Here is a 57,671-nt window from a genome sequence, read left to right on the forward strand (position 1 = left end):
GAGGTCGGCCATCGGGCGTGTTGTTCCATTCTGATCAGGGCTGTCAGTATGTCGCCACAAAGTTCAGGCAAAAATTATGGCGCTATCGTATGACTCAAAGCATGAGTCGCAGGGGGAATTGTTGGGACAACGCCCCAATGGAAAGGCTATTTAGGAGTTTAAAAACAGAGTGGGTTCCGTCAACAGGCTATGATTCCTTCAAAGAAGCTGAAAGAGATATTAGTTACTATTTAATGAGCTACTACAACTGGCAAAGGCCGCATAGTAACAACGAAATGGTTGCGCCAGCAGTTGCGGAAGAAAAACTTTATTTACTGTCCGGGATTAGTTGACCACTACAATTCTTACTTTGAGTTTAATTTGTTGGAAATGCGCTATATTGTCGTTAGATTAGAATATTACACGGAATTAAAAAAAGGACTTCATGAGCAACTCGGGTGCAAAAGCAGCGTTAAAAGGTTATAGACTTCAGACTTTATACATTCTTCACGAAATTCTCCAATCTAGTGACTCTGAACTTATTTTTCAGCCCGAAGGCAACGAGGATTTAGCGGTCTACCAAGGCGAAAAAATAGTGAGGGCTGTGCAAGTGAAAGCTCTTAATGTCCCTCTTACCCTGTCCCATTTTATCGAGCCTGAAAAAACGGATACATTCATTCACCGTAGCTTGAATTTATTGAATGGTGAAGACTCCCCGAGAGTGGAAGTAATTAGCTTTGGTGAGATTGGGAATGAACTCGCAAGTGCATGGTCTAAATCAGATAAAAACAGAGAAGCCAACCAAAATAAGATTCGGAAAAAGTTAACCCACTTAAAAATATCCGATTCTCAAGTTGATCGACTATTTGAGTGTTTAGTTTGGCGCCCTGTTGCAGAAGACGAATTAAGTCAGGAGGTATCTAAACATCTTAGTAAAACGTTAACCTCCGGGTCAATTGAACATGCCTTGTCATTACTTACCTCCTGGTTATATGTAGCTTCTGAAAATAGAACAAAAATCACTCACGAAATGTTGTTTGAAAAGATCAGCTCGATTGGTCAATATTTTGCGGAGAGAGAGGCACACCATTTAGAGTGGTTTAAGTCTATAACTCCCTTAGAAAACAAAAAAAACAATGAAAACAATGAAAACAGAGGATTAGAAAAAGAGTTCTATCGAGGCGTTTCAACTAGGTTTAGCCACATTCAAGCCAATCTTGACACTATTAGACAAAGCCAATTAACAGTAATCGACAACAAGTTCGAAAACTCTCAAACTGTCATTGTTCACGGCGCTTCGGGCCAAGGAAAAACCACTCTAGCTTACCGTTACCTATATGAATACGTACCTGAATCATGGCGATTACAAATTAATTTCATAGAAGACCGAATTCACGCACAGTCAATAGCACTGGCTATTGCAGACCAATTAGCCATATTCGATGCAACTCTTTATTTGTATATCGATGTGACCCCAAGAGATCCTGACTGGACAGCCCTAGTTAAAGCTTTGCTTGAAAGGCCAAATATAAAAATCTTAGTATCAATCAGAGAGGAAGATTTAGCACGACAAAATATTTCAAACGACCAATTAGGTTTCCCAGGACTTGTTCAACTTAACCTTTCTCAAGAAGAAGCCAAACACATTTACTTTAACTTGATAGAAAAAGGAGTTGCTAAACCTTACCCTTCTTTTGAACAAGCTTGGTTAGGATTCGGTGGTAACGGATCTTTGTTGGAATATGTGTTCTTTCTTACTCAAACTGAGTCTCTTAGAGAAAAGCTTAGGAGTCAGGTTGGTCGTTTAAGAGCTGAAGTCAGAGAAAGCAAACTGGAAGCATCTGCAATTAAGCTTTTATCAGCCGCTGCCGTCGCAACCTCATATGAGGCCAGAGTAGACATTAAATCACTTGTAAAAACTGCTGAACTAAATGATCCTCAAGGCACTTTCAATTTGTTTGAAGATGAATATTTAATTCGCCTCTCAAATGATAAAACTTACATAGAAGCACTACACCCGATCCGTTCCAAACTTCTTTCCGAAGTACTAGCTGACCCAGCATTTTCACCTTGGATTGACTCAGCTCTTTTTGTAATGCCAAGTATTCCAGAAACAGATCTTGAAACGTTTCTCTTATATTCTTTTGTTGAAAACCCCTACGAGTTTCAGAAATTATTCGATGCTATCAAATCCCTTAATATTAAAACTTGGGAGGCTGTCGCTGGCATAGGCCGAGCTTTATTATGGTTTGGTATTCGCAATCATGTGATAGAAAATAAAGAAGTTATTAACGCTGCCAGATTGCTCGCAGGAAATGATGGCTGGTCACTGCTTCTCCAAAATGATATTGGGGGGGCAATTGAAAAAGATCCAGTGGAAGACTTACTAGATATTCTTGCTAAAGATAATCCAACAGCACTTAATAACGCTAAAACTATACGAAAACAGCTCAGTGACCCAGAACCAATCTATCAATATCTTAAGGAATGGCTAATTCATACTTCTAATAGTCTTTTAGAGCCTAATAGCAGCAGTAACTGGTCTGGGATGGGCGAGGTGTTATTATGGATGGGAAGATTCGATATTGCTAATGAGCTAAATCTAAATTGGTTACTGTCGATTGATATTGAAAAGACATTTGAAGATATTTTGCCCTTATCAGACTTAACTATAGGGCTATTCTATTTTTCCCCTAGTTTATATCTATCATTTGTAAATATTAATAAGCAGAAAATCACTTCACTCTTTCAAAAGTCAACGAAGACTATATGGCTCGAAGAAAAACAGAATAATCCGACTGCTCACTATATTATCCCCGATGCCAAAATTAACTCAGATCAACATACAGATCTTCCCCTACATGAGATGTCAGGAGCAAGGGCGACAATATTAAGAAAACTATTCCCAGAACAAGAAAAGTACGGTACTCAAGGCTACGGTCACCAAAATATATTGATGGACTTACCACTTGATGAGAGCTGCAAAAACATTATTAAATCAGCATTACCCTTACCGCAATTTGTGAGTGTTAACTCAACATGGGCAAATTATGCAGATTACATTTTTAGACCGGATGATTGGCAAGAGTACGTAAACAACATCTTATCGATCAGGGAACAAATCGTAACGGGATTAACGACATTAAATAAAACGCTAATCTCGTATTTTAAGAAAAAGAAATCCCAAGCTCTGGTAGGTACCGGAAAAATAGAGCCAGAATACTGGGAAAGTCTCGCAAAAATTAATTGGCAATTAGCAAAGTTACCGAAACTTGCGGTCGACCCATGGGGTATAACAAGCGACGGTACGCTGAACGACCACAAAGAGCGGGATAAAAACACTGCCAATTATATATCAATGCAAGATGACTCAAAAAGTTTTAGAAAATCACTCGGCGATTATGTCTTCCCTTTCACTAACTTTGTTAGTCAATCTCATTTCATCTTAATTTTTAATGGGCTTATAGGTCGATTACCGGAAGAACAACATGATGACTTATACAAAAGATCAGAAGCGTTAGGCCATCCATTCGATGAGCATAAAATTCACCTTTCGTGCGTCAATTTTAATGATGCTCACAGACGCTTAGAGCGATTTCAACATGAATTTAGAATGCTTTTTAATGGGCTTATTCCTCACCAAAAACTTTACCAACTAGAAAAGAAAGAAACGGAGAAATATCACAAAGCCTGGGCACTCTGGTACCAATTTTCCCATCATCCCCAAAAATACTGGAAAGACACTCCTGACATCAGAGCTTCGGCAATTATAACTCTTTTAAAAAATGATTTACTTAATTCAATTAAGTCATTGCTAAACAATATTTCTCACGATGACCTAACTGTATCAATTATAAATGAGTGTTTTGAATACCAAGGTACGAATGCACTTTTGATTCAGGTCGAAATTCAAGGTTTAGAGGATATGGAAAATGCCTTTATCAACACAGTTGAAGCATTAACGAAAGCAGTTAGACCAGTAAACTTTACCGACCTTAAATATTTTTTTCTGGCAGATTTGTGGGATAATTTTGTTATTGTACCCACGAAAAATGGCCATGCTATATCGAATTCGGCATGGGTAATTTTAGCAGCAAGCTTTGTTGGAGATAATCCTGTAATCAATGAAGATAAACCATACCTCTATTTGCCTCGTCCACTTGCCGCTAAAGAGCTGATTCACTTAGGAATCAAAAAGAAAGAAACAGGCCAAGCTAAAATATTAGAAGATTTAGAGCGCGAAATAGGCAGTATCTTCGCAATAATAAACCATATGCACTGCTTTGAAGTCCTTGTGCCAAACGTAAATAAAACCGGTATTGAGGTGCTAGAAAGCTACTTATCTTTTTTGCTTGAGCCACTTACACAGAACATAAAAATGGCTGGGAACCTTATAGAAAAAACTAGAGAAAATATTAGTGAAGACGATATAGCACTACTTGTTGTATTAGACGAATGCGAGCAAGCAATTCAACCTTATGAAGAATCAGAAAATAACAAAATAGAAATTAATTTGAGTGACTGTAGAGTGTGGGCTGAATTACTTGTCGAAGCATTAGGTCAATTGCAAACTTTAAAAATGAATATGGCAGCCTCAGTCTGAACTAATTCAACTAATTTAATTCAGACAGATTAACTCATAGAGTATCACTGGTGCCGAAATTTGTTCGCTAACACATTTACTTTTGGGATAAGCTTAAGTTATTAGGTTGACTATTGCTTGTTCTAACCGTTTGAACTGTAGCTAATCTATTGGCAAGCCAAGGTTCAGCATTTGATTGCAGCTCAAGTGGAGTATTGCCGTTATTAAGCAGCACTGTTTGCTCCAGACAAATATGTTTACTTTCACTAGAATAACACTCAGCACTTAAGATGCAATTTTTTAAGTTAAAATGATAAAATTACACATTAAGCCCTAAACCACTTCGTTCAAATCCTGTAAAGCCATAAATCGGAACCCCGCAAGCGGGGCCCCCTTGCTACGCAACCCTTCGGGCGATTTCTAGCTTGACTGGCTTTTCTCTACATAGTTCGTGTTGGCCATGAGGTATGGCGCGCCTTTAGGCGGCAAGCGCCTAAAACTTACCAACCTCATAGCGATAGGGGCTTATATGAAATCTATGGACTTTATAAACAAGGCTAAAAAAGTAGAATTTGCTGATATAGCAAGGTCGGCAAAGCCGATTGAACGTACCACTCTTAAACACGTTCGATCTAGCGATAAATGTTACCTGGTTAAAGCTGGCCGTAAGTTACAATTTTGGATCACTCGTGATGATTGCTTGTTGTCTGTGAATGCCTCTCTGCACTCACCATTTTGTGTTTGTACTGATGCAGATAGTTAGATATGTTTCCCATATCCCAACTTTCCCAGTTAGAAATTAAGCATTTTTTAATTTTTTTGATAAATTTTTTTTCGATTTTTTTATGGTGAGTACACTGGTGAGTAAGAGGGTTTCAAAACGGGCCAGAAACACATTGTAGGTCTTGATATAGTTGAATTTGTGAAATTTAAAACGATAAACAGATCCAGAATATTGAATAAGATTTTTTAAATATTTGGACTTACTTAAGCTTACTAAGCCCCTGTAAATAGGGGCTTTTATATTTCAGCAAAGTTTACGCCACCCTACTAGATTATAAATTCTCAGTGACTGTTCTGTCCGTACAGCTTTGCTGCGGCACTTATTACTGAATGGCTCTTCCAAAGTCTCTCGAATATAGGACATTGGTCACTTTTCAAGTCCACATATACTTAATTGTTACATCCTCATTTTGCTCAAATGAGTAAAATTCATCTCCTTTATTGTTGTTTTGACACTATGGTTCTGGCTAACAAATCCCTGTACTCGTCAAGCCGAAACTCTGCACGAAAATAGCATACCAGCATCAAGACCCTGGAAAACAACGCAACAACATTAAAAATAAATCCCCCTAGTAAACCTCTAATCACACATAAAGAAACCACATAAATTCACATAATCCAACAAGGATACCTGACTCAGAACATGTGAAATATTAATGACAAATATGTTTACTTTAAGTTACCTGGTAGCTAGTCTTGAATTTAGTTTTTCTAATATACTACTGTCACTCAAAGGAATTGTTCTTATGTCAAAACCATCAAAGAAAAAGTCATTAACGCTAGCTGGAGCATCACTAATCATCCCCGTCCAGGCTATTTCAAATGAAGGAAACACACTTTACGGTGTACCAGACAGCCTGAAAGAATCTGTCGAATTAAATGAAAGTAGTAATACGTTAAGGATAAAAGTCAAAGACTCACAGTTTTCAGATATTGAGAGCCAAATTGATGCACTTATACTACGATTATATGAAGATCCTGATTTCGCCTCAGACTTTTCTTTGAACAAGTCAGATATATATAGAAAAATGGGTATCAATGAGAAGCAGGTTGAGTCTGATCCGAACATTAAGTTATTAGAGCTAATATCTTTACCTGAATTCAGAAGCGCAACTCAAAGGCAGGACTTTGAGCAGCTCCTTTATATAATGATTGATAATGGATTGATAGGAAAAGACGACTTCAGCTCACTGGAAAATAAATACACAAGTTTCTTGCAAGAAAACAAATCAACATATGAAGAGCTGTTTAACAAAAATGGATTATCAAATTTATCTCAAATGCCCGGAAATTTAGACCCCCAAGCTTGTGTTACATGCATATCATTTGCAGCGGTTGCAGTGAACGTTGCCGCAGCCACAAATGTTGTAGCAGCTGTTGTTGCTGTTGTATACGCAGCGGTGTATGTATGGGGAAGCCCCTGTGATGGTGCACCTGAAAGCCTTGAAGATAATAATAGGTTTGGAAGCGTCGCTTTAACAGATAAAAACATTGCGAACAACACAAGTACAGCTTTAAATGCAGCACATTTAGCGGGGATGAATGGGTTTGAGAAATATATATACAGAGATCTTGCCAAGCTAGAAATAAAAGCATTTTATAACGCGGCATTCAATATTGGCTTAATTGAAAATGAAGAGACTCTTGCACTCATAATAGAAGGCGCATTGAGGGAAGTTGACTCCTCCATTGAAGTTTCAAAGCATATCGAAAAATGCCAATAGGTAGGTATAAGAATGGCTATACCATCACCAAAAACACTCACAATACTGCCAACCTACCGCTGCACAGCGGCATGCAAAGAGTGCTGTTTTGAATCGAACCCAAACTTGAAGTCAAGACTAACTCTGGAAGAAATGTCCAGCTGCATTAATGAAGCTGTATCTACATTTCCTCAACTTGAAAACGTTGTGTTTAGTGGAGGAGAGTGCTTCACATTAAAAGATGATTTATTTAGCTCAATTTCTCTGGTTTCATCTTATGGTTTAAAAAGCAGATGTGTCACCAATGGTTACTGGGCCAAGAAAGAAAGTAGCGCTATGAAAATAGCGAAAGCACTTTCAGATTCTGGTTTATATGAAATTAATTTCAGCACGGGCTTGGATCATCAGGAATATGTAGATGAAAAGTCAATCATAAATGCTGTTAAAGCTTGTGCAAGCTTTAATATAACACCGCTAATAATGGTTGAAAAGGACTCTGAAGACTCCAGATGTAGAGCATCTCTTGAAGAAAATGCAGAAATTAAATCTTTATTAGATAACAATAAGCTCACAATAAGTAGTAATACATGGATGCCTTTTCAAAAAGATTATGTTGATCGAGGATTCCAAATTTCACCTGAAGAACTTGAGACAGGGTGCAATCAGGTTTTTGAGAATATCGTCATTACACCACACGGCAGGGTTTCAAGCTGCTGCGGACTGACATTCGAACATATAAAAGAGATGAAGATTGGCCACATTTTCGAGAATGAGTTTTTAAAAAAAGCTCACCAATCGCAACTCGAAGACTTTTTGAAAATATGGATAAAGATAGATGGTCCTGCTAAAATCATTTCCCTACTCATGGGTGACGATTACGCTGAAAGCAATATTGGGACCGTCAGCCATAATTGCCAGGCTTGTGTATACTTGCACAAAGATAAACAAATAATCGCTAAGCTAAAGCAAAGGTATGCGGAATTTTTGCCGAGTGTGATGTTCAGGTATAAGGCTAAGATTCGAGTAGACTCACGTTTAGAGCATAGGAGCAGACATGGAAGATTATTATAATGTTCAGTATGGCTTTTCATTTTTATATATAATTTGCCTAGTTATTTTCATTGCGCTCTTTATAATAAAAACAAGTACTATTACATCATACTTTTTATTTGCTATCTCTGTAGCAATTGCTGTGAACTTTTATAGTCTAAGCATAACTATTGCAAATAGCACAATAAGCTGGAGGATGGGAATTGGTTTTATTTCAGGTACTGTTGATATTGAGCAAATTGAACACGTTGACTCCGTAACTAACCCTTGGTATTCAGGCTGGGGGATCAGAGAGATTAGCAATGGTAAACTCTACAATGTGTCAGGGTTTGAGGCCGTGCATATCACATTAAAGAATGGTAAGAACATTCGTTTGGGAACAAATGAACCCGACAAACTTCAATCTGCGATCCAAAATCAGCTACCTCAATAACTAACGTGGCAACAACCCTTAATCCCTTCCCTGGTTTTGTGGTGAGTTCAAATAAGTGTTCTCACCCAAAGCCCAGTATTCATAGTAGAAGAGCTCTTCCATTCGAAGCGTAAAATGGATTAAAAACTAAGCTAATCGAATACCTCAATATATCGCCATTGCAGAAATACGTAGTGATTAGTCAGGATGTCACCGACGAGACCGTTTACCGCAAACGCGATGACTGTCGCTCTGTGCATCACTTTATAGGCGAAGAGATACACTTTGACTCCATTGACTTCACGATTGCGGTTGAGGATATCTACCAGCGCGTACAAAACGAAGATATGCAAACCTATCTGGCAGAGCAAAACGCCGCTGACCCCGGGTAATTTGTTTGAATGCCATCCGTTAACGACTGGTTTCTTATGCAACTCTCCCAAACTGAAGCACTATTACATTGTCCAGTGCGATCTCTACTTCGCAGCCAATTTATGTATATCTTCATGAAAAAAGCGCTGAATGCACTTTTTGTTTTAGCAATTAAGCAGGCTTTAGCCACCACAGCTCTTTTTCGGATCCGGGTGAGCCACCTGGACTCTGTCTGGTAAATCAGGGCTCCCCCATGAACCATGCACTTTTTTCAGGCTTTCTGTTTGTAATTGCTTCATATTGCCTGACATCCTCCATTCGTCGTTATTTAGATGGATTACCCGCCCTCTGCATAATGATGTCGATTACTATCATAAACGTTATTCTCCAAAGGTATCGCCCAAATTTTTAGTTTCCTGCTCGCTAATAAGCCTTTTCACGTTCTACAAATTACTCTCTGGAATTTGCCGTCATTGAGTACGCAAATAACGCTAAACTAATTCATCATGTGAAACAGCAACATCAGTTTATCTCGCACATATAGCTTGAGCGGCAAACCTTACTCTTTCTTTGCCCTCGCCCATTGACCTGTCTATAACTTCATAGTTTATCGTTTTCGTTTGTTACAGCCTGACTGCGCTTATTTTTGGCCAGTCTGGCATACATAAAGAGGAGCCGGATTTAATGTATCGGATTTCGGAATTGGCGGCACAACTGGGTTTAACGCGTTCTACTTTGTTGTATTACGAAAAGCGCGGGTTGATCTGTGGCAGCCGGGCCAGCAATGGTTATCGGGTTTATAGCGAGCTGGACTTACAAAAGCTCAGACTACTGCAGCAACTACAGGCTGGCGGACTGACGCTGAGTGAATGCAAACAGGCGCTGGAGGCCAGGCTAGATCGCACTGTACTCAGCAACAGGCTCGCTGAGCTGGAAACCGAAATTGCACATAAGCAGCAGGCGCATACTTTGTTGTCTGCGCTGCTTGGGCGCGGTTCACTGCGCGACTGGCATGCACAGGCCGATAAACTGGCACCCGATGCACACAGAAACTGGCTTGAACAACAGGGGTTTGATGAACAACAAACCCTGTACTTAAAATGGTTATCAAAAGACATGAACGAACACGATACTTATATGGCCGACTTTATGGCGGTCTTTCATCGGCTGGAACGCTGGGGACCCGGCAGTAATACCGATACACGCAAGGCGTTAACGCACATTCCTTTTGCACCACACACCGTGCTGGATATTGGCTGTGGTAAGGGCTTTGCTACTGAGTTACTGGCACAACAGACACAGGCGCAGATCACGGCAGTGGATAATGAAGCTCAGGCAATCGACAGTCTGGCGGCGCGACTAAAACACGCGGAACTGGATAAGCGCGTCACCCCCCTGTGCGCCAGTATGACCGCACTGCCCTTCCAGAGCGGCAGTTTTGATCTGCTCTGGGCTGAAAGCTCCGCCTATATAATGGGCTTTGAAGCGGCGCTGAATGCCTGGCGCCCGCTTCTGCGTTCAGCCGGTTGCCTGATGGTCAGCGATCTGGTGTGGTTAAACGAGACGCCCTCTCAGGAGGCAATCACCTTCTGGCAACAGGAATACCCGGATATGCAAACAGTTGCTGTACGGCTCGCACAGATTGAGCAGGCCGGTTTTCGGGTCTTGAGCCACTTTACGCTGAGTGAGCAGGCCTGGGCAGACTATTATGGACCACTCAAAGCTGAAGTTGAACAACGACTGAGCCACCAGCCAGATTCCGCTGCGCTTCAGGACATGGCCCGGGAAATTGCCATCTACGAGCGTTACCTGGGCGAGTTCGGCTATCAAATGTTTGTGCTGCAACGCAGCGATTGAACACGGTGAGGCTGGTAAGTTAGGTGATATGGCTTTAAAATAACTCTTTTGGACAACCAGCGGTGTGGCCACATTCACATCGCTGTACTGCAACCCTATAGGTCTGACGTATGCCACATCAAAATCGCGGTAATTTGTTTATTCTTTCAGCGCCCTCTGGTGCCGGAAAGTCAAGTTTGATTAAAGCCCTGCTGGAAAGACAAGATAAAGTCAGGGTCTCGGTGTCACATACAACTCGCGCGCCTCGCCCAGGTGAGAATAATGGCGAGCACTACCACTTTGTTTCTGTGGATGAGTTTAAAACACTTATCAACCAGAATGACTTTTTCGAATGGGCGCAGGTTTTTGATAACTACTACGGCACCTCTAAACAAGCCATCGAAAACCAGCTTGCACAAGGTATTGACGTATTCATGGACATTGACTGGCAAGGTGCCCGTCAGGTTCGTGAACTGCTGCCTGAAGTAAAAACCATCTTCATTCTGCCGCCGTCAAAGCAGGCACTGGAAGAGCGTTTAAACAACCGTGGGCAGGACTCTCAGGAAATCATTGCCTCGCGTATGGAGCAGGCCAAATCTGAATGCTCTCACTACAATGAATTCGACTACCTGCTGGTCAACGATGACTTTGAGACTGCCCTGAATGAACTGGAGCACATCGTCGTGGCTGCACGTCTGGAGCTGAAAAAGCAACAGGTGAGCCAGCAGGCTTTGATAGCAGAACTGCTGAAGTAAGTCACATCCGCGGCTGACTGTTCCGTGTTTCGCACTGGCTGCAAAGATTGCAGCCACGTAAAGCCGTAACGACCCGATATTTTTTAACCATGTACTTGGCGAATCCGGCGCTTTTTAGTAGACTAGCCCTTTGCTAAATGTATTGAATTTTTTGGAGTGCTTCGATGGCTCGCGTAACAGTAGAAGACGCAGTAGATAAAATTGGTAACCGTTTCGACCTAATTCTTGTTGCAGCGCGTCGCGCTCGTCAGATTGCAGTCGGTGGTAAAGACCCTCTGGTTGAAGCTGAAAATGACAAGCCAACCGTAATCGCATTGCGCGAGATCGAAAAAGGCATGGTCACCAGCGATTCACTGGACATGATCGATCGCGAAGAGCAACAAACTCAGGAAGCTGCAGAGCTTGCTGCTGTTGCTGCAATTGTGGGTGGCAATCGCTAATCCACTGCGACCAGTACGACGATAACGCAGCTTTATAGCTGGCGTTATTGTTTCTGCAGCACAGGCCACTGAACACCTCTATCTAGACTAATAAATGTGTTAGTCGATTGGCTTCGACGTCAATTCATCGTATATTCAGTACTTAACTTATTATTAATACCAATCAAATGTCATACCAACCAAGGTAAAGGTGTTATAGCCTGACTGCAGGTAGGTTAATACGCATTTGATATAACTTCGCTGGAACATTGGAGTGTGAATGTATCTGTTTGAAGGCTTAAAGAAAAAAATATCAGAGTATCTGTCACCCGAAGATGTGGAACTGGTGCAAAAAGCCTACGTGGTTGCCCGCGAAGCGCATGAAGGGCAAACCCGCTCCAGCGGCGAGCCTTATATTACTCACCCGGTTGAAGTCACCCAGATCCTGGCCAGCATGAAGCTGGACCACGAAACACTGATGGCAGCATTGATGCATGATGTGATTGAAGACACCGACTTCAGCCAGACCGATCTGGCCGAAATCTTCGGTGATACAGTTGCCGAACTGGTGGCGGGTGTCAGTAAGCTGGACAAACTCGACTTTAAAGATAAAAAAGAGTTTCAGGCCGAAAACTACCGTAAAATGATCATGGCCATGACCCAGGATATCCGGGTGATCCTCATCAAACTGGCCGACCGCACCCACAACATGCGCACGCTGGGCTTTTTACGTCCGGAAAAACGCCGCCGGATAGCCCGTGAAACCCTGGAGATCTTCGCGCCTATCGCCAATCGTCTTGGTATCCATGACATTAAGAACGAACTTGAAGACCTTGGCTTTGCGGCCTTATACCCGATGCGTCACAGAGCACTAAAATCAGAAGTGGCCAAAGCGCGGGGTAACCGTAAAGAAGTGATCAGCAATATCCAGTCAGAGATAGAGTCTCGTCTGGAAGAAGCTGGCATTGATGCATCGGTCAGTGGCCGTGAAAAGCACCTGTACAGCATTTATAAAAAGATGCTCAACAAAGAGCTGCTGTTCAACGAAGTGATGGACATTTACGCTTTTCGCATCAACGTCAACAGCATAGATACCTGCTACCGGGTATTGGGTGTGGCACACAACCTGTATAAGCCCATAGAAACCCGTTTTAAAGACTACATTGCTGTACCTAAGACCAATGGTTATCAGTCACTGCATACCTCTTTGGTTGGGCCGCACGGTATTCCAGTGGAGATCCAGATCCGCACCCATGATATGGATCACATGGCTGATAAAGGGGTTGCGGCGCACTGGATGTACAAAAAGTCTGGCGACACAGCGGGCCATACCGCACAGCAACGTGCCAGACAATGGATGCAAAGCCTGCTTGAATTGCAACAAAGTGCCGGTTCATCGTTTGAATTTGTCGAAAACGTAAAGACCGAGCTGTTCCCGGAAGAAATTTATGTCTTTACGCCGGATGGCCGCATCATCGAATTACCCATGGGTGCAACGGCTGTCGATTTTGCCTATGCCGTTCATACCGACGTAGGGAACACCTGTGTTGGCGCGCGCGTCAACCGTAAGCCTTATCCGCTCAGCAAAGCGCTGGACACAGGGCAAACTGTCGAGGTGATCACCAGCTCTGGCGCGCACCCCAATGCCACCTGGTTAAACTTTATTGTCACAGGTAAAGCGCGTCTGGGCGTACGTAATTACCTTAAGAGCCAGCACCAGGAAGAGTCTATCCTGCTGGGTCGACGCTTACTTGACTCCGCACTGGGTGAGCATAAGCTGGATGATATTCCAACCGAACAGATAGACAGAGTACTGGAAGAGCATGACCTGAATACCGTGCTTGAGCTGTTAGTGGAAATTGGCAACGGCAACATCATGAGTATGCTGGTTGCAAAACGCCTGCTACAAGCCGATGATGAAATCGAGAGCCTGGCACAAAAAGCCAAAGCGCCGATCATTGGTACAGAGGGTATGCTGGTGACTTATGCCAAGTGTTGCCGGCCTGTCCCGGGTGATGACATCACCGCCTATGTTAGCCAGGGCAAGGGCTTAATGGTCCACCGTCAGGAATGTAAAAACATTAAAGGCTGGCAAAATGAACGTGCCAAGTACTTTGTGGTAAAGTGGGAAGATAACCCCGAAAAAGAATACATCGCAGCACTGCGGGTTGAGATCATCAACCACCAGGGTGCGTTGGCCAAATTAACCAATGTGGTTGCAAGCACACAAGCCAATATAGTGGAGATTGCAACCGAAGAAAAAGAGAGCAACCTGTACGTGATTGATCTGGGTGTTACCGTCAAAGACAGGATCCACGTTGCAAATATTATGCGCCGGATCCGGGTAATGCCAGATGTACAACGTGTAACCAGGAAGCGATAAAGGAAAGACAATGAATAAAGCCATTATTTCAACCGATCAGGCGCCGGCAGCAATCGGCACCTACAGTCAGGCAGTTAAAGTCGGTACGGCGGTTTACCTTTCGGGGCAGATCCCTTTGGTGCCTGAAACAATGGAAGTGATCTCAGAAGACTTTGCAGAGCAAACACAACAGGTATTTAAAAACCTGACTGCCGTGTGTGAAGAAGCGGGCGGCCAATTGCAGGACATGGTCAAGGTCAATATCTTCCTGACTGACTTAAGCAACTTTGCTACCGTCAATGAGATCATGAGTCAGCACTTTAAAACGCCCTACCCGGCGCGTGCTGCTATCGGCGTAAAAGAGCTGCCTAAGGGCGTACAAATTGAGATTGATGGCATCATGGAGCTGCCTTCAACCAACTAAGACACCGAGTGTATTAGTTATATTACTCAAGCCCGCTTAATGCGGGCTTTTACTTATCTGTACAATGATTTTTCATGCGCTTAACTTTGATCTTAAACACTTGACCGCATACTATTAATTTAGCAATCTGGTGTTATACGAAGCACTTTGTGCAATCTTGGTAACGCCGCATTTTTTGGCAATTTGAGGTATTCATTATCGTAGTTGGTTTAAAGCAATAAGGATAAGCCTGTGTTTAAACTCGCAAAAAATGGCAATATATTGATGGACGTCGCGGCTGCGTCGCCCCCCAGTGCAGCGTTTGTGGTTGAAGCACTCGAGCGCTCACCCTATGCTGACTGCGCAATTGATCATGAATCCATTGCAGCTTACTTCAAACAAGATACGCCTGTCACTCAGCTGATTGTGGCACAACAAAAAGATGCCCATATCGAAGTCGCATTGAGCGACGACAAAATGCAGGCCATCGCCAAACTCACCACCGCACAGGGTGGTAAAATGATCAGCCTGGAGGATGCCAAGCGCGCCATAGTCAAAGTCGGTGTCACCCGGGGCTACAAACAAGTCTATCTGGAAAACTTGCTCAAACAGCAACTGGAGTCTCTGCCAGGCACAGAAGTCACAGGCATCGTTGCTCAGGGGCGTCCGCCCGAAAATGGCATACCTGCCAAGCTGATGCCACATGTACAAACGCTTAAAGAACGCCTGAAACAACCCAAGTTACGTGAAGACGGCACCGTTGATATGCGCGATTTTGGCGCACTGGCCAGTGTTGCACCCGGCACCTTACTGGTCACGCAAAGGCCGGCAACCCCAGGCAAAGAAGGCTTTACGGTTACCGGAGACAGCATTGCACCTAAGCCCGGAGATAGCTTTCAGCTGGTTGCCGGTGAAGGTACCGAGATTTCCCCAACCAATCCCCTGCAGCTGATCTCAACCATTGCTGGTTGTCCGTCCGATGTGCCGAATGGCATGCGGGTAGACGATATCTTTACCATCAGTGACGTCAACGTACGCAGCGGCCACATTGAATTTAGCGGCAGTGTGCTGGTTACCCATAATGTCGACCCGGGCATGAAGATCAAAGCGCACGGCGATATCACCGTCATGGGGACCGTAGAATCGGGAGAATTAATTTCCGATGGCAACATCGAAGTACGTGGCGGTGTGATTGGTCACCTGGATCATCGCAACGACGATCAGGGGCTCACCTGCCGTCTGATTGCCAAAGGCGATGTCCAGATCACCCATGGTCAATACACCTATCTGGAAGGGCAGAATGTCTTTATCCAGAAACAAAGTAATCACTGTGATATCAAAGCACGTAACCTGTTACAGGTTGGCCTGGACGAATCCCCTAAGGGTAAGTTGGTCGGCGGCACCATTTTTGATGCCAAGATGCTGGTGGCGGGCGAAGTAGGCAGCAGCTCAGGTGCGACCATGGCTGTTTACCTGGCACGCAGTGGCATGGAGATAACGGAACGTACCGATCTGTGCCTTAAAGAACTGACTCTGACCGATGAGCAGATCACCAATCTGCAAAAAGCGGTCGAAAAAGCCGATAACGTAAAGGATGCTGAAAAGAAAAAAACCTTGCTGGCCAAAATCGGCGCGACACAAGAACACTATTGTAAGCAGGCCGAAGCGCTGGAACATCAGCTGTCAGAATTAGACCATACTCTGCATGATTTACTCGATAACACCCAGCTGGTGGTGAACACCTCTTTGCACTCAGGTGTCGAGATCCATATTTTCGATAAGGTCTATAAAACCACCCGCAGTTACCCGCCGTGTAGTGCCAGGTTGCTCGAAGGAAAAATAGAAATTGAATTTAAGATGTAAGGGAGCCCCTTGAGGCTCCCTTACTGTGTGTCGCCGTCGCCTCTAAAGTAACCCAGAAACTTCAGTTTTAACATGCTCAGGCCACACACCAACCTGGACCTGACCGATATGTTGCTTTTGTAATAACAACATCACCAAACGAGACTGACCAATACCACCCCCTATGGTTTGTGGCAATGCGCCGGCCAGCAGGCTCTGGTGCCAGTCCTGCTCTAACCTTTGTTCATCCTGCGTCAGACTCAATTGGCGTTGCAGGCTGTCCGGACATACCCGGATCCCCATAGAGGAAATTTCAAAGGCATCTTCGAGCACCGGGTTCCAGACCAGAATATCACCGTTCAACCCCTGATACTGCTCACACGTTGGCGTTGACCAGTCGTCGTAATCCGGTGCTCTGACATCATGGATTTTGCCATCTCCCAGTTCACCGCCGATACCAATCAGAAACACAGCGCCGTACTCCTGAGCAATCGCTTTTTCTCTTTGCTTAGCACTAAAGTCTGGATACATAAGGCGCAGCGCCTCACTGTGTACAAATGTGATTTGCTCCGGTAAAAACGGCGTCAGCCCATATTCAGAAGCCAGTTGCTGTTCAGTTTCACGGATCGCGCCATATAATGTACGAACTGTGTCTTTGAGCTTATCTAAAGAGCGTTCAGACTGTGCACAGATCACCTGCTCCCAGTCCCACTGATCAACATACACGGAGTGTATTGGGGATAGTTTGTCTTCATCCGGGCGCAACGCCTTCATATGTGTATACAACCCCTGCCCAGCTCCAAAGCCATAGTCACCAAGCGTTTTACGCTTCCACTTCGCCAGTGAGTGAACCACTTCATAATCGCTGTCGCTGAGCGTTTTAACTTTAACCTTCACCGCTTTTTCGGTGCCGCTGAGGTTGTCCTGAATACCATCTCCTACCTTTGCCAGGATAGGCGCCTGTACTTCGATCAGGCCTAACTTGTCAGTCAGTTGTTGTGAAAAAAGTGCTTTCGCACGCGCTATTTGTTGTTGTGTTTGCAGATACTGTTGCAACATATCGGTTTCCTCATTCCCAATGGTGTTGAATAACGGTGCAGGCTTGCTGCGTTAAATCTATCCTCAACAAAAATGAGTAAAGATTCAATAGTCCACAACAAAAACACCTTTACACTATTTTTTTCATCAAAAATTAGCTTTAATAATTGTTGAATCAATAATTAGCGTGCGAAATATCCATGGAAAATTATCAAATCGATAATCTCGACCGTTCTATCCTTCATGCCTTAATGGACAATGCCAGAACCCCCTACGCCGAATTGGCCAAGCGCTTTGCCGTCAGCGCGGGAACCATTCATGTGCGGGTCGAGAAAATGAAGCAAGCCGGTATTATAGTCGGCACACGGGTCAGCATAGATGCCAAGCAGTTGGGTTATGATGTCTGTTGTTTTATCGGCGTAAACCTCAAACATGCGCGGGATTACCCGGCTACCATTGAGCAGCTGGAAGGCTTTGAAGAAGTCGTTGAAGCCTATTACACCACAGGCAACTACAGCATTTTTATCAAAGTCATGGCACGTTCTATTGACCATCTGCAGGACGTGCTGATCAATAAGATCCAGACAATCGAGGCCATTCAGTCAACCGAGACCCTGATCTCCCTGCAGGCACCAATAATGCGCGAAGTAATGCCTTAGCGGGGTGCTTTTTGTTATAATCGCCGCAATTTTGTAGTTAAGAGCTGTAATGATGGAAGAAAACCGTTTTCAGCGCGTGAAGCGCATTTTGGATCAACGCCAGACTGATTTAACTGTGTGCCTGGATGAAGTCCACAAGCACCACAATCTGTCGGCCATAGTGCGTACAGCCGATGCGGTCGGCTGCCATCATGTTCATGCGGTATGGCCGCAGGAGCAAAGACGCCTGACCAATAACACCTCAGGTGGCAGTAAAAACTGGGTAGAAACCCATATGCACGATGACATCGATCAGGCCGTTGCCACTATCCGTGCACAAAATCCTGGGATCCAGCTGCTGGCCACCAATCTGAGTGATACAGCCGTGGATTTTCGTGAGATTGATTATACTAAGCCAACGGCCGTTATTGTGGGACAGGAGCGTCTGGGGATCTCAGACAGAGCGCTCGAACACGCCGATCAACACATCGTGATCCCAATGGCTGGTATGGTACAGTCATTAAATGTTTCGGTGGCTGCTGCATTGATCTTATATGAAGCACAGCGTCAGCGCGAAGCCGCAGGGCTATACCAGCGTAACGATATGCTCGACCCGGCAATTAAACACAAACTCTTGTTCGAAGGCTGTCACCCTATCATTGCTAATCGCTGTGTTGAAAAAGGCCTGCCCTACCCAGCTCTGGATGAGGTGGGTGAAATCGTGGCCGATGATGCTTTCTGGAACACACTGAAATTCAGTCAAAAAGGATAATTATGTCTCTTCCCAATTTAGCCCAGTACGCCATAACCGATCTCAAGGGAGTCGGCCCAAAGGCCGCAGAGCGGCTGGCCAAATTGGGGATCCGCAGTGTTCAGGATATGCTCTTTCATCTGCCACTGCGTTATGAAGACAGAGCTAGAACCTATCGCATCGCGGAATTGATGCCACATACCCATGTCAGTGTTGAAGGCGAAATCGAGCAGGCCAACATCACTTTCGGCAAACGCCGTATGCTGGTATGCCAAATCAACGATGGAACAGGCCGTATTACCCTGCGCTTTTTCAACTTCAGCGCCGCGCAGAAAAACACCATGCAGAGCGGCAAAATCATGCGCTGCTTTGGCGAAGTGCGCCGTGGCCGGGTCGGTCTGGAAATGGCTCACCCTGAATACAGTATTCGCGACGAGCTCAGTGAAACACCGCAAGGCGCGGATACACTCACGCCGGTTTATCCGACCACTGAAGGGCTAAAGCAACTAAGCATTCGAGCCATTGCCGAGCAAGCTATCGCATTGCTGCAAAAATATGATATTGAAGATCACCTGCCCGCTCAGTTCAGACCCAATCAGCTGAGCTTGAAAGAAGCCTTACTCACACTCCATCAGCCGCCTCAGGATGTGGCACTGGATCAGCTTGAACTCGGTCAGCACCCGGCGCAACAGCGGCTGGCGTTTGAAGAATTGCTGGCGCAAAACCTTAGCCTGCTGCAACTCAGACAGCAAGGTCAGGCCGTCAAGGCGGTATCGCTGCCGCCGAATAATATGTTAGAAACAGAGTTTCTGGCCCAGCTGCCCTTTAAACCCACTTCAGCACAAAGTCGAGTCGTGGCTGAAATTAAAGGGGATCTGCAACACCCTTTTCCAATGATGCGGCTGGTACAGGGTGACGTAGGCTCAGGTAAAACCCTGGTTGCAGCACTGAGCGCACTCACGGCCATTGCCAAAGGCTATCAGGTCGCTCTGATGGCCCCCACAGAGATTTTATCAGAGCAGCATAATATCAACTTTCAGAACTGGTTTGCCGCACTGGGCATAGAAGTGGTGTGGCTGGCAGGCAAGACCAAAGGCAAAGAGCGCGAGCGCGTGCTGGAACGCATCAGCTCAGGCCAGGCGCAAATGGTCGTTGGCACGCATGCACTGTTTCAGGAGCAAGTGCAGTTTAGTAATCTGGCCCTGATCATCATTGATGAACAACACCGTTTTGGTGTTCACCAGCGCCTGTCGTTACGCGAAAAGGGCAAGTTTAACGACTGCTACCCGCACCAGCTGGTCATGACGGCAACACCCATCCCACGCACGCTGGCGATGACTGCCTATGCCGATCTGGAAACCTCAGTGATCGATGAGCTACCACCCGGGCGCACACCAATCACAACCGTCGCCGTCCCGGATACTCGCCGCGATGAGGTGATTGAGCGTGTTCGACGTGCCTGTATCGAACAGCAGCGCCAGGTGTACTGGGTATGTACTTTGATTGATGAGTCCGAAGCTTTGCAATGCCAGGCGGCAGAAGATACCGCAGAACAACTCACCAAAGCGCTGCCCGAGCTCAATATCGCACTGGTTCATGGCCGTATGAAGGCACAAGAAAAGCAGCAGATCATGCAAGACTTTAAGCAGGCAAAAAGCCATGTGCTGGTTGCAACCACTGTGATAGAAGTCGGGGTAGATGTCCCCAATGCAAGCCTGATCATTATAGAAAATCCAGAGCGGCTTGGATTGGCACAACTGCATCAGTTACGAGGCCGGGTTGGCCGGGGAGACATCGCTTCGCATTGTTTGTTGCTTTATCATGCACCTTTGTCAGCAACAGCGCAAAAGCGCCTGGGCGTGCTGCGTGACAGTAATGATGGCTTTGTGATTGCCGAGCGGGATCTGGAGATCCGCGGGCCCGGAGAGGTCCTGGGCACTCGTCAGACGGGGCTGGCGGAACTGAAAATAGCCGACTTAAGCCGGGACAAAGTGCTACTACCACAAGTTCGCAGTCTGGCTTTTACTATACTCCAACAACACCCACAAGCCGTTGAGCCACTGGTCCAGCGCTGGTTGCCTGACCGCAGTGAGTTTGCCATGGCTTAGTCATAACTAAGCCAGAATTACCTAAACGTCTCAGAACGTTCAATGACTTCAATCTGATAGCCATCGGGATCGGCAATAAAGAAAAAGCGTGCCACCAGAGTATCGCCATTATAAAACGACTTCATCTCCTTAGGCTGGTAACCTAGCACCTCTGCCTTTGCATGCACAGGTGCTAAATCATCAACGACAACTGCTATATGACCATAGCCATTCCCCAACTCATATGGCTGCTGCGTATCATGATTCCAGGTCAGCTCCAGTTCAAACTCTGCTTCTTCATTCCCGAGATAAACCAGACTAAAGTGCTCAAACTCAATACGCCTGCGCTCGCCGAGTGCCAGTACATCATGATAAAATGCCAGAGATTTTTGCAGATCCATTACCCGAACCATGCTGTGAATGAGTTTTGCCATCAAGGAGTCCTCTATGTGTGAATTGTATGCCGCGGCCGATCCCGCCAGCTATGAAGTAATACGCCGCTCAATGCGGATTCAGGGGGCTGTGACCAGCCTGGCACTAGAGCGTCGGATCTGGGATCTGTTACAGGAGATCGCCACCAAAGAGCAGCTCAGTGTGGCCGAATTTGTTTCCACCCTCTATCAGGAAGTACTGATGCGTCAGGGGGAAGTAAAAAACCTTGCTTCTCTGTTGCGTATCACCTGTTTAACCTACTTATCCGATCTTACGTCTGATCGCCGCTAAAGGGGTAGTATCTGGTTACTACATTGACATTAGACTTTTGCTTATTAGCAAAAGCCGATACACTGATCTCGATTCATTCTTAGTAATCCTTTGAATTGTGTGAACTATTTAGGCACAAGGTATAGCGCAATCATATGAAATCTCATTTAGGCCGACGCGCATTTTCCAACATGGAGCTGTACACCCTGTTTAACGGCTACATTTATGGTGACGAAAAACAAAAGCGTGAGCAGCCAAAGCATTGGCACTTCTGGCTACCTGTGCTGGCATATTATACCGGGGCCTACAGTGACGAAATTGGCAACCTGACGCTCTCTGATATCAGTAAACAAGAGCAGGTTCGTGGCTTTACGTTTCATACACACGGTAAATTGCAGGCCCGGTTTGTACCGATCCATCCAGCCCTGTGGCATGCCGGATTACAAGATTATCTGCACTTTGTAGAACAACAAGGCCAGACCCGGCTAATGTTTGATTTGCCAGCCAAGTCGGGGCGCTTCAGTGAGAAAGTCAGGATCTGGTTTTCCGGAGAGGGCGAGCGTCTTGGCTATTTGCAAAAGTGCGGTCTGCCCAATGTGGATCAGCAAGGCATGAAAACTGCTATCAGTAGCCTGAGATTAAACTTTGAGCAGCAGATACACATCTCCGCCATTCAGCAGGGCAACAAAGCCGCTATGTTCTATCTACTGGGGCTGAAACAGGATGGCCAGATCCTCACTCAACCCAAAGCGCATCAGCTCAAACAAGTGCTTACGCAAGTCAGAGTCATTAACCCCAACATTCACTGGCAACGCTTTACAGAGCGTCATGGCCAATAACTTGGCAAGCTCTGTGCGCTCAACCTGTACCAGGTGCTAAACACACAAAAAACCCGACATTGAGTCGGGCTTTCGTATCATGGCGGATGAGGTTACAGTGCTTTTACGAACTCACTGAAATCTTCGCCCAGTTTTTCATCACGCATTGCGTACTGAACGATAGCTTTCAGATAACCCAGCTTATCGCCGCAGTCATGAGCCCGGCCACTCATGTGGAATGCTTCAACGGTTTCACTTTCCATAAGCATATCAATTGCATCAGTTAGCTGGATCTCGCCTCCGGCTCCCAATGGCGTACGCTCAAGCAAAGGCCAGATATTACGTGATAATACATAGCGACCCACAACGGCAAGGTTGGAAGGCGCTTTATCAACAGGCGGCTTCTCGACCATGTGATTGATTGGTGCACTCTCGCCAGGCTTTAGCTCAACGCCCTGGATGTCTGCAATACCGTACTTGTTGACGTCTTGTTGAGGAACCGGCTCAAGCATAATTTGACTTAGCTTAGTGTCTAAGAAACGTTTGACCATAGCCGCCAGGTTCTCATTACTTTGATCTGCCGTATACTCATCCAGGATCACATCAGGTAAGACAACCACGAAATCGTCATCACCAACAATAGGCTTTGCGCACAAGACCGCATGACCAAGCCCTTTTGCTTCGCCCTGCCTAACATGCATGATAGTAACGCCTTCAGGACAAATTGAACGAACCTCTTCCAGCAGAGTACGCTTAACCCGCATTTCCAGTGTTGCTTCCAGTTCAAAACTGGTATCAAAGTGGTTCTCAATCGCATTCTTTGACGAATGGGTCACCAAGACGATTTCGGAAATGCCCGCAGCTGCGCACTCTTTCACTATATATTGAATAAGAGGTTTATCGACTAAAGGCAACATTTCCTTGGGGATAGCCTTCGTCATAGGCAACATCCGCGTACCAAGTCCAGCTACAGGAATTACAGCTTTCATAGTTCATCCATTATTACATAAAATGGCGGAAGAATTTCTCACCATAAGAATAGTTGTGTGACAGAGTATTCTAATCGAATCCGCTGGCAGTGCAAGTTTAATAATATCCCTTTTATAGCTGTGGAAATAAAAAATGCCCGCTCACTCTAAAAGTGTCGGGCATTTCTAAATACTTTAATATTTTCAGACGCTAAGTCCGACAGAGTTCTTACAGACCAGCACGCTTTTTAATAGCTGCGATCAAAGCTGAACCACCATGGCCGTTGCTCTCAGCCCAGGCGATGTCAGCGCCATCAGATAATGCACTTTTAGGTAAGCTTTTAACGATAAACTCGCCTGCATCCACCGCGTTATTAGCGATTGCATGGCGCAGCATGTTATTACCATTACACTGAACTGAATCGTACACGTTACGGATTTTAACCCGTGAGCTCTTTAGCGTGCTGCGGATACGTCTTTTATCGTCAGCCGCAATATATTCACACAAAGACACTGCTAACTGATCGTTTGCTTTGCTCGCAAAACTTACGGTTAATGCCGAAACGCCAAGACTCACACCAATAACTAAAGGAATTACTTTCATCACCAATCACCTAGTACTTTTTTCGTAAGAACAAACGCTCAATATTGTATCAACCAATACAATTGTTAGCAACAAAGTTATATTCCTTTATTTAGAGTTACGAACTTATAACTATACAAATTTTTCTCATCTGCTTCATATGTTTCGCTTGCAATTTCTTGCCACTCACCGGCCTGAGAGTGGTCAGGAAAACGCGTGTCGCCAGAAACATCCAAGTCGATGTATGTTAAATAAAGCCGATTACTTAAGGGTAGAAACTGTTCATAAATATTTCCACCTCCAATGATCATAACTTCCTCACACCCGTCAACTAAAGCCAACGCATCTTGCGGTGATGAAACTACCTCAATGCCCTCAGCACGGTAATTTTGGTTTCGACTGATCACAATATTTCGTCTGCCAGGAAGAGGACGACCAATAGATTCGAATGTTTTGCGCCCCATAACCACAGGTTTATTCAAGGTGACGGCTTTAAAATGTTTCAAGTCGGCCGGTAAATGCCAGGGCATAGCGTTATCATCGCCGATGATACGTCCGTTTGCCATCGCTGCAATCATTGATATTATCACAATACACTCCACTCATACTTTTATACTAAAAAAGGGCCAGAGGCCCTTTTTGTATCAACCCGCTTAGTGAGACGCTAAGACGGACCGCGCTTATCTTTCGTAGACGACTTCTACGTCGTAATCATCTTCGTCCCAGTCATCCCAGTCATCATCGTTATCCTGAGTTGCCTGACGGTGGTAGGTATCCCATTTGAACTCGACTTCTTCCTGCTCTTGCTCTTCGAACTTATCGCGTGGCATGCTATCCAGCAGGCCTTGAATGTCGTAGCACAACTGCTGTGTATTAAACTTATTGGCAGCAGAGATACGATACACCTGTTCAGCATCCAGCTCTTCGGCAATACGCTGACAAACCTCTTCTAACTCATCCTCTGCTAGCAGGTCTATTTTATTCAACACCAGCCAACGCGGCTTGTTGGCAAGTTTTGGGCTGTACTGATGCAGCTCATTGATGATTGCGAACGCATTATCCACTGGGTCTGTGCCATCAACTGGCATGACATCGACAACGTGCAGCAATACACGGCAACGCTCTAGGTGCTTCAGGAAGCGGATCCCCAGGCCTGCACCATCTGATGCGCCTTCAATCAAACCCGGAATGTCGGCAATCACAAAGGATTTGTTCGCTTCAGGACGTACTACACCCAAATTTGGCACCAAAGTCGTGAATGGATAATCAGCCACTTTAGGCTTAGCAGCCGATACACTGCGAATAAAGGTTGATTTACCTGCATTTGGCAAGCCTAGCAACCCAACATCGGCTAGCAACATCAGCTCCAGCTTCAGGTTTCGCACTTCGCCAGGCGTGCCCAGTGTTTTCTGTCTTGGCGCACGGTTTGTGCTCGATTTAAAGCGCGTGTTACCTAAACCATGATAACCGCCTTTAGCGACCAGTAGTTTTTGTCCATGCTTAGTCAAGTCACCCAGGCACTCCTGCGTATCAACATCAGTTACACGCGTCCCTTCCGGTACTTTCAGGATTAAGTCGGTGCCCTTTTTACCCGTCATATTACGGCCATGACCATTGGTACCTCGCTCGGCACGGTGGAACCGCTCAAACTGATAATCAATCAGGGTATTGAGGTTTTCGTCTGCTTCAAGATAAACGCTACCTCCGTCTCCGCCGTCGCCCCCATCCGGGCCACCGTCGGGTACAAATTTTTCGCGGCGAAATGAAACGACACCGCTTCCACCGTCTCCGGCTTCCGCGCGGATCTCTACTTCATCGACAAACTTCATGGTTACTCTCTTACTGGTTGTTCAGCACCTGCTATTATAGCAAGTTCATAGCGGCTTGATCAGCATGGGCAAATGCCTAACTACCGGTCTGTGGCGCGTATTTGACAGGAATAAGGTTAGAGCAAAATTCAGGCTCTGCTCTATAAAAACAAAAAACCCCGCCTAAGCGGGGTTTTTCAGTATTCTTTTACCGATTACTCAGCAATGATGCTAACGTATTTACGGTTTAAAGGACCTTTCTGCTCAAAAACAACTTTACCGTCTGCTTTTGCGAAGATTGTGTGGTCTTTACCGATACCTGCGTTAGTACCAGCGTGGAACTTAGTACCACGTTGACGAACAATGATGTTACCCGCTAGTACAGATTCACCACCGAAACGCTTAACACCTAAGCGTTTACTTTCTGAATCGCGACCGTTACGAGTACTACCAGCTGCCTTCTTATGTGCCATCTTTCTGTACCTCTAAATTAAGCGCTAATGCCAGTGATTTTAACTTCAGTGAACCACTGACGGTGGCCCATCTGCTTACGAGAATGCTTACGACGTCTAAATTTAACGATCTTAATTTTCTCGCCACGACCGTGAGATACAACTTCAGCTGTAATCTTACCACCGTTTACGAACGGCGCACCGATCTCGATTTTTTCACCATCAGCTACAAGAAGTACTGAATCAAATTCAATTGATGCACCAGTCTCAACGTCTAGTTTCTCTAGACGAATTGTTTGACCTTCAGTCACACGGTGCTGTTTACCACCACTTTGGAAAACCGCGTACATAATTAACTCCGTCTGTGCGCCCTCAAATCGACGCAACTTAATATTCTTCAATAGGGCGCGAAGTTTACGCTAATGTGCTACTTCGCGCAAGCCCTAGATCGCAAATAAATGAATAAAAAATAGCTAACTTGAGGGCGTAATAATATTTTCATTTATTCTAACGAATAGGTGTGATAAGCCAAGCTCTTTTTTGCTTTTTCAACATCGGAGTTCTGATCAGAAACAACCGATAAGTGCAAAAAACATACAAAAGCACTGATTTTTTAACCTCTCTTACGGCAAGTTATCGAGTCACGGTGAATTTTAATGTACACTTGCGGCTCGAACATCCCTGAATGAGGCTTTAGCTCGGAGCGTTATGGATATCAAAGCGATCCAGAGATTGATTGAGCAAGACATGCTTGCCGTTAATCGACTTATCAGCGACCAAATGCAATCTGACGTCGCATTGGTTAATCAACTTGGCTTATATATAGTCAATAGTGGTGGCAAACGGATCCGCCCTATGCTGGCACTTTTGGTGGCCAAAGCATTAGGGTATCAGGGCGATAAGCACATTACACTGGCGACCATCATTGAATTTATCCACACCGCAACTTTGTTGCATGATGATGTGGTTGACGAGTCTGCCCTGCGCCGTGGTGAACCAACTGCCAACGCTGAATTTGGTAATGCCGCAAGTGTTTTGGTTGGTGACTTTATATACACGCGTTCTTTTCAGTTGATGGTCGGACTGGAAAATATGGAAGTGATGCAGATCCTCGCAGATGCAACCAATGTGATTGCTGAAGGTGAAGTGCTGCAGCTGATGAACTGCAATGACCCAGACACGACTGAACAAAGCTACATGCAGGTGATTTACAGCAAAACAGCCAAATTATTCGAAGCGGCAACTATGCTGCCGGCTGTTGTGTTTGATCAATCAGCAGCGACCAAAGAAGCACTTAAATTATATGGCATGCACTTAGGCACTGCTTTTCAGCTCGTAGACGATGTCCTCGATTACAGCGCCAATGCTGAGCAGCTTGGTAAAAATATCGGTGATGATTTAGCCGAAGGCAAACCAACCCTGCCGTTAATTTATGCGATGCGCCACGGCAGTGAAGCGCAAGTTGCACAGATCCGCGATGCCATTGCCAATGGCAACGGGCTTGATAACCTGACGGAGATTCTGGCCACGCTTGAGCAGACAGAGGCGCTGGAGCATACCATGGAACGAGCTCGAAAAGAGTCACAAAAAGCCATTGAACAACTCAGTGTACTAGCTGAGTCAGAACACAAAGCCGCGCTAATTTCATTGGCGAAACTAGCCGTTGAGCGCAGCTACTAAGACAACCGCCAGACATTAAAAAGGCTGCTCATGCAGCCTTTTTAATCGAGTAGATTATACGTCTTTTGGACGGTAACCTTCGATTTCAACCTCTTTACCTTCAAACAAAAAACCCACCATTTGTTCTTCCAGCTGTTGACGATGTTCAGGATCCATCATATTTAAGTGCTTTTCGTTGATCAGCATAGTCTGCTTGTGCTGCCACTGTTGCCACGCTTCTTTACTAATGTTATTGAAGATGCGTTCGCCAACCTCTCCCGGATAAAGTTGAAAATCTAACCCTGGAGCTTCTTTTTGTAACTTTTGACAAAATACGGTACGTGCCATCTCTTTACCCTTTATACATTCGTTGTAACTAAGTTTACCCCATTGCCTTTAAGACTTTAACCAACTTTTTAGTTGGTGCTGCTAAACCCACCTCAGCAGGCTGCGCCAGCTCATACCACAGGAGTGGATTATCGTGAACACAATCCGGCGTCGCATCTAATGAGACCACCACAGGCGTGATGGTCAGTTCAAAGTGCGTAAATATATGCACAAATGGCGACAGCGTTTGCTGGCTACCCGATAACCCTTGTTGCGCCAAAAAAGTTTCCAGTTCAGTTAGTTCACTGAACTCAAAAAAACCAAACAAGCCACCCCAAATGCCGCTGCTTGGCCGCTTCTCCATGAGTACTTTATCATCAGCTCGCACTATCAGATGATAAGCCGCTTTCTTTGGCTTGGCTTTTTTCGGCTTAGAGTTAGGAAATTCTTTCACTCTGCCCTGTTGATGTGCCTGACAACGACTGACTAACGGACAAGCCTCACAGTCAAAGTTGCTACGGCTACACAGACTCGCCCCTAAATCCATCATCGCCTGATTATATTCTGAAACACGATCTTTAGGTGTTAGTGCATCGGTCAGTGCCCATAAATGATTTTCGACCTTTTTGACGCCATACCAACCTTCTACCATGAAAAAACGTGCCAGTACGCGTTTCACATTGCCATCCAGAATTGGATGCGCCTGACCCAAAGACAAAGAGAGTACAGCCCCAGCTGTGGAGCGGCCAATTCCCGGTAAGGCCATCACGGCTTCTAAAGTTTGCGGGAACTGACCCTGATATTCATCACGGACTATTTTGGCCGTTTTATGTAGGTTTCGCGCTCGTGCGTAATACCCAAGGCCAGTCCAGTGATGAAGCACTTCATCCTCCGGCGCATCGGCCAGGTCAATGATAGTTGGAAAGCGCGCCATAAAACGCTCAAAATACGGGATCACGGTCACAACTTGAGTTTGCTGTAACATCACTTCAGATACCCAGACCTTATATGGGGTTTTTTCAAGCTGCCAGGGTAAGGTTTTGCGCCCATGTAACTGATACCAGTCGACAACCTGTTTGGCAAACCATTGGGCCTGCTCATTATTTACTGTCATTGCTAGACTCTGCTTTTACTTGCTAATACACGCGCCAGTGTATGAAGCTTTTTTCAAAGGTCAAGCTCTTGTACTTGGCGCTGTGAATAGCGATAATGTGCGCCCATTTTTTACACCGAAGATGAAGACCATGAACGAATCGAGTAAAACCGCTCTGGAACAAGCCGAACAGGAAGGCAAATACATTCGCAAAGTACGCAGCTTTGTAAAACGCGAAGGCCGCCTGACCAAAGGGCAAGCTGCCGCCATTGAAAAATGTTGGGCAACGATGGGCCTGGAGCACGCTCAGGGTCGCCTGGACTTTACCGAGGTGTTTGGCAACGACAATGATGTTGTAGTTGAGATTGGCTTTGGTATGGGCAAATCGCTGGTCGAAATGGCGAAAAATTCCCCTGACCAAAATTTTATTGGCATTGAAGTACACCGCCCGGGTGTTGGCGCCTGTCTGATGGAAGCGGATGAACAAGGTGTCACTAACTTACGCGTATTCGAACATGATGCAGTCGAAGTACTGGCTGATTGCATCCCGGACGCCAGCCTGGCGAAACTCCAGCTATTCTTCCCGGACCCTTGGCATAAAAAACGCCACCATAAGCGTCGTATCGTTCAGGCTGAGTTTGTCGAGAAACTGCGCACTAAGCTGCGTATTGGTGGTGTTTTCCACATGGCAACTGACTGGGAAAACTATGCAGAGCACATGCTCGAAGTGATGCAGGCAGCGCCTGGGTTTGCAAACCAATCTGACAACAATGATTATGTACCACGCCCGGATTTCCGCCCACTGACTAAGTTTGAGCAGCGCGGTCATCGTCTCGGCCATGGCGTTTGGGATCTGATGTTCGAACGTACAGCCTGATCTGTTACAGCTTTTCGGGGCAACCAGCCCCGCCTTTTCTGGATCTCAGATGCAAAAATTAACCAACCCCAGTTTATTACTGCTGCGCAATGAAGAAGAACTGACAGGCCAGCAAATCTTGGTGATCAATCACCAGCGCGACGGCTTTTTGTCAGAACTAAAGCAATTGAATCCGCAGGCAAATATCAGCGCATTCAGTTATGACTTTGCCGATCATCAGGCTGCCGATAAGGTCGCTAATATCACCAGCTATGTGTCACATAGCCTGCCTAAACTCAACGATATTGACCTGGTCATTTATTACTACCCGAAATCAAAACCAGAAGCACAGATGATGTTCGACAATATTCGTGCCTTGTGCTCTGAGCAAACTCGTTTACTGGTAGTTGGAGAAAATAAAGGCGGCGTTAAATCTGCAGAAAAACAACTGCAGGGCAAATGTGCAGCGCATTACAAACTGGACAGCGCTAAACATTGTATTTTATATGAGTTTGCCCAGCTACAATCCCTGGCGCAATTTGACATTGCCAGCTATCAGCAGACATTTAGCATAAATGTTGCCGGGCAGCAGTTTGATGCAGTCAGCGTTCCAGGCGTGTTTAATCATGGTAAACTCGACATCGGTACTAAGTTACTGCTAGAGCATCTTGATTTGCCCACTAAGGGAAACATGCTCGACTTTGGGTGTGGTGCCGGGATCATCGCTACTTTTGTGCTTAACCAGTCACCCAAAGTACGCTTCAGCTGCCTGGATGTAAATGCACTGGCTCTCTATGCCTGTGAACAAACTTTACGCTTAAATGGTCATGAGGCTGAATTGGTACTCAGTGATGGTCTCAGACAATTGAAAGGCCGCTTTGATGCCATTATCAGCAACCCCCCCTTTCACACCGGTATTAAAACTGACTATGACATTGCAGAAGGGTTTATCAAAGGTGTGACTGAACACATGGGTAAAGGGTCACAGCTTCACATTGTTGCAAATAGCTTTCTGAAGTACCCACCACTGATTGAAGCATGCTTTGGTCAATGCGATACCCTGATCAAAAATACCAAATTTGCCGTCTATCGGGCCCGCATAAATTGAGTGTCGGTCAGTTCATCCTTGCTGTGAACTGGCCTTATTTGTCTTGTTGTACCTGCCGTCACCGGCTGCTAAACCTCTGCTAGTCAGCAAAGTGCTGAATCGTTTCGTAAAATGTGAGCTTTTTTGTGTTCTATACTGCTAAACTAAAGTGAGTGAATAGCAGGCAAGCGGGATTTGTGGTCTCCCAATGGGTAAATACGCAACCAAAACAAGTATAAGAAAAGTGCTGATCAGTGCCGTCATGCTAGTAACGGCGCTGTCTTTGTCCCTGTCTATCTCAATTTCAACCTATCTCGACGTTAAAAAGCAAAAACAGCTGATCATCAATAAGCTGGAAATGATCGCCGAGATCATTGCATTTAACGCTCAGGTAACGCTGATTTTTGACGACAGAAAAACGGAAGAAAAGCGTCTTAAATCATTTGATAAAGTCGACCTGGTGAAAAACATTCACATCTATGCAATTGATGATGTCACCAATCGGCCGGTCTTTTTCACCAGCTACAATGCCAGTAAAACACCGCCCGTACCGCTCAAGGTCAATCAAATTGAGGAGCTTCGAATACCGAAGATTTCTGAAGATTATATCGAGCTGATCTTGCCTGTTGAGTATGAAGGCAATATAGAGGGCTACGTATATCTGCGTGGTGGGCTCGAGCACCTGGCCGAATACATCAACCGAAAGATACTGGTAGATATCGCTTTAACGCTGTTTGTACTGGTGCTAGTGATGTTTGTTGCACGGGGGATCCAAAAACGAATTGCCAGCCCGATAGAGTCGCTATCTGTATTATTGCAGGATGTTTCGAAGAACCATAACTACGCCACCCGAGCGGAAAAAAGCGACATAGAGGAAATCAATATCCTCGCTAACAACCTCAATATCATGCTGACCCGGACACAAAATCAGCTTGAGCGCCATCAGGCAGATAAGCTGGAAATAAAACAGCTCAACCAAAGCCTGGAAGAAAAAGTCAATCAACGAACCATCGCGCTCAGGGAAGCAAACCAGGAGCTGCTTAATACACTGGAACGTATGCACCAGTATCAGAATCAGATAGTTGAAAATGAAAAGATGGCGTCACTGGGCCAGATGGTTGCGGGCGTAGCCCACGAGGTTAATACACCTATTGGTCTGGGTGTCACCGGTTCGACATTATTACGCGATAAACTCAGTGACATTGAAGTGGCTTTCCAGCAAAAAACGCTCACATCAAAACAGCTGGAACGATTTATCAAAGAAGGGATCGAAAACCTGGATCTCATTTATCGTAACCTCAATCGGGCCGCAGATCTGATCTCCAGCTTTAAGAAAGTCGCGGTCAGTCAGGACATAGAGATCAATTCAGACGTCAATATCACTAAACTACTCAATGCAGTAATGGGCGCAATGCGCACCGAACTGGAGCTTAAAGCCCCTCAAATTCACCTGGATTGCCCTGAAGAGCTCACCATCAGAAGTAAGTCTGGGTTGCTGCAGCAAGTGTTCGAGCAATTGTTCTCAAACTCGCTATTGCATGGCTTTACCAGCAATGAAAATAACGAAATTGCTATAAAAGTGAACAAAGAAGACCAGCAATTAACGATTGTATACAGTGACAATGGTATTGGCGTGCCAAATGCCATCAAAAAGCGCATATTTGACCCATTTGTTACCACGCGCCGAGGAGAAGGTGGTAGTGGACTGGGCATGCATTTAGTCTATAACCTGGTCACTCAGGCGCTGGGCGGAAGTATCACATTAAAAGAAGACTATAAATCGGGTACTCAATTTGTGATCAGCTTGCCTCTGAAAGGAGGTACACAGTGAGATTTATGTACCTATTTATTTTTTGCTGTCTTTCACTTTTTTCTACGTTTAGTTTTGCGAAATCGCCGGAAGAAATCCGCTCGGCCTTTTTATATCAAATGGCAAAGTTCATTGATTTTCCTGAGCAAAAGAATAAGAAAACGACTCGATTTTGTTTTTATGACATAAAAAACGGACCAGGTGCTGTTTTATATAGTAACCGTACCTTAAAAATACGTTTAAAGCCGATTGAAATAATAGAAGTGAAAAAGTCTGAGTCTTTGCGGGAACTTTCCCAAAGATGTGATATCACATACATTGATGAAACATTGGAAGATGATATACTGTCCGCTTGGACCGATACAATGGCCCTAAGTATGGTAACTGTGGGCGAAAGTATCGAATTTTTGGAAGGGGGTGGGATTGCGTCCTTGGTCCAGGAAGGGAGTAAGATAAGACTGTATATAAACAAGCAAGAAGTCACCCAGCACAACTTTAAAGTGCTTTCCCGGTTGCTTGCCGTCTCCAAGTTTTATCCTAACTGATTTTACTTGTTAACAATTGAATATACTCCTATAATCGTTAACATTCGGTTTTATTATATAACGCCGATGATTTTGTAAATACAATATTCCGAAAAGGTTAATTAATAATGCAAACGCCAGTCATTCTAATTGTTGAGGATGAAGACGTAACTCGACTGAACCTCGTTAGTTTATTTGAAGCCGAAGGTTATAAGGTAATTGAAGCCATTGATGGCGATGATATGCATGAAAAATTGACGTCAAATGACGACGTCAACTGTGTGATCATGGATATTAACCTGCCTGGTAAAAATGGCCTTATCCTGGCTCGTGAGTTACGCCAGAAGAAAAACATCGGTCTTATTTTCTTGACCGGTCGTGACAACGATGTCGACCGTATTCTTGGTCTGGAGATCGGTGCCGACGACTATGTCACTAAGCCTTTCAACCCACGTGAACTTACAATCCGTGTGCGCAACCTGATCACTCGTACCGGCTCAAGCCCGGAGGAGTCTAGTATTGACAGCAATGGCGTCATTACATTTAACGGTTGGGAACTGGATGAGAATAGCCGCTGCCTGACTTCACCAACTGGTGAAGCGAAACGTTTGCCGAAGGGCGAATATCGTGCACTGCGTCTGATGTTGGACTCACCTGGTCGTATCTTCAGTCGTGAGCAGCTGATCAAGCACATGACAGGTCGTGAGTTGCGTGCCAACGACAGAACGGTAGACGTCACCATTCGTCGTATCCGTAAGCACTTTGAAACCGACAACAACACGCCTGAACTGATCAGCACCATTCATGGTGAAGGCTACCGCTTCATCGGTAAGATCGATAGCCAATAAGTTTGCGTTACGAGTTTTCAGCGAGCTTTGCAATTAATGAGTGAAGGGCAGATTGCCCTTCTCTTATTTTCACCTCTAGTTCATCTAACCAATCCGCACGTTGCTCTTTGTCTACCTGAGCACCTTCCAGCTCCATCGTTTTAGCATGCAATTGCACATTCTGCAGACCAACAGAGCCCGCGGCGCCTTTTAGTTTATGTGCCACAGACACATAGGTCTCGGTATCCTCATTTTGATTAGCCTCATCCAGCTCTTTGTGATAAGTCGGATTAAGGCGAGCAAATAAGTCACAGCTGCGCTTAAAGGGCTCTATACCCATAGATGATACAAAGTCAGTGATTGTTTCCACATCCAGCAACGCTTGCTCTTGCTCGCTCAATTGCAACGGCTCAGACTGAGGCGAAGCTTGTTTGTCTTTGCTTGCCTCTATCCCAAACAGCTCAGCAAGCATCTTATCCAGCTTTGTGGTGTTGATAGGTTTTGCCAGTGCGCCCTGAATATCAATTCCTTGCAGCTCTTGCTCTGCGCTACGCACATTAGCCGTCAGTGCTACGATAGGTAACTCATCAAAGTGGCTATCGGCACGGATCTGCCGCGCAATTTCATCACCATTGATGTCTGGTAACTGCATATCAAGTAGGATCAGATCCAACTCATCCTCAGTTTCAACCATCGACAAGGCATCTTCCCCGGTTTCTGCCCAGACGACCTCATGTCCACGTTGTTCCAGCAAGTTAGTGGCAATTTCAGCATTCAGTGGCACATCTTCTACCAACAAAATGTAAAGACTACGGCCCGCATAGCTTTGCTCATTTGGCGCTGAGCAGAGCTCCAAAGGTAGCTCCACATCAAAGCGACTGCCTTCTCCCTGCATGCTGCTGACGTGAATTGTACCTTTCATGGCATGCACCAGCGCTTTTGTCACCGCCAGGCCAATCCCTGAACCAATGGCATTATTACCACTGGCATCGGGTGCTTTGTAATACATGTCGAAAATGCGATCTTGTTGATCAGAAGGGATCCCCACACCTGTATCGATGACACTGATCGACAACCAGGGGCCATCAACACGGTTTTCGCGACGACACTCCAGAGTAACGCCACCTCGGTGAGTAAACTTCACAGCATTGTTGATCAGGTTCCACAACACCTGACGCAAACGAGTTGGGTCTAACAGCGCATAGATATCCAACATACCTGAACGCTTGATATTGAACTCAAGGGCTTTTTGTTCCGCTATCAGGCCTGCAAAGTTGACAACATCATTGATAAAGTCCGACACATTAATGCTGTCTGTGGCAATATCAAGCTGCTCCCTGTCTATCTTATCCAGATCGATAATGTCATTGAAGATATTACCTAAAGTTTCAGCACTGGAGAAAACAGTATTGCACCAGCTTTTTTGTTGTTTTGTCAGTTCAGTGTCCAATAACATACGTGTCAGACCGACAATGCCGTTGAGCGGTGTGCGTAATTCGTGGCTCAACGTGGCAATAAATTTCCCTTTATCTTTATAGGCCGTTTCCAGTGCCTGCTCCGCTTCTTTACGACTGGTAATATCACGACCGAACGCCAGCAGCCCGATATATTCCCCATCATCATTAATGAAGGGCAGTTTACGCATCTCAAACCAGCAGTTTTCATTGGCGACCGGGTATTCTACGTCAACATTAATCGATTGCTGGGTCTCAATCACTTGCTCATCAGTTTGCAGTACCCTCGGAACATCCTGTTCACCAAACACTTCCTGTACCGTGTGGCCGATCAGTTGTTCACTGGTTTTGCCAATGACTTGTTCAAACTTCTTGTTGCAACCCGCAAATACGCCCCGCTCATCTCGGTAATAGAATAAGTCAGGAGAGGAATCTACGATACTACGCAGTAACATACTCTGCTGAGCCAGCTCTTGCTCGGCTTTGCGCCGCTCCGAGATTTCTTTACGCAATTCTGCGATTGCCCGGTGCTTTGCATGCAGCGCCATTTTCCGCTCGTCAATTTCGTTATTGAGCCGGTTAATGTTGTCTTTGAGTGTCTGGTTGAGCAGTTTTTCTTGTTGTGTGGCGGATTCAAGATACTCTTTCGACGCATCCAGCTGACGCATTGCATAGATAGCAACAGAAAGCAGTAATGGAGAGGTTAATGCGGCAAATAACACCACCGACAGCACATTGACCAGTGTGACTTCACCGAGCGCCACGTAGTAAAACATACACGCCAAAACCAGAGACACAATCAGTACGAAAGCATAGGCCACAACCCCAGCCCAGCGGTCTCCGTAGTTTTTAATCAAATTCGATAAAATTCGGGCCCAGGTCCCAAATGAAGAGTCAAGCATAATAAAATCACCTAGTTAACCCCTACATTATACCTGACCAAAACACAGAAGCGAGTGACCAAAGGTCGCAGGCGACATTGCACAAACTAAAATAACCTCTGTAGCGCCCGTATTCAGTGCCTTTTGTGGATGTGTAGAAAGTCGACATCGGCGTACGAAATTTTGCACACTTGGGCGATTTTTTTACCAGAATTTTTCCTGCGGGCTCGGCAAGTTGTGACATTTTGGTGTAACATGCCCAACCCTGATAGTCGTGATTAAGAGAGTTCAAATGCCAACTTCAATGCCTGACATTGCACATTCTGCAGACGCCTTACAAGAAGGCAAGCTAGACTGGGTCGGAATGGGAAATATCGAGCTACCTTTACTGTTATCAAGTAAAGGCTTGAATGATACGCCCGTAACAGCCAAAGCGGATGCGTTTGTCAGCCTGGACAGGGAAGATGCGAAAGGTATCCATATGTCACGGTTATTTTTGGCACTCGACTCGCTGTCCTGTGAACAGACACTGACACCCGCGGCGATTCGCTCGGTTCTGGATAGCTTTATCACCAGTCATGAAGGACTGAGCCACAGCGCTAAGGTAACGTTTCATTTCGAATTACCACTGCGCCGTGCTTCCTTATTAAGTGGTAAGCAAGGCTGGAAAAACTACCCTGTTGTGATCACCGCTAACCTGGCAAACGGCCAGTTTAATCTGGAATTAGCCGTTGATGTTACTTACTCATCAACTTGCCCTTGCTCTGCAGCCCTTGCCCGTCAGCTGATCCAAAATGCCTTTGAAGAAAAGTTTACCGATCAGCCACTTGATCATGCCAGTGTTCATGCCTGGTTAGGCACCACTGAAGGCATCCTGGCAACACCGCACTCACAACGCTCTGTAACGAATATCAAGGTCAAACTGGATGAGCATTGTCAGGAGTTTGACATCTTGGGTCTGGTAAACATGGTAGAAGATGAACTAAAAACGCCTGTACAGGCAGCGGTTAAACGTGAAGATGAGCAAGAATTTGCCCGCCTTAACGGTCAGAACCTGATGTTCTGTGAAGACGCCGCCAGAAAACTCAAAGCCTTGTTTGAAGCTGAAAACTACCCAGACTACTATATAAAGATAAACCACTACGAATCTTTGCATGCACACGATGCCGTTGCATATGCCGTAAAAGGCCTGAAAGACGGCTACCGCGCTTGATCCAGTCAAGCACTGTGCTTTCCTTATCCGCTCGGCCATCCCAAACCGCCGAGCGTTTTTAATTCTTCAGCATTCAGAAAAATCACTTTAGGCACACTCTTTGCTTAATAATTTGCAAGTCAAATTGTTGTCGTGGAGTGATTTATGGAACTAACATTATTATCTATTCTGGCGCTGGTCGTTATTGCTTCCATTGTTATTTCAAAATATACGGATAACGGCGGTAACCCCTATCCGTTTAATCGAAAAGAATCTGTATTCACAACAGTCGAAGCCTCCTTTTTACAGCTATTAGAGCGTTCAGTAGGTGACAAGTTTAAGATTGTCAGCAGAGTTAAGCTGATTGAAATTATCGAGTGTAAACCTGGATTATCCAAAAAGGCACGCCGGGCTGCCATCACCAAAGCGCAAAATAAGCAGCTCGATTATGTGCTGGTTGACAAAGAAACGCTCAATATTGTCGCTGCCGTTGATCTGGTAAACAACGCCAATAAAAACGGCCACAAAGCACAAAAAGACTGGTTCGTCAGCGGTGCGCTGGAGTCAGCCGGGATCCCACATATTCGCATGAAGGTAAAAAGTGGTTACAAAAGCGCTGAAGTGCGGGCTGCCATCCTGTTTAAACTAGGCAAGAAACCAGAGCCACAGGGCAAGCCTCGCAATCGCAATTACAAACCTGCGGTACTTTCACCGTCTCAGGCCAAAGCCGCGGCAACCCAACTGGCAGAAATTTAGCCTGCCACACTCACTGTCGGCCCAACTCAGGGCTGACAGCAAAACGTTTTAACCTGCCTAACATCATATTTTCTAACACCAGTTTTGATATATAATGAGCAACACGGTTAAAAAATAAGAGAAGATTATGAAAGTAGGTATTATTGGCGCGATGGAACAGGAAGTCACAATCCTGCGTGACGCAATGAACAATACACAAACCGCAACTAAAGGCGGTTTCACCTTTTATCACGGTGAACTAGGTGGACATGAGGTAACTCTGGTTCAGTCTGGTATTGGCAAAGTGGCCGCGACAGTGCAACGACGCTGCTAATCGACAACTACAGCCCTGACTGTGTGATTAATACAGGTTCAGCCGGCGGCTTTGATCCTGAGCTGAACGTCGGCGATGTCGTGATCTCGTCAGAAGTAAGACATCATGATGTTGACGTCACTGCATTTGGCTATGAACTGGGTCAGGTACCACAAATGCCAGCAGGCTTTAGCGCACACTCAGCTCTGGTTGAAGCCGCTCAGCAAAGTGTCGGTGAACTGACAGACATTCAGACAAAAGTAGGCCAAATCTGTACCGGTGATTCATTCATGTGTGATCCAGTCCGCATTGACAAGACGCGCCAGGACTTCCCACACATGCTGGCGGTTGAAATGGAAGGCGCCGCAATTGCTCAAGCCTGTCACGTGTTACACACCCCGTTTGTCGTGATCCGCTCGCTGTCAGACATCGCCGGCAAAGAATCGCCGCAATCATTTGACGCCTACCTGGAAGTTGCCTCTGTAAACTCTTCGAAGCTGGTTATTGCCCTGTTGGCAAAGCTGGATCAGGTTTCGCTGTAAGGTGTTAACTGAACATTTGCAAGCCCACATGGGCTTGCTGATTTTCTTACTGGCAACACTCAGCGCGATAGGATTCAGAACCTCCAGCCTGTATCACCCCAATGTCGTCATGACGCTGTTGTTTACTAATCTGGCTCAAAAAGTTTACCGTCCTAAGGCACCAAATAGCTATCAACTGCTATCCGGCAGTATGGCATTTATCCTGCCAATGCTGATCATCTTGCTCATTTTGGCCGCTCTGGGCTATTTGTCTTTCTACCCTCAATGGCTTGGTGGCCTGGTATTATTTTTCTGTCTGGATATTCAACACGAACGGCGTGCCAAGCGGATTGCGATTTTACTCAAACAACAACAAAAAGCGGCTGCACGCCAGTTACTTGGCGCTATGGTAAAGCGGGATGTGGAGAAACTGTCTTTGATGGGCATATGCAAAGCATGCCTGGACAGCCTGGCATTACGTGGCATGCGGCATTTCTATCTGGTCATGGTGTTTTATCTGATTGGTGGCCCTCTGCTGGCATTGAGCTATAAATTGATGTTGCTCTGCGATCACGCCTGGCGCAGCAAGATGCGTCCAGACACAGCATTTATTAAACCGCTGCAACTGAGCCTGGCGATTCTCGAGTGGTTGCCCGTCAGGCTGTTCGTTTTAATGATGGCGCTGACACAAAACCTGGGGAAAACACTGCACTACCTAAAACACTATGGTCAGTTCTACCGCCCTGCCAGTTCAGGTTGGATCCTGGCTTTGTTTGCAGCCAGCCTCAATACCCAGCTCGCCGGGCCACGCTTTTATCAGCAGCAGCGATTTGACAATATGCGCATTGGCAGCGACAGACCGCCAGAACCGGAGACCATAAGCCTGATGCTCAAGTTGTTGGCAACCATGCGCTGGTTTTTCCTTTGTGCCCTATGCCTGTGCTGGTTAACCATTAATATTCTCACCCATTAAAAAGGGCGGCCAAATAGCCGCCCTTACTTTGAATTCACTTCATTAACTCAGTCGATTATTCAACAGTGATTTTGGCGAACTTGCGTTTACCTACCTGGTAAATCGCTGTCGAGCCTTTCTCAACGCTCAGCTTAGAATCGGTGACTTTATCTTCACCATTGAGCTTAACCGCGCCTTGTTTAATCATACGCATCGCTTCTGAGGTGCTGGCAACCAAGCCAGCTTCTTTTAACACATTAGTAATGAAAGTCGCAGGCTCAGCAATGGTGATGGTTACCTCTGGAATATCATCAGGCAGGGCATTTTTCTGGAAACGCTTAATGAAATCCTGATGTGCAGCTTCAGCATCTGCTTCGCTGTGGAAACGTGCGATCATTTCTTTCGCAAACTCAATCTTAATGTCTCGTGGATTACGACCACCAGCCACTTCTTCTTTGAGGCCCGCAATCTCTTCCAGTGACTTAGCGCTTAGCAACTCGTAGTAGCGCCACATCAGTTCGTCAGAAATCGACATCACTTTACCAAACATATCGTTTGGCGCATCTGTGATACCAATATAGTTACCCAGTGACTTAGACATCTTCTGCACGCCATCGGTGCCTTCCAGCAATGGCATCATCAGCACGGTTTGTGGCTTCTGACCTTCTTCTTTTTGTAACTCCCTGCCCATTAACAGGTTAAAGCGCTGATCGGTACCACCGAGTTCAACATCCGCTTCCAGCGCCACTGAATCCCACCCCTGTACCAGCGGGTAAAGGAATTCATGAATAGCAATTGACTGGCCACCCGCATAACGTTTTTTGAAATCATCACGTTCAAGCATACGCGCAACCGTTTGACGCGCTGCAAGCTTAATCATGCCCGCACTACCTAATTTTTCCATCCATTCAGAATTGAACGCTACAGTGGTTTTAGCCGGATCCAGGATCTTAAATACTTGCTCTTTATAGGTTTCAGCATTAGCCAGTACATCTTCACGAGTTAGCGGTTTACGAGTGACATTTTTACCCGTAGGGTCGCCAATCATGCCTGTGAAATCACCGATCAGGAAAATAACCTCATGCCCTAAGTCTTGGAAAGTTTTTAGCTTGTTGATAAGGACCGTATGGCCCAAGTGCAAATCCGGGGCTGTTGGATCGAAACCCGCTTTGATCCGCAACTTTTTACCTGACTTCAGCCTTTCTTTTAAATCTTCTTCAATCAGAATTTCTTCAGCACCGCGCTTTATCTCTGCCAATGCCGTATCTATGTCCACAGTTGTCACGCCAACCTCACTCCAACAATTTAATCAGTTAATCGCCCGATTTTAGCTTATATTTGGGGTAGTTTAAATGTATAAAAGACTGGTATTTGCGCATTATTACGTATATGCTGCACTATTATTTGCAATAATTCTTGACAGCGGAAAAGGCACGTTATGGTACATGCAGTGCACAAACTCCCAAAAAAACACAAGTTGCTGATCCTGGGCTTGCTGTCAGCAATGGTCGCTATTGCACTCATTCCGTCTGAGAAGGCAACAGCCTCCCGAGATCACGACAAAGACGCGCTCGAAGTCGGCAAGCGCTATGAGCTTCCTTTGAATGTCGAAGAGCCACAGCCTCAACTGACTGAGCTCAGTGAAGCGCCCGATATCATTGAACAGCCGCTTGCTCCCGAAGCCCCACAATACGATTTCGTTGACCACCAGGTCCGTAATGGCGACAGCCTGGCAGTGATTTTTAAACGCGCCGGCTTTTCAGCACAAACGCTGCATAAGCTCGTCAATACCAATGCCGAAACACGAAAACTTACCAAAATCCATCCAGGCGAAGTGCTGAGCTTTGCCAGTAATGAACAAGGTGAGTTGTTACAGCTGAAATATGTGCTATCAAAAACAGATACACTACTTGTCAGCCGTAATGAGGAAGGCAGTTATGCCACACGGATCGAAAGCAAAGAAATAGAGACTGTCGAAAAGTCAGCCGGGGGCGAGATCAAGTCCAGCTTTTGGACGGCCGGTATCACCGCAGGCTTATCTGAACGTCAGATCATGAACTTTGCGCACATCTTTGGTTGGGATGTCGACTTTGCCAACGATATTCGCAAAGGTGATCAGTTTTCTCTTATCTACGAATCACATTTTGTGGATGGTGAGGAAATCGGCACTGGCAAAATCATCGCTGCTGAATTCATTAATCAGGGTGAGCGCTATACCGCAGTACGTCACTCCGACGGTGACTTCTACACCCCTGAAGGGCGCAGTATGAAAAAGGCCTTCCTGCGTGCACCGGTTGATTTCAAATATATTAGTTCCAACTTTAACCCGCGCCGTCTGCACCCTGTCACGGGCCGCGTGTCGGCGCACCGCGGCATAGATTACGCCGCCAGAGTCGGCACACCTGTGGTCTCTGCGGGTAATGGTAAAGTCATTAAATCTGGCTTTAACCGCCTAAATGGTAACTATGTATTTATACAGCACGGCAGTCAGTATGTGACTAAGTACCTGCATTTACATAAGCGCCATGTCAAAAAAGGCCAGAAGGTCAAGCAGGGCCAGAAAATTGGTACTGTTGGTGCAACGGGTCGCGTAACCGGTGCTCATCTGCATTATGAGTTTCTGGTAGATGGCGTGCATCGCAACCCACGTACAGTCAAGCTGCCCAAATCACAGCCCTTACCTGCGGCGGAACTCGCCACCTTTAAGCCACTGGCACAGCAAATGCTCGCCAAGCTGGAACGTAATCGCGAGCTGATGCTGGCATTGAATAACTAACACATACACCTAATACGAAAAAAGCCACCGAGAGGTGGCTTTTTACTGTTTGACAACCTGGCTCAAGAGCCAGTTATTTTCAGATTTAAGAACTTTTCAAGTGCCTCCGGATCAGCGGACAGTGACTGGACTTGCTGAGAAAATGCATTGAAGTCCATCGCCTCATCTAATGACACACTAACCTCCAGCGCATTTAGGCCAGCCGCAAAACCACTGAGTCCCTGTTTGGCTTCTTCAGAAACCGGTACCTGTGCCAGTTGCATGGCCAGCATCTGCTCAAATTGCTCTTTGCTCAGTCCCTGGTTGGTCAATAACTCTGTCACCAGAGCGTCTAACTTCGGCTGTCCGGCAATAGCAAACGTCAGGGTTTGTGGTTGTAGCGACTGTACCGCAGAAATCAGCTTGCTTTGCATTTGCAATTCCTGCTCCAGCGTCCTTGTGCTCTGCTGCATCTCTAAAGAGGTTGTCATCAACTCTGTACTGTTGCCCAGATCGAAGTTGAGCTCAACACCCACTACCCCATCCGCCTCAACGGAAGATTTGAACTGACTGTTGCCGTTGTCCGGGTTATAACGTAAAGATGAGGTAAGCGCATAACTGGCACCAGCCAGCGTAGCAGCTTGCGGCGCCAGTTCCGCCGCCAATACAGGGCTAAGTGTCACATTCGCCAGCTTTACTTCAGTAAACTCACTGATTTTGTCTGCCTCGTAGCCCTGTAAGCTGAATTCACCAATGTTCAGCAACACCTGTTGCTCCGCTGCGTCTTTAATTTCCAAAGACTGAACTTTAATTGTGTTGGTAAACAAATTGTAGGACGACCCCTGATGCTCAATGAGCAGCTCAGATTGTTCAGCAAATTGTGTGATCTGCTTCTGCACCACCAACTCAGCTTGTTGATTCGCATAAAAGTGTGCGCCAACAACAGCAGCTGACAACGCACCAGCCACCGCCAACATGATCGTAGATTTTTTCATTTTTGAGGATTCCCTAAAACAAGGCTTCGAGCGCATCACTGAGGCTGGCAACGGCAACCACCTCCATTCCCTCAATGACATCCTTTGGTTTATTCGCGATAGGTACAATAGCACGTTTGAAGCCATGTTTCGCGGCTTCGCGCAGTCTTTCCTGGCCACTGGGCACCGGACGGATCTCTCCCCCTAACCCAACTTCTCCGAACACCACCATCTGACGTTCCAACGCATGGTTTTTAAAACTCGAGACCAAAGCAGCAATTAATGCCAAATCGGCACTGGTTTCGGATACCTTAACGCCACCGACGACATTGACAAAGACATCTTGATCAGCCACCTGCAAACCACCATGACGGTGTAACACAGCAAGCAACATAGCCAGGCGATTTTGCTCCAGACCAACAGTAACACGACGTGGGTTTGCCAGTTGAGAGTAGTCTACCAACGCCTGAACTTCGACCAACAGTGGCCGGGTACCTTCCCAGATGACCATTACCAGAGAGCCTGGCGTTTGCTCCTCGCCACGATTGAGGAAAATAGCTGACGGATTACTGACCTCTTTCAGGCCCAGGCCAGTCATAGCAAATACCCCAAGCTCATTAACCGCCCCAAAACGGTTTTTATTACCACGCAGCGTTCTGAAACGGCTGTCACTGCTGCCTTCCAGTAAAATAGAGCAGTCAATACAGTGCTCCAGTACCTTAGGGCCCGCCAGGGAGCCGTCTTTGGTCACATGGCCTACCATAATGATAGCGACCTGATTTTGCTTCGCAAAACGGGTCAGGTACGCGGCACTCTCGCGCACCTGAGACACGCTCCCAGGCGCCGACTGCACATCACTCATGTGCATCACCTGTATCGAGTCAATGACCATAATGGCGGGCTTTTCACGCAAGGCCAGCTGGCAAATACTTTCCACGTTCGTTTCGGCCAATGTGCGTAATTTGTTGGTCGGCAGGCCCAGCCGCTTTGCACGCATCGCCACTTGCTGCAAGGATTCCTCACCCGTCACATACAAAGTAGGCATGGACTCGGCCAGCAAACACATAGTTTGCAATAGTAAAGTACTCTTACCGGCTCCCGGTTCACCACCAATCAAGATGGCACTACCCGGCACAACACCACCACCTAATACGCGGTCGAACTCTTTGAATCCAGTAGAAAATCTTGGTAACGATTCGAGGTTAACTTCATCCAGTGTTTGGACCTTGGCTTCGACAACCCCTGCATATCCGGCCATAGTGCCGCCGCGCGGTGCCGCTTTGACTGATGGCACTCTGAACTCGGTAATTGTATTCCAGGCTTTACATTCAGAACATTGCCCTTGCCATCGAGCAAATTCCGCTCCACAATCACTACAGACAAATGCGGTTTTCTTTTTTCCCATAAAAATCAAGGCATAGTTATTGCTTAAATTAAAACTCAATTAAGCTTAGTTCAACAGTAAGCGTTAATACTGACATAAATTTGGCAAAGGCTGAAACAATAACCGGGTAAGATCTGCTGATTTAAAATGTGTACCTATGGCTGAAGATAAATTACAACAATACCAAGACTTAATAGATGAATTAAAGATTGATCTCGGCGATCCAAATTTTGACTTTATCTTCAAGCAAAAAACGGCGCAACTCAGTAAGCCTGACCAGTTCCTGCTAAAAATGGAAATGACCCGGCTATCTCAGCCCGTAGCGCGCTTTATTGACCTGCGTGGTCAGGTATCCGGGCAGGTTAAACCCTATGAGCATGACGGCAAGCAACATTTTATGGACGACGTTGCAATCCGGGTGTTTGAGCAGGAAGTCGCCCGTTATGGCGGATACACCTTAGCCGTTTACGAAGCGGTCATGAACACCGACAATAACTTTAAGGTCATGCAAAAGCAGGCGGCCCAACAACAAGAAGAAGACACGCCAGGGCTAGATCTGTCTCAGTCAACACAGTACATCCGCTTTGCTTCATACGAGAGTCGTATAGAAGAGCGGATGAATTATTCAATCAAGATCACGGTAGAGTTTGGCAATCAGCGGATCGCCAATGCCAGTACGTCAGACATATCCCTCAGTGGCGCGAAAATAAAGCTGGCCCCAAACTATCACTTACATAAAGGCGATTTAGTGTCGCTGAGGCTGGTCGGCCTTGAGCAGGATTTTGAACTGGGCCTGAAAAGTGGGATCCAGTACGAGGTGGTCGCCGTCGATCCGGTCTCCAGCGAGTATAACCACATTCGCCTCAAGCGTACTTATGTAGAGAATAACAGTGGATTTGATGACTTTTTACAGAGTTTTATCCACGGCAATAAGCGCCGCTACAAAATCAACCTGGATAACACCATGGATGCCGTTGTGTGTAAGGGATATGAGCAATATTACCTGCCCCGAGTTAATTCACTGTTCGTGTTTTTTAGCCAGGCTAAAACCATGCTCTACCCGAGCCTGGTGCTCACAAATGAAAACAACGCACACATCAACTATTACTTTGAAGATGAAAGAAAAACATCTTCACTATACAGTGTCTTTAATCAGCAGCGCCTTGATATGCTGCTGCTTCGTCCTGAGCCGGTGAAAGAAGCGTACTGTTACACCTTCACCCATGGCAAAAATGGCAAAATCTATTTTTACTCAGCATTTGACTGGGAACTCAAAAAATCGGCCGAATTACGTGATTTATTTATGGGATTTGGCAGTCAGAAAGACAGCTGGCGGATCTTTAAAGTCCAGCTGATGCCCAGCCACCATGAAGATGCCTTCATTCCGCTCTCTTTACCCTCCAGCGCTGGCAAGAATGTGGAGAAGCTCAACAAACGTCCAACCCCACGTGTACAGGGGCTGATTGAAAACGTGAAATACCTGATGACCCTCAGCGATATTACCACCGAGCAACAAACGGCATATTATCAGGCACTGGATTATCCAAAAGAGCAAGTTAATCTCATTAAGCAGTTTGGCCATGGCAAAGCTAAAGTGCCTCCCCCACTGGAAGTCGTCGCACTAGAGTACGTCAACCTGCGCTCACACAAACGCTATCTGTATAAGACCTCAGCAACGGTGATACAAGAGGATGGTCAGGCGCTGCATGGCCATACCCGCGATTTCTCAGTCATGGGCCTGCAAGTCGCACTTGAAGAACCAGCGACACTGCAAAAAGGCGATATTGTGCACCTCGACCTGCCCGAGCTGCAAAAAATTACCAAGCAGCATAATCTGACCAAACTCAGATATGAAGTTATGGCCGTCAATAAAGCAAAGACCATCATCAATCTGAAGGTCAACATTCTCAGTAATGTGCAGCATACTGCGATCACTTTTTTTAAGGTCCTGATTGAGAGTAATAAGAACAAACTTCAGCCATGCGAAGAAGCCCCCAGAATCCCCGGGCTCTCTCATGCGCTGCGTAACATGGTCACTAAGAGCATTTGCCAGTTTCCTTTGTACCTGCACAAATCTGCGGCCCATTTTAGAATTGGCGCCGTTGCTCAGGGACTCTACCCGACAGCGCTACACAAAGTGTTACTCAGCCAGGTGTTTCACCATAATCATCAAGAGTATGTCCAGAGCGAAGGTTTACTACCGATTGAGTTTATTGGTGACTATCTGAGTGAGCGCTTGCGCAAGCAGTCGCGTCAGGATAAACCCCTGCAATATACGGTATTCCTGCGCTTTGACCCTCAGGCCACGGAACTGAAAGAAGCACTGAAAAGCCAATGTGTCGCAGCGGGGGAGTCTCTGGATCCACTGTTTTTATTTATCAAACGGGCGCTCAAAAAAGAGTTACTATTTATATTTCATCTGTATATCTCCAAAACAGGCCGGCCCGATATGGATTACCTGGCCAACGAGCTGAGATATGTCAGCCATTATGCAATACACAAAGCCAAAGGCCTGGAAGAAGCACTGTGGAATGTAGCTGGGGTATGTGATCTGATAGATGTGACAGATCAGCTACTGTCAACGCTGGATGTTCAGCCCAATCAGTTGGCAGCAATGACTGAACGCAAGCAAACCTGGTTAGCTGCTCAGCCAGGTTAAGCGTGTTCCCGACAGGGTCAACTGTCGGGACAAGTCGTTGTTAACTCAGACCACCAAACAAAGTCAGTAGTGCTGTCAGGACCAAAAAGAACAGAATATTACGTTTAACCAGGCGCATCATACAGGTTGCTTCATAAGTACAACCAAAAAACTGCTGCTCTATTTGCTCAGCGGCCAGTGCAATATCACTCACCACACGCCTATTGGGGGTATCAAAATCCAGTAAGTACTTGAGCCAACACCCTGTGCCTTTTGTAAAGTTACCAATGATCAAATAACCAAAGCTGGCAACCCGGGCTGGCAACCAATCAAGCCAGAAGAGTAACCTGGAAAACCGCTGTGTTTGTTCCCCCAACGTACTGCGCAGTAACGCAACCTGCTCAGGCAGGTCGTCTTCCTGACGTTCAGTGAGCGTTGTAACCAGGTATCGCACCGTTGCATATAACACCGCACCTGGTGTGCCTAATACGACAAACCAGAACATCACCGCGCAATAGTGCTGGAAATTAATCCATACCAGCGTTTGCCCGAAAGTTTCACCATTTCGCTCTGATTCAGTCCGCTCTTGTCCCATTTGCAGTGCATACAGTGTCACTGCTTCAGAATCCCCTCGTGTCAATGCATTGAGATAACCTTTGTACAAGCGGCGGTAACGTCCACAGCCAAAGCATACCAGTAAGATCAGTACATTGAGTATCAGCTGAAATATAATGAAGTCAGAAAAATGGTACACCATGGCAATCAACGCTGTGGGTAGTACCAACCAGATCATCACGCCAGGATCAGAACTGAAAACCCCTTTTTCACGAAGCTGATGTTTGCTCCATGTCAGGTACTTACCCATATAGTAATCAATCTGCCAATGTTCTGAGCGGGCACCAAGGCGCTCAATAACCAAAGCAATTATGATAGAAATTAACATCATGTCCGTTACTCTTATCTTATCAATGCAAAATATTTGTCCCAGTCGAACGCTACGCCAGGATCGTGTTTACGACCAGGTGCAATATCACTGTGCCCGACAATGCGATCTCTGGTCAGCCTAGGAAGCTGCTGCTGCAACCATATCGTGAGCTGAGCCAGGGCCTGGTATTGTGCTTCAGTGTACGACGTCGTATCAGTCCCTTCCAGCTCAACACCAATACTGAAATCATTGCAGTTGTCTTGTCCTGCGAATTCAGATACCCCAGCATGCCAGGCACGTTTATCAAACGGCACATACTGGATAACCGTCCCGTCTCGACGGATCAGGCAATGGGCGGATACCCTCACGCCTTGCAGAGAGTCAAAACTAGGATGCGCCTGACAGTCCAGAGTGCCCATAAATAGCTCATCTATGTAGGTGCCGCCGTACTGGCCCGCAGGCAAGGAAATACAATGTACCACCAGTAATGAAGGAGCACACTCAGCCGGGCGTTCATTATAATGGGGTGAGTGCCGCTGATGAGCACCTGGCAACCAATTTACCTTCATAAATAGAACCACTTAGCCTCTTTACTATGCTATTACCTTAGCAAGTTTGCCATACTTTCACTATGTTATTTTGACACTAGGGACAGACCATCGCAAAGTATCCCAGTGAGACCACCAATAAACGACATTGTCATTAACTGGCGTAACACAGTAGAATTAGGTTATTGAATAGCAAAGCCAAGATAACCCATGTTAAATGAACAGATCCCCCAGCTGGTTAAGCTGGCACTTGATGAAGACTTGAATAACCAAAGCGCTGCTGAAGGTGATATTACCGCAGCCCTGATCCCCGTCTCCCAGCAAGCAAAAGCTTATGTCATCACACGCGAAGCGTGCGTATTTTGCGGTAAAGACCTGATCCTTGAGGTATTCAGACAAGTGGACCCCAGTGTTGAGGTCAATGTGCTGGTCAATGATGGCGATGCCTTGCAGCCAAATCAGCGCATTTTTGAAGCAACAGGCAGTGCACGTGCGATCCTCACAGCTGAGCGCACCGCACTCAACTTTGTACAAACCCTGTCGGGTACAGCCACATCAACTGCACTTTCTGTTGCCGCACTCGCAGATACCAATACACAATTGCTGGATACACGAAAAACCATCCCGGGCCTGCGCGCATTGCAAAAGTACGCAGTAACTTGTGGAGGGGGCAAAAACCACCGTATCGGATTGTTTGATGCATTCCTGATCAAAGAGAATCATATTGCAGCCTGTGGCGGGATTGCTAAAGCGGTTACACAAGCCAGACAAAACCACCCGGATAAGCCCGTTGAGGTTGAAGTAGAAAGCCTTGATGAGCTGCAACAAGCGCTCGATTCAGGCGCAGATATCATTATGCTCGACAACTTTACCGTTGAGGACATTCAAATTGCCGTTAAACAAACTGCCGGTAGAGCTAAGCTGGAGGTCTCGGGTAATATGACCTTAGATAAACTGGCGATGTATGCGCAGGCTGGCGTGGACTACATTTCAAGTGGTGCGTTGACGAAACACCTGCAGAGTATAGACTTATCTATGCGCTTCGAGTAACAGGTGTAACGGCTTTGTAAGGAAATACAAAGCCCGTTCGTTGACAAGAATGAGAAAACACTTTTTAATACGAACAAAGAATTAGCAGCTAAATAATTCTTGCGCTCGATCCCAGACCAGCTCTTTGTGTTAACAGAGCGAGTAAGACATACGACAGTAAAGCTCGATGGTTGCCAGACAGTTAAAAATCAAAACTGTCATAGTTATGTTGTAAACTGATGAGTGATTCTAGTCATGATGACTTAGGATAAAGTTATGATTATCAGTATTGATTTACAACAAACTTATTATAGGAATAAAGACCTATACTTGGTCCTATTCTGAGAGCACAAATTTAATAAACCCCTGGTGTGAGTAGTTGCTGGCATCGGGTCTAATATCCCTTAGGAGACACATCATGACGCAAAGACAACAGGGTGGTTTTACCCTTATTGAATTAATGATTGTAATCGCAATCATTGGTATTCTTGCTGCCGTTGCCCTGCCGGCTTACCAAGACTACATTAACCGTGCTAAAGCCTCTGAGCTGATGGCTGCTTCAACCATGCCTAAGGCCTGTGTGACAGAAATTTCACAGGTTGGTGGTGCACCAGCAAACTGTGCTTCTGCCACTACTGGTGAGCAAACCGAAATGGTTGATTCAGTTGTGGTTGGTGCAACAGGTGCTATCACCATCACAGGTAAATCAGACATGGCGGGCGTCTCCGTTGTTGTGACTCCGTTCAACGGCAACACTGCAGCGACTGCAGCAAACTTCACTGCAGGCTTCACTATCTCTGAGTGGAGATGTACAGCGACGGTAAATGATGCTTCTAAGACAGCATGGTTACCTGCCACTTGTACCGTATCTACAGCTAATCCTTAATAGCTGACTAAATGAGGGAGCCTGGCTCCCTCTATTTAAATCATACCTTATGAACCAACCCGACAAAAACTCTGCCAAAGTCGATACTTTTATCTGGGTCGGCGTTAGCGCCCGTGGTAAACGTTTACAAGGCGAACTAACTGGCACCAGTGTGGCCCTAGTCAAAGCGCAACTGCGCAAACAAGGGATCACGCCATCTAAAGTAAAACGCAAGCCTAAACCCCTATTCGGGTTCAGTAGCACACAAAAAATTACCCCAAAAGACATTGCCGTTGTGACCCGGCAAATTGCCACTATGCTGACTGCCGGTGTGGCTCTGGTACAGGCGTTGGATATGATTGCCTCAGGTGCCAAAAATAAAAGCCTCAGCAAGCTTATCACGCACATTGCCGACGAAGTCAAAGCAGGCCAACCGCTGGCCAAGTCCCTGCGTAGCCACCCGAGATATTTTGACGAATTATATTGCGACCTGGTTGAATCTGGCGAGCAGTCGGGTGCGTTAGACCGCATCTTTGACAGAGTAGCGCTGTATAAAGAAAAAGCAGAAGCACTCAAGTCTAAGATCAAAAAAGCAATGTTTTACCCAATAGCTGTACTTTCTGTCGCCCTGATCGTGACCTCCATATTATTGATTTTTGTGGTCCCGCAATTTGAAGAGATTTTCACCGGATTTGGCGCTGAATTACCAGGCTTTACACTGATGGTACTGGGCATTTCTGAGTTTATGCAGGAATACTGGTGGCTGTTTCTTATTGGCCTGGGTGGCGCAGGCTATGCCTACAAAGAAGCACTGCAACGTAGTCCTGCCGTTCGTCACTTTAACGATCGAATGGTACTGCGGATCCCGGCGATTGGCGAAATCCTGAAAAAAGCCGCCGTTGCCCGCTATGCTAGAACGTTATCGACCACCTTTGCAGCGGGTGTTCCTTTGGTCAATGCGCTGGATTCAGCCGCTGGTGCTTCCGGCAATATCATCTATAAAAATGCGATTTTGGATATTAAGGGTGAAGTCAGCTCAGGTAACCAAATGAACTGGGCGATGCGCAACGCCAGAATTTTTCCCGATATGGTAGTGCAAATGGTCTCCATAGGGGAAGAATCAGGTGCACTGGACAGTATGCTGGCCAAAGTCGCCAGTATTTATGAGCAGGAAGTGGATGATGCAGTCGATGGACTATCTTCATTGCTTGAGCCTATGATCATGGTGATCCTGGGTGTGCTGGTTGGTGGCTTGATTATTGCCATGTATTTACCTATATTCCAGCTCGGCACCGTCATTTAACACAATAAAAAAGACCCTATTTATGCAAGAAGTTTGGCACCTTATGGAGCAGCAAACCTGGTTTTGGTTGCTGACTGTCGCACTGACCAGTGTGTGTATCGGCAGCTTTTTAAACGTTGTCATTTATCGCTTACCCATTATGATGCAACGCAACTGGCAGAGCGAATGCCGAATAATTCTGGAGCAGGCGCCACAGCAAGCTGAACCTGCCACTTTTAATTTGATGGCACCCGGGTCTACCTGCCCTAAGTGCAATACTAAGATCAAACTACATCATAATATTCCCTTGCTCAGTTGGTTACTGCTCGGTGGCAAATGCGCATACTGTGATACGCCAATTCCCAAGCGCTATCCGTTGGTTGAGTTATTTACAGGCGTGGCTTCACTATGGTTGGCATGGCATTTCTCAGCCACGCCCCAAGCGCTGGTATACATACTGGTAACCTGGGTACTAATTGCACTGATCTTCATTGATATTGATCATATGCTGCTACCCGACCAATTAACCCTCCCCTTACTTTGGTTTGCTCTGTTGGCGGCCGTGGCAGGCATCACCATTCCGCCATCTGAAGCCATTATTGGTGCGGCCGTTGGTTATCTGAGTTTATGGAGCATTTACTGGGGATTCAAGCTATTGACCGGCAAAGAAGGCATGGGGTTTGGTGATTTTAAACTATTAGCCGTATTTGGTGCGCTGATGGGCTGGCAGTCACTGCTACTCATCGTGCTGCTCTCAAGTGTTGTTGGGGCAGTGATCGGCGCAACACAACTCGCTGTGCAAGGCAAAGATAAAGCCAGCCCTATCCCCTTTGGTCCTTACCTCGCGATTGCCGGCTGGCTAACGCTATTGTACGGTGAGCAACTCAGCCGCTGGTATCTGTCGTTATTAGGAGTATAGCGTTATGGCCAACTGGATCTTGGGCTTAACTGGCGGTATCGGTGCCGGAAAAACAACGGTGTCTGACTACCTGAACAAATTAGGGATTGATGTTGTGGATGCCGATGTTGTGTCCCGAGAAGTGGTGGAACCAGGCAGCGAGGGGTTAAATGCCATTGAGGCTCATTTTGGGGCGCAGATCCTGACGGCTCAAGGCACGTTAGATCGCTCAAAGCTGCGCAGCATCATCTTTGCGGATGAAAACGAAAAAAACTGGCTGAACGCCTTACTGCACCCGCTGATCCGCACGCAATTACTTACCCAGCTGCCCATGCTGACAGCGACTATGTCATTCTATCTGCTCCTTTGCTGTTTGAAAACGGGCTAGAACAATACTGTGATAAAACCCTGCTTGTCGATGTACCTGTTGAAGTGCAACTCACACGGACTTGCACACGAGACAACGCCCACCAGCAGCAGGTTGAACGCATTATTGAAGCGCAAATGAGCAGAGCCGACAAACGTGCAAAAGCTGACTTTATTCTCGATAACAATCAGCCCCTAGAAGCGATGCAAACTGAACTTGTCGCCTTACACCGGGCGTTTTTGCTGCTGGCAGAAAAAAAACGTGCCTGATCTTTACGATACAGGCTCACACAAAGCAGGGTTTACGACCAAATCGCTACCCGTATCCAAGCATTTTTTGCTACATTTAGTGTAACTCGTTGAAGTCTTAAGAGCATTATGGAACATCACTCGCCGTTACTGAGAAAGTTTATTACCCTTGGCAAACTGACTGCCGAGCAGGTCAAAGCCAAACAAGCAGACGCCCATTCAACGGCTGAGCTCATCTGCCTGTGTAGTGGCATGAGCAGCCAGGAGATGGCCGAGCAATGTCTGGACTTATTCAGAGTACCTTATTTCGATCTGAACGGCTTTGACATTACCCAGGTTCCCAAGGAGCTGGTCAAAGAAAAGTTGATCCGTCAGCACCACTTGCTGCCTCTGGTCAAAAAAGATCGTAAGCTCTTTATTGCGACTTCAGATCCCACAGATTACGGCGCATTCGAGAACTTTGAGTTCAGCACCGGCCTGCAGTGTGAAGTGGTGGTTGTAGACTATAAGCTACTCGATCAGAAGATTGACCAACTTTTTGACGATAATAGCTCTCTCAGCCTCAGTGAAGACGAGTTTAAAGAATTTGCCAGCCTGGATGTCGAAGACGAGCCCAAACAACAGAACACCGACGAAGAAAAAGACGATGCGCCTATCATCGTGTATATCAACAAGATCCTCATGGATGCAATTAAAAAAGGCGCCTCGGATCTCCATTTCGAACCCTATGAAAAGAAATATCGGGTGCGCTTTCGGATCGACGGCTTATTACATGAAATGGCGAGCCCACCGCATGCACTTTCCAGCCGTTTGTCGGCGCGCATCAAAGTCATGTCTCATCTGGATATCGCCGAAAAGCGAAAACCCCAAGATGGCCGCATCAAACTGAAAATATCAGAGCGCAAAAGCATCGATTTCCGTGTTAGTACTCTGCCCACCATGTGGGGCGAAAAAATCGTAATGCGGATCCTCGATTCATCAGCCGCCAAACTGGGCATTGAAGCACTGGGTTATGAAGCAGATCAGAAAAGTATGTACCTAAATGCACTCGATCAGCCTCAGGGGATGATCCTGGTCACCGGACCGACTGGCTCAGGTAAAACAGTCTCGCTTTACACCGGCCTGAATATACTCAATAAACCAGAGCGCAACATCAGCACTGCGGAAGATCCAGTCGAAATTAACCTGGAAGGTATCAACCAGGTTCAAATCAATACCAAAGCGGACATGACCTTTGCCAATGCACTGCGGGCATTCCTGCGCCAGGATCCCGATGTGGTTATGGTTGGTGAGATCCGGGATCTGGAAACTGCAGAGATTGCCATCAAGGCAGCACAAACCGGTCACCTGGTTATGAGTACCCTGCACACCAATTCAGCCGCAGAAACCCTGACCCGCTTACTCAACATGGGCGTACCGGCCTATAATGTGGCCAGCTCTGTCAGCCTGATCATTGCCCAGCGCCTTGCCCGTCGATTGTGCCCCAAGTGCAAAGAGCCAGAACAATTGCCCACAGAGGAATTACAACGTCAGGGCTTTAGCGCAGATCAAATTGAGAATATGACCCTTTATGCGCCCAAAGGATGTGATCACTGTACCGATGGCTATAAAGGCCGGGTAGGTATTTACGAGGTAATGAAGATCACTCCGGAAATCTCGCATGCCATCATGGAAGGCGGTAACTCCCTGGAGATTGCTGAACTTGCTACAAGTAAAGGCTTTGCAAATCTGCGTCAATCCGGATTGAAAAAAGCTGCGGACGGGATCACCTCACTGGCAGAGGTCAACCGGGTAACGAACTACTAATTCCCCCGGTGTCAGTGACTGCCAGCACATAGCACAGTACAATAGAGAAAATTAGTAATGCAGAGGTGTGTATGCCTGTATCTGTAAAGTGCCCTACCTGCCAGGCTGCTGTGGTCTGGTCGGCGCAAAGCCCGCATCGTCCATTTTGTTCAAAACGCTGTCAGCTGATTGATTTAGGTGAGTGGTCTGAAGAAAATAATAAAATTTCAACCCCACTTAACAGTGCGGATCTGTCGCCGGAAGCGGCCCGGGATATGGTGGAAGATTTAGAGGCCATGCTGGCCAAAAACGACGACAGTTTCTTTAAAGAGTAGATATTAGCCCGGTAGTCATCCGGGCTATACCCCACAGCCATACTCGTTACGAAGACTGATGTTGATGATGCTTTTTAGCCATTCGCTTATGACGCAGCTGCTTAAGTTTGGCGCGCTGCTCTTCAGTCAGAATATGATACACCTTGTGTTGTGTTTCTAACCTTATCAGCATCATTTCACGCTTTTGAGGCTGAAATTGCTCCAGTAACACTTCCGCCTGGGCTTTATCAAACTGCTCCGCCTCAATCAGTGATTTAAATGCGTCACGATGTTCACCTTTGACTTTATCACCGCGAAGGCTCTTAACCTGCTCTCGTTGTGCGTCAAAAAGGCTTTTCAATTCATCTTGCTGACTTTGAGTCAGCGCCAGGTGCTTCACGGCACGCTTAGATAGCAACATATGTCCCATGCTTTTCATCGGTTTCATACTCGTTGCCCGAGACTGTGTCTCGTTCTCGCCCGTATCTGCCAGTGCTGCATTGCTACCCGCCATCACTGAGGCGAGTACCAAGGCTTTCAATGTACTGCGAACTTTGCTCATAGTGTGTGTATTCATAATTGCATCTCCTGTTAAGCTGAGTTCAACTTTAGCAACGCCAGAGCAAAGCAACGTCAAGGCTGTGTAAAGTTTTGTCAAGAGCTGTTTCAGTCCTACACACTCACTGTTTTTTGCTTAACTTCCTGAGCGTAAAGAAGTGTAAAGTCAGCCGCCTTACTTCTATAGTAAGGTAAAATAAACACAGGAACAGTGAATGAGTAACCATATGAGTGCCAATGTACTGATAATCGACGACGATCGAGGTCTGTGTGAGCTGCTGGAAGACTATCTGCACAGTGAAGGGTGTGATGTTATTACCGCACATACAGGCCCTGGCGGGCTGGACATGGCCTTAACCAGAGAGTTTGATGTCATCCTGCTGGATGTGATGTTGCCAGACCTGGATGGCTTTGAAGTGCTCAAAGCACTGCGTGCCAAGAAAATGACCCCGGTGATAATGCTAACGGCCAAAGGCGATGATTTTGACCGTATTTTTGGGCTTGAACTCGGTGCCGACGATTACATC

At 46.2% G+C, this 57,671-nt stretch carries 52 protein-coding genes and 2 pseudogenes (1 of these 54 running past the window's edge); 37 read left to right on the forward strand and 17 right to left on the reverse strand.

Annotation, left to right across the window (positions count from 1 at the left end):
• From IY568_RS18355 to IY568_RS18410, 12 genes are all read left to right on the forward strand, one after another.
• On the forward strand, positions 1 to 332 hold a 332-nt coding region (locus tag IY568_RS18355), incomplete at its 5' end, for an integrase core domain-containing protein (protein WP_194868353.1).
• A 92-nt stretch (positions 333 to 424) separates the two neighbouring features.
• The gene (locus tag IY568_RS18360) at positions 425 to 4,582 is read left to right on the forward strand and encodes a hypothetical protein (protein ID WP_194868354.1); all 4,158 of its coding nucleotides are present in this window, start codon (positions 425 to 427) and stop codon (positions 4,580 to 4,582) included.
• Positions 4,583 to 6,090: 1,508 nt separating this feature from the next.
• A complete protein-coding gene (locus IY568_RS18365; protein WP_125559084.1) occupies positions 6,091 to 7,068 on the forward strand; it encodes a hypothetical protein in 978 nt (325 codons plus the stop codon).
• A gap of 12 nt (positions 7,069 to 7,080) precedes the next feature.
• Positions 7,081 to 8,118: a radical SAM/SPASM domain-containing protein gene (locus IY568_RS18370; protein ID WP_194868355.1), complete on the forward strand. Its 1,038-nt coding sequence runs from the start codon at positions 7,081 to 7,083 to the stop codon at positions 8,116 to 8,118.
• A complete protein-coding gene (locus IY568_RS18375) occupies positions 8,102 to 8,530 on the forward strand; it encodes a hypothetical protein (RefSeq protein WP_194868356.1) in 429 nt (142 codons plus the stop codon). The genes IY568_RS18370 and IY568_RS18375 overlap by 17 nt, the downstream gene beginning before the upstream one ends.
• A gap of 173 nt (positions 8,531 to 8,703) precedes the next feature.
• Positions 8,704 to 8,901, forward strand: coding sequence for a hypothetical protein (locus IY568_RS18380; RefSeq protein WP_228553444.1), 198 nt, complete (start codon positions 8,704 to 8,706; stop codon positions 8,899 to 8,901).
• A 664-nt stretch (positions 8,902 to 9,565) separates the two neighbouring features.
• Positions 9,566 to 10,738 carry a MerR family transcriptional regulator gene (locus IY568_RS18385; RefSeq protein WP_194868358.1) on the forward strand — a complete coding sequence of 391 codons (1,173 nt, stop codon included), beginning with the start codon at positions 9,566 to 9,568 and terminating at the stop codon, positions 10,736 to 10,738.
• Between the two features lie 110 nt (positions 10,739 to 10,848).
• Positions 10,849 to 11,472 carry a guanylate kinase gene (gene gmk, locus IY568_RS18390; RefSeq protein WP_125559074.1) on the forward strand — a complete coding sequence of 208 codons (624 nt, stop codon included), beginning with the start codon at positions 10,849 to 10,851 and terminating at the stop codon, positions 11,470 to 11,472.
• Between the two features lie 164 nt (positions 11,473 to 11,636).
• Positions 11,637 to 11,912: a DNA-directed RNA polymerase subunit omega gene (gene rpoZ, locus IY568_RS18395; protein WP_010383499.1), complete on the forward strand. Its 276-nt coding sequence runs from the start codon at positions 11,637 to 11,639 to the stop codon at positions 11,910 to 11,912.
• 259 nt (positions 11,913 to 12,171) lie between these two features.
• Positions 12,172 to 14,274, forward strand: a complete 2,103-nt coding sequence (spoT, locus tag IY568_RS18400; protein ID WP_010383500.1) for a bifunctional GTP diphosphokinase/guanosine-3',5'-bis pyrophosphate 3'-pyrophosphohydrolase — start codon at positions 12,172 to 12,174, stop codon at positions 14,272 to 14,274.
• Between the two features lie 10 nt (positions 14,275 to 14,284).
• Complete coding sequence (locus IY568_RS18405; protein ID WP_010383501.1) at positions 14,285 to 14,677, forward strand: RidA family protein; 393 nt, start codon at positions 14,285 to 14,287, stop codon at positions 14,675 to 14,677.
• 231 nt (positions 14,678 to 14,908) lie between these two features.
• Complete coding sequence (locus IY568_RS18410; RefSeq protein ID WP_138539327.1) at positions 14,909 to 16,519, forward strand: DUF342 domain-containing protein; 1,611 nt, start codon at positions 14,909 to 14,911, stop codon at positions 16,517 to 16,519.
• Positions 16,520 to 16,561: 42 nt separating this feature from the next.
• On the opposite strand, the gene asnA is transcribed toward IY568_RS18410, so the two are convergent.
• Positions 16,562 to 17,557, reverse strand: coding sequence for an aspartate--ammonia ligase (gene asnA, locus IY568_RS18415; RefSeq protein WP_125559070.1), 996 nt, complete (start codon positions 17,555 to 17,557; stop codon positions 16,562 to 16,564).
• Positions 17,558 to 17,736: 179 nt separating this feature from the next.
• Here asnA and asnC point away from each other — a divergent pair, with 179 nt between their 5' ends.
• Genes asnC through recG form a run of 3 tightly spaced genes read left to right on the forward strand, consistent with a single transcriptional unit; the run spans position 17,737 to position 21,033 of the window.
• Entirely contained in the window at positions 17,737 to 18,195 is a 459-nt protein-coding gene (asnC, locus tag IY568_RS18420; protein ID WP_010383506.1) for a transcriptional regulator AsnC, read from the forward strand.
• 52 nt (positions 18,196 to 18,247) lie between these two features.
• On the forward strand, positions 18,248 to 18,946 hold the full coding sequence (gene trmH, locus IY568_RS18425) for a tRNA (guanosine(18)-2'-O)-methyltransferase TrmH (protein WP_010383507.1): 699 nt from the start codon (positions 18,248 to 18,250) through the stop codon (positions 18,944 to 18,946).
• A gap of 2 nt (positions 18,947 to 18,948) precedes the next feature.
• Positions 18,949 to 21,033: an ATP-dependent DNA helicase RecG gene (gene recG, locus IY568_RS18430; protein WP_194868359.1), complete on the forward strand. Its 2,085-nt coding sequence runs from the start codon at positions 18,949 to 18,951 to the stop codon at positions 21,031 to 21,033.
• A gap of 17 nt (positions 21,034 to 21,050) precedes the next feature.
• Here the strand turns inward: recG and IY568_RS18435 are convergent, their stop codons facing one another.
• Positions 21,051 to 21,446, reverse strand: coding sequence for a VOC family protein (locus IY568_RS18435; RefSeq protein ID WP_125559067.1), 396 nt, complete (start codon positions 21,444 to 21,446; stop codon positions 21,051 to 21,053).
• Positions 21,447 to 21,459: 13 nt separating this feature from the next.
• On the opposite strand from IY568_RS18435, the gene IY568_RS18440 reads away from it, so the two are divergent.
• A complete protein-coding gene (locus IY568_RS18440; RefSeq protein WP_194868360.1) occupies positions 21,460 to 21,735 on the forward strand; it encodes a ribbon-helix-helix domain-containing protein in 276 nt (91 codons plus the stop codon).
• Positions 21,736 to 21,869: 134 nt separating this feature from the next.
• Positions 21,870 to 22,553, forward strand: a complete 684-nt coding sequence (locus tag IY568_RS18445; protein ID WP_194868361.1) for a hypothetical protein — start codon at positions 21,870 to 21,872, stop codon at positions 22,551 to 22,553.
• A 92-nt stretch (positions 22,554 to 22,645) separates the two neighbouring features.
• On the opposite strand, the gene galU is transcribed toward IY568_RS18445, so the two are convergent.
• The 6 genes from galU to rplU all read right to left on the reverse strand — a co-directional run bounded on the left by galU (position 22,646) and on the right by rplU (position 26,693).
• Positions 22,646 to 23,521, reverse strand: coding sequence for a UTP--glucose-1-phosphate uridylyltransferase GalU (gene galU / locus IY568_RS18450; RefSeq protein ID WP_125559063.1), 876 nt, complete (start codon positions 23,519 to 23,521; stop codon positions 22,646 to 22,648).
• Positions 23,522 to 23,729: 208 nt separating this feature from the next.
• A complete protein-coding gene (locus tag IY568_RS18455) occupies positions 23,730 to 24,104 on the reverse strand; it encodes a DUF3718 domain-containing protein (protein ID WP_010383515.1) in 375 nt (124 codons plus the stop codon).
• A 77-nt stretch (positions 24,105 to 24,181) separates the two neighbouring features.
• A complete protein-coding gene (gene folA, locus IY568_RS18460) occupies positions 24,182 to 24,673 on the reverse strand; it encodes a type 3 dihydrofolate reductase (RefSeq protein ID WP_230090587.1) in 492 nt (163 codons plus the stop codon).
• Positions 24,674 to 24,763: 90 nt separating this feature from the next.
• Positions 24,764 to 25,912, reverse strand: coding sequence for an Obg family GTPase CgtA (gene cgtA / locus IY568_RS18465; RefSeq protein WP_049864637.1), 1,149 nt, complete (start codon positions 25,910 to 25,912; stop codon positions 24,764 to 24,766).
• A 194-nt stretch (positions 25,913 to 26,106) separates the two neighbouring features.
• Complete coding sequence (gene rpmA, locus IY568_RS18470) at positions 26,107 to 26,364, reverse strand: 50S ribosomal protein L27 (RefSeq protein ID WP_010383519.1); 258 nt, start codon at positions 26,362 to 26,364, stop codon at positions 26,107 to 26,109.
• A gap of 17 nt (positions 26,365 to 26,381) precedes the next feature.
• Complete coding sequence (gene rplU / locus IY568_RS18475) at positions 26,382 to 26,693, reverse strand: 50S ribosomal protein L21 (protein ID WP_010383520.1); 312 nt, start codon at positions 26,691 to 26,693, stop codon at positions 26,382 to 26,384.
• A 358-nt stretch (positions 26,694 to 27,051) separates the two neighbouring features.
• On the opposite strand from rplU, the gene ispB reads away from it, so the two are divergent.
• The gene (ispB, locus tag IY568_RS18480) at positions 27,052 to 28,023 is read left to right on the forward strand and encodes an octaprenyl diphosphate synthase (RefSeq protein ID WP_194868362.1); all 972 of its coding nucleotides are present in this window, start codon (positions 27,052 to 27,054) and stop codon (positions 28,021 to 28,023) included.
• 54 nt (positions 28,024 to 28,077) lie between these two features.
• Here ispB and IY568_RS18485 read toward each other — a convergent pair whose 3' ends face one another.
• On the reverse strand, positions 28,078 to 28,350 hold the full coding sequence (locus IY568_RS18485) for an oxidative damage protection protein (protein WP_194868363.1): 273 nt from the start codon (positions 28,348 to 28,350) through the stop codon (positions 28,078 to 28,080).
• A 34-nt stretch (positions 28,351 to 28,384) separates the two neighbouring features.
• Positions 28,385 to 29,443 carry an A/G-specific adenine glycosylase gene (gene mutY, locus IY568_RS18490; RefSeq protein WP_194868364.1) on the reverse strand — a complete coding sequence of 353 codons (1,059 nt, stop codon included), beginning with the start codon at positions 29,441 to 29,443 and terminating at the stop codon, positions 28,385 to 28,387.
• 130 nt (positions 29,444 to 29,573) lie between these two features.
• Here mutY and trmB point away from each other — a divergent pair, with 130 nt between their 5' ends.
• The 5 genes from trmB to arcA all read left to right on the forward strand — a co-directional run bounded on the left by trmB (position 29,574) and on the right by arcA (position 34,547).
• Positions 29,574 to 30,299 (forward strand): tRNA (guanosine(46)-N7)-methyltransferase TrmB, encoded by a 726-nt coding sequence (gene trmB / locus IY568_RS18495; RefSeq protein ID WP_049864640.1) that lies wholly within the window; start codon positions 29,574 to 29,576, stop codon positions 30,297 to 30,299.
• Positions 30,300 to 30,348: 49 nt separating this feature from the next.
• Entirely contained in the window at positions 30,349 to 31,386 is a 1,038-nt protein-coding gene (locus IY568_RS18500) for a methyltransferase (protein ID WP_125559055.1), read from the forward strand.
• A 187-nt stretch (positions 31,387 to 31,573) separates the two neighbouring features.
• Positions 31,574 to 33,196 (forward strand): sensor histidine kinase, encoded by a 1,623-nt coding sequence (locus IY568_RS18505; RefSeq protein WP_125559053.1) that lies wholly within the window; start codon positions 31,574 to 31,576, stop codon positions 33,194 to 33,196.
• Between the two features lie 5 nt (positions 33,197 to 33,201).
• Entirely contained in the window at positions 33,202 to 33,720 is a 519-nt protein-coding gene (locus tag IY568_RS18510; protein ID WP_125559189.1) for a YfiR family protein, read from the forward strand.
• Positions 33,721 to 33,827: 107 nt separating this feature from the next.
• The gene (gene arcA / locus IY568_RS18515) at positions 33,828 to 34,547 is read left to right on the forward strand and encodes a two-component system response regulator ArcA (protein WP_010383531.1); all 720 of its coding nucleotides are present in this window, start codon (positions 33,828 to 33,830) and stop codon (positions 34,545 to 34,547) included.
• Positions 34,548 to 34,554: 7 nt separating this feature from the next.
• On the opposite strand, the gene arcB is transcribed toward arcA, so the two are convergent.
• Positions 34,555 to 36,882 (reverse strand): aerobic respiration two-component sensor histidine kinase ArcB, encoded by a 2,328-nt coding sequence (gene arcB / locus IY568_RS18520; RefSeq protein ID WP_194868365.1) that lies wholly within the window; start codon positions 36,880 to 36,882, stop codon positions 34,555 to 34,557.
• Between the two features lie 271 nt (positions 36,883 to 37,153).
• On the opposite strand from arcB, the gene folE2 reads away from it, so the two are divergent.
• The 4 genes and pseudogenes from folE2 (at position 37,154) to IY568_RS18540 (ending at position 40,595) form a co-directional block, all read left to right on the forward strand.
• Complete coding sequence (folE2, locus tag IY568_RS18525) at positions 37,154 to 38,074, forward strand: GTP cyclohydrolase FolE2 (protein ID WP_194868366.1); 921 nt, start codon at positions 37,154 to 37,156, stop codon at positions 38,072 to 38,074.
• Between the two features lie 144 nt (positions 38,075 to 38,218).
• A complete protein-coding gene (locus tag IY568_RS18530) occupies positions 38,219 to 38,809 on the forward strand; it encodes a DUF2726 domain-containing protein (protein ID WP_010383537.1) in 591 nt (196 codons plus the stop codon).
• Between the two features lie 127 nt (positions 38,810 to 38,936).
• Positions 38,937 to 39,643, forward strand: a pseudogene (gene mtnN, locus IY568_RS18535) (5'-methylthioadenosine/S-adenosylhomocysteine nucleosidase).
• A gap of 1 nt (position 39,644) precedes the next feature.
• The gene (locus tag IY568_RS18540; RefSeq protein WP_323744763.1) at positions 39,645 to 40,595 is read left to right on the forward strand and encodes a cobalamin biosynthesis protein CobD/CbiB; all 951 of its coding nucleotides are present in this window, start codon (positions 39,645 to 39,647) and stop codon (positions 40,593 to 40,595) included.
• A gap of 55 nt (positions 40,596 to 40,650) precedes the next feature.
• Here IY568_RS18540 and tyrS read toward each other — a convergent pair whose 3' ends face one another.
• The gene (tyrS, locus tag IY568_RS18545; protein WP_194868382.1) at positions 40,651 to 41,850 is read right to left on the reverse strand and encodes a tyrosine--tRNA ligase; all 1,200 of its coding nucleotides are present in this window, start codon (positions 41,848 to 41,850) and stop codon (positions 40,651 to 40,653) included.
• Positions 41,851 to 42,012: 162 nt separating this feature from the next.
• Here tyrS and IY568_RS18550 point away from each other — a divergent pair, with 162 nt between their 5' ends.
• Positions 42,013 to 43,350, forward strand: coding sequence for a peptidoglycan DD-metalloendopeptidase family protein (locus IY568_RS18550; RefSeq protein WP_125559047.1), 1,338 nt, complete (start codon positions 42,013 to 42,015; stop codon positions 43,348 to 43,350).
• A gap of 62 nt (positions 43,351 to 43,412) precedes the next feature.
• Here the strand turns inward: IY568_RS18550 and IY568_RS18555 are convergent, their stop codons facing one another.
• Together IY568_RS18555 and radA are read right to left on the reverse strand one after the other, a co-directional pair.
• Positions 43,413 to 44,324, reverse strand: a complete 912-nt coding sequence (locus IY568_RS18555; RefSeq protein ID WP_194868367.1) for a hypothetical protein — start codon at positions 44,322 to 44,324, stop codon at positions 43,413 to 43,415.
• 13 nt (positions 44,325 to 44,337) lie between these two features.
• Positions 44,338 to 45,708, reverse strand: coding sequence for a DNA repair protein RadA (gene radA / locus IY568_RS18560; RefSeq protein WP_125559043.1), 1,371 nt, complete (start codon positions 45,706 to 45,708; stop codon positions 44,338 to 44,340).
• Positions 45,709 to 45,844: 136 nt separating this feature from the next.
• Here radA and IY568_RS18565 point away from each other — a divergent pair, with 136 nt between their 5' ends.
• The gene (locus tag IY568_RS18565; RefSeq protein WP_194868368.1) at positions 45,845 to 48,346 is read left to right on the forward strand and encodes a PilZ domain-containing protein; all 2,502 of its coding nucleotides are present in this window, start codon (positions 45,845 to 45,847) and stop codon (positions 48,344 to 48,346) included.
• A gap of 40 nt (positions 48,347 to 48,386) precedes the next feature.
• On the opposite strand, the gene ampE is transcribed toward IY568_RS18565, so the two are convergent.
• Both ampE and ampD read right to left on the reverse strand, forming a co-directional pair.
• Positions 48,387 to 49,271, reverse strand: coding sequence for a beta-lactamase regulator AmpE (gene ampE, locus IY568_RS18570; RefSeq protein WP_194868369.1), 885 nt, complete (start codon positions 49,269 to 49,271; stop codon positions 48,387 to 48,389).
• 11 nt (positions 49,272 to 49,282) lie between these two features.
• Positions 49,283 to 49,819, reverse strand: coding sequence for a 1,6-anhydro-N-acetylmuramyl-L-alanine amidase AmpD (ampD, locus tag IY568_RS18575; RefSeq protein ID WP_194868370.1), 537 nt, complete (start codon positions 49,817 to 49,819; stop codon positions 49,283 to 49,285).
• 189 nt (positions 49,820 to 50,008) lie between these two features.
• Here ampD and nadC point away from each other — a divergent pair, with 189 nt between their 5' ends.
• From nadC to yacG, 7 genes and pseudogenes are all read left to right on the forward strand, one after another.
• Positions 50,009 to 50,848, forward strand: coding sequence for a carboxylating nicotinate-nucleotide diphosphorylase (nadC, locus tag IY568_RS18580; RefSeq protein ID WP_194868371.1), 840 nt, complete (start codon positions 50,009 to 50,011; stop codon positions 50,846 to 50,848).
• Positions 50,849 to 51,245: 397 nt separating this feature from the next.
• On the forward strand, positions 51,246 to 51,713 hold the full coding sequence (locus IY568_RS25345; RefSeq protein ID WP_138539313.1) for a pilin: 468 nt from the start codon (positions 51,246 to 51,248) through the stop codon (positions 51,711 to 51,713).
• A 49-nt stretch (positions 51,714 to 51,762) separates the two neighbouring features.
• Positions 51,763 to 52,995: a type II secretion system F family protein gene (locus IY568_RS18590; RefSeq protein ID WP_125559031.1), complete on the forward strand. Its 1,233-nt coding sequence runs from the start codon at positions 51,763 to 51,765 to the stop codon at positions 52,993 to 52,995.
• A gap of 22 nt (positions 52,996 to 53,017) precedes the next feature.
• Entirely contained in the window at positions 53,018 to 53,893 is an 876-nt protein-coding gene (locus tag IY568_RS18595; RefSeq protein ID WP_125559029.1) for a prepilin peptidase, read from the forward strand.
• 4 nt (positions 53,894 to 53,897) lie between these two features.
• Positions 53,898 to 54,508 (forward strand): annotated as a pseudogene (gene coaE / locus IY568_RS18600) (dephospho-CoA kinase).
• Between the two features lie 108 nt (positions 54,509 to 54,616).
• Positions 54,617 to 56,293 carry a type IV-A pilus assembly ATPase PilB gene (gene pilB / locus IY568_RS18605; RefSeq protein ID WP_125559025.1) on the forward strand — a complete coding sequence of 559 codons (1,677 nt, stop codon included), beginning with the start codon at positions 54,617 to 54,619 and terminating at the stop codon, positions 56,291 to 56,293.
• A gap of 71 nt (positions 56,294 to 56,364) precedes the next feature.
• Positions 56,365 to 56,607, forward strand: a complete 243-nt coding sequence (gene yacG / locus IY568_RS18610; RefSeq protein ID WP_010383557.1) for a DNA gyrase inhibitor YacG — start codon at positions 56,365 to 56,367, stop codon at positions 56,605 to 56,607.
• Positions 56,608 to 56,653: 46 nt separating this feature from the next.
• Here yacG and IY568_RS18615 read toward each other — a convergent pair whose 3' ends face one another.
• Positions 56,654 to 57,163: a Spy/CpxP family protein refolding chaperone gene (locus tag IY568_RS18615; RefSeq protein ID WP_125559023.1), complete on the reverse strand. Its 510-nt coding sequence runs from the start codon at positions 57,161 to 57,163 to the stop codon at positions 56,654 to 56,656.
• 208 nt (positions 57,164 to 57,371) lie between these two features.
• Between IY568_RS18615 and IY568_RS18620 the strand changes: the two genes are divergently transcribed.
• Positions 57,372 to 57,671: the beginning of a response regulator transcription factor gene (locus IY568_RS18620; RefSeq protein WP_194868383.1), read on the forward strand. It continues 387 nt past the right edge of the window; the window shows 300 of its 687 coding nt (coding positions 1-300); it begins with the start codon at positions 57,372 to 57,374; its stop codon lies off the right edge, out of view.

This window comes from Pseudoalteromonas sp. PPB1 (assembly GCF_015356275.1).
In the GTDB taxonomy this organism is placed as follows: Bacteria; Pseudomonadota; Gammaproteobacteria; order Enterobacterales; family Alteromonadaceae; genus Pseudoalteromonas; species Pseudoalteromonas rubra_D.

Excerpts from the sequence above, each read along its gene's own strand:
- IY568_RS18360 (WP_194868354.1), top strand. The coding sequence starts at position 425 with ATGAGCAACTCGGGTGCAAAAGCAGCGTTAAAAGGTTATAGACTTCAG.
- IY568_RS18365 (WP_125559084.1), top strand. The coding sequence starts at position 6,091 with ATGTCAAAACCATCAAAGAAAAAGTCATTAACGCTAGCTGGAGCATCA.
- IY568_RS18370 (WP_194868355.1), top strand. The coding sequence starts at position 7,081 with ATGGCTATACCATCACCAAAAACACTCACAATACTGCCAACCTACCGC.
- IY568_RS18375 (WP_194868356.1), top strand. The coding sequence starts at position 8,102 with ATGGAAGATTATTATAATGTTCAGTATGGCTTTTCATTTTTATATATA.
- IY568_RS18385 (WP_194868358.1), top strand. The coding sequence starts at position 9,566 with ATGTATCGGATTTCGGAATTGGCGGCACAACTGGGTTTAACGCGTTCT.
- gmk (WP_125559074.1), top strand. The coding sequence starts at position 10,849 with ATGCCACATCAAAATCGCGGTAATTTGTTTATTCTTTCAGCGCCCTCT.
- rpoZ (WP_010383499.1), top strand. The coding sequence starts at position 11,637 with ATGGCTCGCGTAACAGTAGAAGACGCAGTAGATAAAATTGGTAACCGT.
- spoT (WP_010383500.1), top strand. The coding sequence starts at position 12,172 with ATGTATCTGTTTGAAGGCTTAAAGAAAAAAATATCAGAGTATCTGTCA.
- IY568_RS18405 (WP_010383501.1), top strand. The coding sequence starts at position 14,285 with ATGAATAAAGCCATTATTTCAACCGATCAGGCGCCGGCAGCAATCGGC.
- asnA (WP_125559070.1), bottom strand. The coding sequence starts at position 17,557 with ATGTTGCAACAGTATCTGCAAACACAACAACAAATAGCGCGTGCGAAA.
- asnC (WP_010383506.1), top strand. The coding sequence starts at position 17,737 with ATGGAAAATTATCAAATCGATAATCTCGACCGTTCTATCCTTCATGCC.
- trmH (WP_010383507.1), top strand. The coding sequence starts at position 18,248 with ATGGAAGAAAACCGTTTTCAGCGCGTGAAGCGCATTTTGGATCAACGC.
- recG (WP_194868359.1), top strand. The coding sequence starts at position 18,949 with ATGTCTCTTCCCAATTTAGCCCAGTACGCCATAACCGATCTCAAGGGA.
- IY568_RS18435 (WP_125559067.1), bottom strand. The coding sequence starts at position 21,446 with ATGGCAAAACTCATTCACAGCATGGTTCGGGTAATGGATCTGCAAAAA.
- IY568_RS18440 (WP_194868360.1), top strand. The coding sequence starts at position 21,460 with ATGTGTGAATTGTATGCCGCGGCCGATCCCGCCAGCTATGAAGTAATA.
- IY568_RS18445 (WP_194868361.1), top strand. The coding sequence starts at position 21,870 with ATGAAATCTCATTTAGGCCGACGCGCATTTTCCAACATGGAGCTGTAC.
- galU (WP_125559063.1), bottom strand. The coding sequence starts at position 23,521 with ATGAAAGCTGTAATTCCTGTAGCTGGACTTGGTACGCGGATGTTGCCT.
- IY568_RS18455 (WP_010383515.1), bottom strand. The coding sequence starts at position 24,104 with ATGAAAGTAATTCCTTTAGTTATTGGTGTGAGTCTTGGCGTTTCGGCA.
- cgtA (WP_049864637.1), bottom strand. The coding sequence starts at position 25,912 with ATGAAGTTTGTCGATGAAGTAGAGATCCGCGCGGAAGCCGGAGACGGT.
- rpmA (WP_010383519.1), bottom strand. The coding sequence starts at position 26,364 with ATGGCACATAAGAAGGCAGCTGGTAGTACTCGTAACGGTCGCGATTCA.
- rplU (WP_010383520.1), bottom strand. The coding sequence starts at position 26,693 with ATGTACGCGGTTTTCCAAAGTGGTGGTAAACAGCACCGTGTGACTGAA.
- ispB (WP_194868362.1), top strand. The coding sequence starts at position 27,052 with ATGGATATCAAAGCGATCCAGAGATTGATTGAGCAAGACATGCTTGCC.
- IY568_RS18485 (WP_194868363.1), bottom strand. The coding sequence starts at position 28,350 with ATGGCACGTACCGTATTTTGTCAAAAGTTACAAAAAGAAGCTCCAGGG.
- mutY (WP_194868364.1), bottom strand. The coding sequence starts at position 29,443 with ATGACAGTAAATAATGAGCAGGCCCAATGGTTTGCCAAACAGGTTGTC.
- trmB (WP_049864640.1), top strand. The coding sequence starts at position 29,574 with ATGAACGAATCGAGTAAAACCGCTCTGGAACAAGCCGAACAGGAAGGC.
- IY568_RS18500 (WP_125559055.1), top strand. The coding sequence starts at position 30,349 with ATGCAAAAATTAACCAACCCCAGTTTATTACTGCTGCGCAATGAAGAA.
- IY568_RS18505 (WP_125559053.1), top strand. The coding sequence starts at position 31,574 with ATGGGTAAATACGCAACCAAAACAAGTATAAGAAAAGTGCTGATCAGT.
- IY568_RS18510 (WP_125559189.1), top strand. The coding sequence starts at position 33,202 with ATGTACCTATTTATTTTTTGCTGTCTTTCACTTTTTTCTACGTTTAGT.
- arcA (WP_010383531.1), top strand. The coding sequence starts at position 33,828 with ATGCAAACGCCAGTCATTCTAATTGTTGAGGATGAAGACGTAACTCGA.
- arcB (WP_194868365.1), bottom strand. The coding sequence starts at position 36,882 with ATGCTTGACTCTTCATTTGGGACCTGGGCCCGAATTTTATCGAATTTG.
- folE2 (WP_194868366.1), top strand. The coding sequence starts at position 37,154 with ATGCCAACTTCAATGCCTGACATTGCACATTCTGCAGACGCCTTACAA.
- IY568_RS18530 (WP_010383537.1), top strand. The coding sequence starts at position 38,219 with ATGGAACTAACATTATTATCTATTCTGGCGCTGGTCGTTATTGCTTCC.
- IY568_RS18550 (WP_125559047.1), top strand. The coding sequence starts at position 42,013 with ATGGTACATGCAGTGCACAAACTCCCAAAAAAACACAAGTTGCTGATC.
- IY568_RS18555 (WP_194868367.1), bottom strand. The coding sequence starts at position 44,324 with ATGAAAAAATCTACGATCATGTTGGCGGTGGCTGGTGCGTTGTCAGCT.
- radA (WP_125559043.1), bottom strand. The coding sequence starts at position 45,708 with ATGGGAAAAAAGAAAACCGCATTTGTCTGTAGTGATTGTGGAGCGGAA.
- IY568_RS18565 (WP_194868368.1), top strand. The coding sequence starts at position 45,845 with ATGGCTGAAGATAAATTACAACAATACCAAGACTTAATAGATGAATTA.
- ampE (WP_194868369.1), bottom strand. The coding sequence starts at position 49,271 with ATGATGTTAATTTCTATCATAATTGCTTTGGTTATTGAGCGCCTTGGT.
- ampD (WP_194868370.1), bottom strand. The coding sequence starts at position 49,819 with ATGAAGGTAAATTGGTTGCCAGGTGCTCATCAGCGGCACTCACCCCAT.
- nadC (WP_194868371.1), top strand. The coding sequence starts at position 50,009 with ATGTTAAATGAACAGATCCCCCAGCTGGTTAAGCTGGCACTTGATGAA.
- IY568_RS25345 (WP_138539313.1), top strand. The coding sequence starts at position 51,246 with ATGACGCAAAGACAACAGGGTGGTTTTACCCTTATTGAATTAATGATT.
- IY568_RS18590 (WP_125559031.1), top strand. The coding sequence starts at position 51,763 with ATGAACCAACCCGACAAAAACTCTGCCAAAGTCGATACTTTTATCTGG.
- IY568_RS18595 (WP_125559029.1), top strand. The coding sequence starts at position 53,018 with ATGCAAGAAGTTTGGCACCTTATGGAGCAGCAAACCTGGTTTTGGTTG.
- pilB (WP_125559025.1), top strand. The coding sequence starts at position 54,617 with ATGGAACATCACTCGCCGTTACTGAGAAAGTTTATTACCCTTGGCAAA.
- yacG (WP_010383557.1), top strand. The coding sequence starts at position 56,365 with ATGCCTGTATCTGTAAAGTGCCCTACCTGCCAGGCTGCTGTGGTCTGG.
- IY568_RS18615 (WP_125559023.1), bottom strand. The coding sequence starts at position 57,163 with ATGAATACACACACTATGAGCAAAGTTCGCAGTACATTGAAAGCCTTG.